We start from the raw sequence: 56,509 nt of genomic DNA, 5'->3' as shown, positions 1-56,509 counted from the left end.
GCAGACAGCCAAGTGCTGCCGGACCCGATGAGCGGTGGCGTCGTCCAGCAACCCCTCCGCCAGCTCTGCGAGGATCTCCAGGTCGTAGTGCGTATCACCCGTCACGAAGTTCTGCTCCCTTCGCGGATGAGACGCGACTGAGGTCCGTTCGGTTCCGTAGATGGGAAAGAATCGGCGCGAGTTTCGCCCGGCCACGTGCGCATCGGCTCTTCACGGTCCCGGCGGGGACCCCCAGAACCCCTGCCGCGTCCTCCACGGAATATCCCATCATGTCCACCAGTACGAGGGCCGCCCGCTGGTCGGCGGGCAGGAGTTTGAGCGCGGCGGTGACCTCCATGGACACTTCGCGTTCGGCGGTCTGGTCGGGCATTGGCGTGTCCCGCTCGGCGGCCTCGATCAGTTCGTCGTCGGCCACCGGCCGGACGGACTTGCGCCGCATGCGATCCAGGCAGGCGTTGACCACGATTCGATGCAACCATGTGGTGACTGCCGCGTCACCCCGGAAACTGTCGGCTTTCCGGTAGGCGGACATGAACGCGTCCTGGACGGCGTCGGCCGCCTCGTCGGGGTCCCCCAGGGTGCGCAGCGCGACCGCCCACATCCGGTCCCGGTGGCGTTTGACGATCTCGCTGAAGGCCAGTGGGTCGCCGCCGATATGGCGGGTGAGCAGGTCGGCGTCCGTCAACGCCGTCCGGGCACCCACGGCTGTGGGGTGCTCGGGCGTTGCCGGCTGTTCTGGTGGAGGGGTCACGTCGCCGATCCCAGGGTGCTCAGGTCCAAGATGGTGCCACCATACTTCCCTCCAGCGGCATCAAGGCGCGTAAACCAGATCAAATAGGCCTGAGACCTGCTATTCCTCGGTCGCGGTGATCTCCAGATCCAGCACCGTGCCGCGGAACCTGGGCCCGAACGGCGGCAGTTCGGTGAACCACACCATCAGGTAGCGGCTCGGCTCGCTGCCGGTCAGGTCGAAGGTCACCTTGCCCATCGCCTGCTTGGTGGACGCGGCCGTGGTGAGCGCCTCCGGCGTGGGCTGGCCGCCCAGTTTGAGTTCGGCGGAGCCGCCGGGCACGTCCCCGAAGTCGACGGTCACCTTGGTCAGCTGGGCGTCCCTGCCGAGGTCGACGAGTAAGCCGACGCCCTTCTTGAGACCGCCGAACTTGGCGCTGTCGTAGGTCTCGGTGTGCCAGTCGGTGCCGTACGAGCCGTCGATGGCGCGAGCGGCCAGTTCGTTGCGCTCCTCGCCGTCGCCGAGCGGGTCGAACCCGATGGCTTCCGCGGGGGTGAGGGCCACGGTCTTGGCCCCCGGTTCCGCGCCGGGCGCCGAGGGGGAGCTGCTGGACGGGGAGGCTTCGGTGCCGAGGCTCTTGCCCAGGCTCCAGGCGCCGATGCCGACGACGGCCATCACCAGCAGGACCACGATGGTGATCAGGAACCGGCTGAACAGGCCGGCCGGGCGGCGGTTGGGCTGCGGGCGCGGCGGCGGGGCCGGCCGGGCGGCCCTGGCGGTGGTGAGCGTGTCGGGAGCCTCGGCGCGCAGCTCCACCGACGGCGGCACCGTGGAGGCGGGGGCGGGCGCGGGGCGGGGGACCTGGGACAGCGCCTCGGCCACTTCGGCGGGCGTGGTCAGCGGCGTGAGGCCGCGTTTGACTCCCAGGATCCGGCTGACGATCGTGTCCAGGTAGCCGGGGACGCCGGCGGTCACCTGGCGGGGCGTGCAGAGCTTGCCGTCGTCCAGCGGCGCGGGCGGCAGGCCGCAGTCGTCCTCGCCGGGCCAGTGGCCGGTGAGCGCCGCGTACAGCAGGCGGCCGAGACCTTCCGCGTCGGCGCGCTCGGCCTCCTCGGGGGATTCGGCCTCCAGGCCGAGGACGGCCGCGTCCACGCCGACGCCGAGCAGCTTGACGGTGCCGCCTTCGCTCCACATCAGCCGCCCGGGGGTCAGGGCGAGGTGGCACATGCCGGCCCGGTGGGCGTGCGCGAGGGCTTCTGCGGCTTCGGCGACCAGGACGGCGCCGCGCTCGGGCTCCATCGGCCCGGCTTCGAGCAGGTCCAGCAGGGACTCGCCGGTCACCCACTCGCTGACCACGTAGGCGGTGCCGTCCTCGTCGGCGGCGTCGAAGACCTGGGTCAGCCGGGGGTCGGTCAACCGGCTGGCGGCACGCGCGGCCAGCACGACCTCGCTCTCGCGCGGAAACTCGGGGCTGAAGGTGTGGACGGCGACGGGCCTGGCCAGGATCTCGTCGATGGCCTTCCAGAGGGTCGCTCCGCGGGATTCGTGCACGCGGTCTTCGAGCCGGAAACGATCGGCGAGACGGGTGCCGGGTTCGACGGCGGACATGCTCACCGGGCCGCTCCCGCGTCAGGCCGGCGACGCGACGTGCATCCGCCCACGCTTTTGCCTCCGCTCACCGGTTTTACCTCTGCCACACCATGCTAGTGCCGTGCCGGGGTCACGCCACGCCCGCCAGGATCACACAATCAGGGTGGAGAAACCCTTTAGCGTCCTACCCGTCTCGTCACCATTCCAATGATGGAACCCACTTCCGCGATCCTGAGCCGGTGCGCGACCAGCAGGTAGACCAGCCCGCCGAGCCCGCCGCCGACGGCCAGCACCACGGCCGAACTGATCGCGTTGATGTCGGCGACCCGCACACTCCCCCACAGCACCAGCAGCGCGACCAGCGCCGCCGGGATCGCGGCCAGATACATCCGGATCAGCCCGGAGGCCACCAGCCGCCCGCCGAGCCCGCCGATCCTGCGGCTGGCCAGCAGCCAGGTCAGCGCGCTCCCCACCACGTAGGTCACGGTGAACGCCCCGGCCAGCCCCATCACCACCACCTGCGGCGGCAGCGTCAGGTACAGCGTGATCCCGATCGCCGCGTTGATCAGCACGTTCACCCCGGCGATCAGAGCGGGGGTACGGGTGTCCCCGAAGCTGTAGAACACCCGCAGCAGCAACTGGAAGATCGAGAACGGCACCAGCGCCAGCCCGAACACCTGCAGCACATGCCCGATGTAGATCGCCTGCTCGGTCGAGACCGCCCCCCGCCCGAAGATCAGCACAGTCACCGACGGCCCGAGCACCATCAACAGCAACCCGGCCGGCACGATCACCGAACACACCATCCGCACCGCCGACGCGAACTCCCCCCGCGCCGAATCGAACTCCCCGTCCCGCACGAACACGCTCAACCGCGGCAACATCGCCGTGATCACCGAAACCGCGATGATCCCGTACGGCAACTGAAACAACTGGAACGCGTACGAGTACGGCGTCAGCCCCCGCCCGTCGATCCCGTCCGCGGCCGCCGCGCTCCCGGCCCCCGTGGCCAGCCGCGTCGTCACCACGAACCCGACCTGGTTGATCGCCACGAAGGTCAGCGTCCACACCGCCAGCCGGCTCAGCTCGCCCAGCCCGGCCTTCCAGATGTCGAACCTGGGCCGGAACCGGAACCCGACCCGGTGCAGCGCGATGACCAGGATGATCGACTGCCCCACGATGCCGGCCGTGGTGCCGATGCCCAGCAGCAGCAACTCGCCCCTGGTCACCTGGGCCACCTCGTGCGTCCCGTGCCGGAGCAGGTACGCCACCCCGACCCCGATCACCACGAGGTTGTTCAGCACCGGCGCCCACATCGGCGCCCCGAACCGGTCCCGGGTGTTGAGGATGGCCCCCGCCACCGCGCCCACCCCGAAGAAGGCGATCTGCGGCAGGATCAGCCGGGCCAGCGTGACCGCCGCGTCGATCCCCTCCGGCGTCAGGTCGTCGGCGTACAGCTGGACCAGCGGCCGGGCCAGCAGCACGGCCACGACGGCGACCAGGGTGAGCCCGAGCGTGGCGGCGGTCAGCAGTCGCTGCTCGTAGGCCCGCCCGCCGTCCGCGTCGTCCTTGTGGTGGCGCAGGATGGCCGGCACGATCACGCTGCTCAGCACCCCGCCGATGAGCAGGTCGAACAGCACGAACGGGATCGTGTACGCCACGTTGTACGCGTCACCGAGGATGGTCACGCCGATGGCCGAGGCCAGGATGGCGGTCCGCAGGAAACCGGTCAGCCGCGAGACCAGCGTCCCGGCCGCCATGATCGCGCTGGCGCGCATCAACCGGCTCATGTCACTCCTCGGTAGAACGAGATCACGAGGCTACTGGGGATCGGCGGGCTACGCCTCCTGGGGTTCCCCGTGTTCGCGCACCGGCGCGGGCAGCAGCGGCCTCTTGGTGGAACGGCGGCGCACGATCCGCATCACCACGGCCGCCAGCATGATCACGACCGCCGCGCCGACGATCACGAGCGCGATCCCGCCGTAGCCGGTGGCGGACACGGTCAGTTTGGCGGGCTTGCCGAACACCCGTCCTTCGCGGTTGAGCAGCTGCACGTTGAGGGTGGCCTGGCCGCCGTCGCCGCGTACGGTCACCGGCACGTCGAAGGACCAGGTCTTGCCCTTGGTCACGGTCACCGAGGTGGTCTCCAGGACGCCGGCCGGGCCCTCCACCGCGAGCAGGTCGGGCTGGGTGGACTTGACCCGGATGGCGATCTCGACGTCCTCGTCCATCTCGTTGGTGACGGTGACCGGGATTCGCCCGTTCTCGCCCGCGATCGAGCGCGGGTCGTCCGGCCGGGCGACCGACACCTGCGCCATCCGCGCGTCCACGGCCGCCTCGACCTTGGCGACGTACGCCGCCGCCTCCCGTTCGGCCTTCTGGCCGCGCCAGGAGGCCGAGGCCAGCCGGAGCACGGCGGTCTCGAAGATACGCACCCCGCTGGCGGGCACCTGGGTGGCGGTGTCCACCTTCCTGGCCAGTTTGCGGACGCTGGTCAGATACGCCTTGGACAGCTCGCCCTGGCGGGCCTGGGCCGGATAGGCCAGTTCGGCGCGGACGGTCCGGTCCGGTTTCACCGAGTCGAGGGTGATCGGCCGGGTCCACGGCAGCGGCTTGAGCAGTTCGGCGATGAAGGCCGGATCGGGGTTCCAGGTCCGGGTGGCGGGGGCGACGATCACGCTGCCGGCCCGGTTCGGCGGCTGGGACAGGCTGATCATGGCGGTCTCGGCCAGGAACCGCTGCCGGATGGCCAGCGCCGCCCCGGGCGCCTTGGTGTCCGAGCTCAGCAGCTGACCCAGCACGGGATCGGCCAGTTGGGCGGTGACCTGGCCCTTCACCGTGTCCAGCGGCGCGGCGGGGGCAGCGGTGGCGGCTTCGGCGGGGTTGATCGGCGGGAGCGCGGAACCGGTGAGCAGGACCGAGCGGGTGCCGTTGACGGCCAGTTCGTCCAGGCCGTCCCGGTCGATGAGGCCGCCGGCGGGCCACACCGTGGTGGCCGGGATCTGCCGCTTCAGTAGCTGGCTGGCCACCGTCGAGCCCTGGGCCACGGCCTGGCCGGTGGCGTCGTCGAGGCCGTTGTGCACGAGCCCGGCCACGTCCGGATCCCCGTATGGCGTGGCCAGCACCGGGTTGTCGGCCAGTGCGGCGCGGACCGCGGCCAGCCAGGCTCCGGCCTTGGGATCGGCCTTTCTGTCCGTGCTGGTCTTGCCCTTGTGCGTCTGGGCGAGCCGCTGGGCGTCGTCCAGCAGGGCCGGGTCCACGAACCAGGTGACGTTCTTGTCGACCGTCTCGGCCAGCTTGAGGACGTTGGCCAAGCGGCCGTCGCCGAGCAGATTCTCGTCCAGGAACACGCCGTCGTCGGCCTGGTGCTGACGGCCGATCAGCGGCAGCGCGACCGCGACCCGGGTCTTGGGGAGCTTGGTACCGGGCGGGAGGTAGGTCAGGAACGTGTGCACGGCGGCCAGCGGCTGCTCGGTGAACCCGTCCAGGACCTCGATCGTCAGCGGATACACGCCCGCCCGGGTGAGGCCGAGCTGGCCGGGGGTGAAGTCGACGGTGAACGGGAGCTTGCCGTTGGGGTCCAGCGCGGCGTTCTGGATCCGGGTGTCGTAGCCGGAGGTGTAGTCGGCCTGGCCGGTGGCGTGCGCGTCCATGTCGGCGCGGGAGCGGAGCGGGTTGTTGCTGCCGTACCTGAACCGGACCTTGACGATGGACTGCGGGGTGCCGGTGACCTCGCCCGCGATGGTGATCGGGGCGCGCGGGTCCTGCGGGGATTCCGGGCTGATTTCGGTCAGGACCAGCCCGTTCGCCGCTGTGGCGGCACGCGTCGCGTTCGCCGGGTGCGCCAGACCTGGCGCGACGAGCCAGGCGGCGGTTAGAAAGGAAACCAGGCGACGCACGCCCTGAATGCTATAGGCCTCCGATATGTGGCCGTTGTCAGCCGGTGCGTCCGTTACCCGTGAGATCCACGGGCTTGGCGTCCACCAGAGCAAACAGATGGATCGCACGCAATCGCAATACCGTGCTGCGTTCCCCGGTCGCCGTGTAGACGAGGTCGTCCGGGTCGGTGTCGTCGATCAGGCGCTGGTCGATCAGCACGGTCAGCCGATCCGGCAGCAGCAGCGGCCCGACCAGACCGGAGGCGTAGTCGGTGGCGGAGTTGACCAGGAAGGCCGAGGCGAGCCGGACCCGCTGCGCCCCCAGCAGCGCGGTCACCGTGGCGGCCTTGGGCGGTTTGGCGACCGACCCGATCACGGCCACCGGCTCGCGCACCGAACGGATCGTGACCTCGAAGACGGTGACTCCCACGCAATCGCGGGCAGAGACCCCCAATACCTTCGGCAGGTCGTCGAAGCAAGTCAGGACACGGGGAAGCCGTACGATCTCATGGTGGATCTGCTGGGCGAGGAGGCGGCGGTGGATCGCGAGGGCGTCCTGCATGTTCTGCGCTCCTTCGTCGTGCCCCCGACAGATCTGCGACTGACCGTAACCTGGTGATCGCCATAGGTGTACTAGCCCAGAGGCACCTGTTCCGTAATCGAAGGACTACCCAGCTTGTCCCCTTCAAATCGTGTAGAGACCGCTGTGAGCGACTTGTTCCATCGGGTGGAGCCGGTCGCCGACGAGCTCGGCGAGGTGTTCGCCAAGCGCGGCCACGAGCTCGCCCTGGTCGGCGGGCCGGTCCGTGACGTGCTGCTCGGCCGGGCCGGACACGACCTCGACCTGACCACCGACGCCCGCCCCGAGCAGGTGCTGGAGATCGTCCGCGACTGGGCCGACGCGTTCTGGACGATCGGCATCGAGTTCGGCACCGTCGGCGCGCGCAAGGGCGACTGGCAGCTGGAGATCACCACCTACCGCAGCGAGGCGTACGACCCGAAATCCCGCAAACCCGAGGTCCGGTACGGCGACACGCTCGACGCCGACCTGGCCCGCCGCGACTTCGCGGTGAACGCGATGGCGGTCCGGCTGCCCAGCCACGAGTTCGTCGACCCGCACGGCGGCCTGCGCGACCTGGCCGACCGCGTGCTGCGCACCCCCGGCACCCCCGAGCAGTCCTTCGGCGACGACCCGCTCCGGATGCTGCGCGCCGCCAGGTTCGCCTCCCAGCTGGGCTTCACCGTCGACGCCGCCGCCATCGCCGCGATGCGCGACATGGCCGAGCGGATCGAGATCGTCTCGGCCGAGCGCATCCAGGCCGAACTGGACAAGCTGATCTGCGGCGCCGACCCCCGGGCCGGGCTCAGTCTGCTGGTCGAGACCGGCCTGGCCAACCACGTCCTGCCGGAGCTGCCCAAACTCCGCCTGGAGATCGACGAGCACCACCGGCACAAGGACGTCTACGAGCACACCCTGATCGTGCTGGAGCAGGCCATCGCCCAGGAGGCCGCCGGGCCGGACCGGGTGCTGCGCTGGGCCGCCCTGCTGCACGACGTCGGCAAGCCGAAGACCCGCAAGAACGAGGAGGGCGGCCGGGTCTCCTTCCACCACCACGAGGTGGTCGGCGCGCAGCTGGCCAAGCGGCGGCTGAGCGAGCTCAAGTTCCCGAAGGAGGTCGTCGGCGACGTGGCCCGCCTGGTCGAACTGCACCTGCGCTTCCACGGCTACGGCGAGGGCGAGTGGACCGACAGCGCGGTCCGGCGCTACGTGCGGGACGCCGACCACCTGCTGGACCGGCTGCACAAGCTCACTCGGGCCGACTGCACCACCCGCAACAAGCGCAAGGCCGCGGCGCTGTCCCGGACCTACGACCAGCTGGAGGAGCGGATCGCCCGGCTGGCCGAGGAGGAGGAGATCGCCAAGATCCGGCCGGAGCTGGACGGCAACGAGATCCAGGAGATCCTCGGCATCCCGCCGGGGCCGCTGGTTGGGCGGGCGTACAAGTTCATGATGGACATCCGGATGGACGAGGGCATGATCGGCAAGGACGCCGCCAGGGACCGGCTGGTGGCGTGGGCGGCCGCGAATGGATGACCTGCTGCGGCTGGACCGGGAGCACGTGTGGCATCCATACACGGCGTTTCCGCCCGCCGTGCCGGTGCACGCGGTCGCCAAGGCCGAGGGGGTACGGCTGACGCTCACCGACGGCCGGGTCCTGGTGGACGGGATGTCGTCCTGGTGGGCGGCGATCCACGGCTACCGGCAGCCCCGGCTGGACCAGGCGATCAAGGATCAGCTGGACGACATGGCGCACGTCATGTTCGGCGGGCTCACCCACGAGCCGGCGGTGCGGCTGGCGGTGCGGCTGGTCGAGCTGACCGGGCTGGACCGGGTGTTCCTGGCCGACTCCGGGTCGGTGGCGGTCGAGGTCGCGATCAAGATGGCGATCCAGGCGACCGGGCGGACCCGGCTGTTTACCGTGCGCGGCGGGTACCACGGCGACACGTTCGAGTGCATGTCGGTGTGCGATCCGGTGAACGGCATGCATCACCTGTTCACGGGGGCGCTGGCGCAGCACGTGTTCGCGCCGCCGCCGCCGTTGGGGTACGGGGTGGCGCCGGATGAGGGCTACCTCGCCGAGGTGGCCGATCTCCTGAAGCGGCACGCGCACGAGCTGGCGGCGATCATCCTGGAGCCGGTGGTTCAGGGGGCGGGCGGGATGCGGTTCTACCACCCCGCCTATCTCCGGAAATTTCGGGAGTTGGCCGATGAGTTCGGGCTGCTGCTGATCGCGGATGAGATCGCGACCGGGTTCGGGCGGACCGGGGAGCTGTTCGGGTGCGATCACGCGGGGATCCGGCCGGACATCATGTGCGTGGGGAAGGCGCTGACCGGGGGGTACATGACCCTGGCGGCGACGTTGTGCACGGCGGAGGTGGCGGAGCGGATCGGGCTGCTCATGCACGGGCCGACCTACATGGGGAATCCGCTGGCGACGGCGGTCGCGAACGCGTCGCTGGAGTTGCTGGGCGAGCGGCCGTGGCGGCAGGAGGTCAAGGGGATCGAGGCGGTGCTGGCCGAGGGGCTGGCGGCGGCCGCGCCGTACGCGAAGGATGTGCGGGTGCTGGGGGCGATCGGAGTGATCGAGGCCCACGAGCCCGTGGATGTCCAGAAAATTCAGGACATCGTGATGGAGCGGGGGGTGTGGCTGCGGCCGTTCGGGCGGCTGATCTACACGATGCCGCCGTACGCGTGTGAGCCGGCCGATCTCGCCATGATCACTGAGGCCATGGTGGCGGCGGCCCGGTCGCTCAGGTAGCCGTGACCGGCTGGCGGGGGCGGGCGACCAGGCGGTAGCCGACGGCGGAGACGCCGTACAGGACGCAGATCAGGGCGAGCACGCCGACCGAGCGGCCGTTCGGCGGCAGCAGCAGGGCCGCGAACGAGACGCCGATCACGAACATGCCGTTGAACAGGAAGTCGTAGATGGAGAAGATCCGGCCCAGGTAGGCGTCCTCGATCTCGCGCTGGACCACGGTGTCGGTGCAGATCTTGATGCTCTGGCCGGTGATCCCCAGCACGAAACCGGCCGCCAGGAAGCCCGGCTCGCGGAATGGCACGCAGAGCACGAACTCCAGCACGCCGGCGGCCACCAGCATCATCGGGATCCAGGTCTCGATCCGGAACCGCTGCGTCGCCCACGGAGTGATCAGCGCCGCCGCGAAATACCCGACCCCGGAGGTGGCGACCACGCCGGTGATCTGTTCCAGGCCGGCTTCCGGGGTGGTCGTGAAGTAGAACCGGTAGAGCAGCAGGACCAGGCCCATCGACATGCCGTAGAGCAGCCGGTGGGCGGCCATGCTGGCCAGCGCGGAGGCCGGGCCGCGCCGGTGCAGGACGTGCCTGGCGCCGTCGCGGAGGCCGGTGAGCACGTTTCTGAGCGCTTCCTTGGTCTGCGGCCGGGCCGGATCGTAGGCGGGACCGAGCAGATCCCTGGCCATGGTCGAGGCGATCAGCGCGCTGGATCCGAAGATCACCCCGGACATCACCAGGATCCCGGCGGTGCCGCCGTTCCCGGCCCCGAACGCGAACCGGAGCAGGAAGCCCGCGCCCGCCCCGACGAAGGTGGCCACCGTGCCCGAGGTCGGGGTGACCGCGTTGGCCATCATCAGCCGGTCGGCCGGGACTACGTGCGGCAGCGAGGCGCCCAGCGCCGTCAGGAAGAACCGGTTGACCGCGAGCACCCCGAACGCGGCCGCGTAGAACACCCAGTCGGGCGCGTGCACGGCCACCGCCGCCGCGGCCCCGAACAGGAACACGCCGCGCACCAGCGGCCCGACGACCAGGATCTGCCGCCGCGACCAGCGGTCGATGAACACGCCCGCGAACGGCCCGATGATCGAGTACGGCAGCAGCAGCACGGCGAACGCCGCCGCCACATCCGCCACCGAGGTCTGCTTCTCCGGACTGAAGAACGCGTAACCCGCCACCGCGAACTGGAAGATCCCATCGGAGAACTGCGAGACCAGGCGAGTGCCGAACAGCCGGCGGAAATCCCTGCCTCGCAGGACGACGCGCAGATCTGAGACGTATGGCACCCGGACAGCCTAGTCTCCGCGGCAATTCGCTTCGCCAAAATAGGACATCAGGGTGATCTCGGATACAGGAGTTCCCAAGCGTCATGATCTCGTACTCTCGATCCCGTGACCTCAGACGAACATGTCGTGCTGGTCGACGGCGAGGGAAACCCGATCGGCACCGCCCCCAAGTCCACGGTTCACGGCGCTCACACCCCGCTCCACCTGGCGTTCTCCAGCTACGTCTTCGATGGTGAGGGCAACGTGCTGCTCACCAGGAGGGCCGCGCACAAGATCACCTGGCCTGGGGTGCTGACCAACAGCTGCTGCGGCCATCCCCTGCCAGGGGAACCGCTGCCGGCCGCCGTCGTCCGCCGCCTCTCCTTTGAACTGGGGCTCACCGTCGAATCGGTGGACCTCATACTCCCGTCCTTCTCCTACCGGGCGATCATGGACAACGGCACGGTCGAACACGAGCTCTGCCCGGTGTACCGGGCGCTCGCGGCCGGCCGCGCCGAGCCGAACCCGGAAGAGGTGGGTTCGGTGGAGTGGGTGCCGTGGAAGGAGTTCGCCGACCGGGTGCTGACCGGCGAACTCGCCATCTCGCCGTGGGCGACCGAGCAGATCCCGCTGCTGGCCGCCCTGGGCCCCGACCCGCTCCGCTGGCCGACCGCCCACCCCGACCGCCTGCCCCCCGCCGCCCGCCCATGAGAGAACGCCCCGGGCCAGGCCCGGGGCGTTCATATTTCTCACGCGACCACGGGGGCCGCGCTTGAGGGGAGTGGCTGTTTAGCGGTCGACCTCGCCGCGGATGAACTTCTCCACGTAGTCCCTGGCCTCGTCGTCGGAGTACTGCTCCGGCGGCGACTTCATGAAGTAGGACGACGCCGACAGGATCGGCCCGCCGATGCCCCGGTCCAGCGCGATCTTGGCGGCCCGGAGCGCGTCGATGATCACGCCCGCCGAGTTGGGCGAGTCCCAGACCTCAAGCTTGTACTCCAGGTTCAGCGGGGTGTCGCCGAACGAACGACCCTCCAGCCGCACATACGCCCACTTGCGGTCATCCAGCCACGGCACGTGGTCGGACGGGCCGATGTGCACGTCGGCGCGGCGCATCTCGTGCGGGATCTGGGAGGTGACCGACTGGGTCTTGGAGATCTTCTTGGACTGGAGCCGCTTGCGCTCCAGCATGTTCATGAAGTCCATGTTCCCGCCGAAGTTGAGCTGGTACGTGCGCAGCAGCTCCACCCCGCGATCCTCGAACAGCTTGGCCATCACCCGGTGCGTGATGGTCGCGCCGACCTGCGACTTGATGTCGTCGCCGACGATCGGCACGCCCGCCTCGGTGAACTTCTCCGCCCAGACCGGGTCAGAGGCGATGAAGACCGGCAGCGCGTTGACGAACGCCACCTTCGCGTCGATCGCGCACTGCGCGTAGAACCGGTCGGCCTCCTCCGACCCCACCGGCAGGTAGGAGATCAGCACGTCCACCTGGGCGTCCCTGAGCACCTGGACCACGTCCACCGGCGCGTCGTCGGACTCCTCGATGATCTCGCGGTAGAACTCGCCGAGCCCGTCGAAGGTATGACCGCGCTGCACGGTCACCCCCAGCGGGGGCACGTCGCAAATGTTGATGGTGTTGTTCTCCGAGGCCACGATCGCCTCGGACAGATCCCGCCCGACCTTCTTGGCGTCCACGTCGAAGGCCGCCACGAACTCCACGTCACCGACGTGGTAGTCACCGAACCGCACATGCATCAGGCCCGGCACCCGAGCCGCCGGATCGGCGTCCCGGTAGTAGTGAACACCCTGCACCAGCGACGCGGCGCAGTTCCCCACACCAACGATGGCCACTCGCACCGAACCCATCGCTCTCGCTCCTTCGCTACTGAGAATCGGGATCTTCATCCCGATCTACTTGGTTTTGTACGGCTTGCGCACGTTCTGTGTTGATTAGCTCGTTCAACCAGCGGACCTCGCGCTCGACGGATTCCAGGCCGTGCTTCTGGAGCTCCAGCGTGTAACTGTCGAGCCGCTCACGGGTCCGGGCGAGGGCGGTGCGGACCGCTTCGAGGCGCTCTTCCAGGCGGCTTCGACGGCCTTCGAGGATGCGCAGGCGCACTTCGGCTTCCGTATGCCGGAAAAAGGCGAAGTGGATGCCGAAGCTCTCGTCCTCCCATGCGGAGGGGCCGGCCTGGGTCAGTAGTTCCTGTAGGCGTTCCTTGCCCTCGGCGGTGAGCTTGTAAACGATCTTCGATCGGCGGCCGAGCACCACGTCTTCCGGCGGCTCCTCCTCAACGATCAAACCCTCGTTGAGCAGGCCTTTCAGACAGGGGTAGAGCGAGCCGTACGAGAACGCGCGGAACATGCCGAGTAGCGTGTTGAGCCGTTTGCGGAGCTCGTAACCGTGCAGGGGAGTCTCGTGGAGCGAGCCCAGGACGGCGAGCTCCAGGACGTTGCCACGGGCGCCGGTCACTGGAACCACCTCCCTGTATGTCTGACCGATGTATCGAACTGATACATCAACAAGATACGTCGCCCCGTTATATCGCGCAACACTGCCCTGTTCAGGGGACCAAGAACCTCATCGGTTCGGCATCTTTTGGTAAGAAGTCGTAATCTGGCCCGTATGTGGTCACAGCGGGCGGTCGTGGACTACGGCCTCGCGAAGCGGGCGGCGATTCAGTCGATCCGCTCTGGCCACGTGGAATCGCGGGACGTCTGCGACGCTCACCCCTATCTGCTGCGGGCCGCTCGGACACTGGGGGAACCCACCGACTACGGCTGCCCGATATGCGAGCGTCGGAACGTCACGCACGTCACTTATGTGTATGGGGACGAACTAGGGCGTTCCGCAGGCCGCGTAAAGGCTTCGTCAGACCTGGCTGAGATGGCCCACGAATACGAGGAATTCAGGGTCTACGTGGTCGAGGTCTGTCAAGGTTGTGGCTGGAACCACCTGGCGGTCTCGTTCCTTCTCGGAACAGGCGGCTCCCTTGCGCGGGGCGGGCTTCCAGGTTGAGTACGCACGTGAGTACGCCGCTGAGGAAGCTGTGGAAGCGACTGCGAGAGCCGCCGCACCCCCGCCCGCCTGCCGAGTAGACGTTGACGAGCAACCCCAACGACCGATCGAGGACGCGTGAGTAACAGCAGCAGCTTTGGCCCGGAGTCGGCCGGCGGCCCCCGCGAGGGCTCCGGCGGGGCCCCTCGCCCTGGGCGGCGCCGTCGTTCTCCCGGCGAACCCCCCGCATCGTGGGGCGAGCCGACAGCGCCTCCTGGCCCCGCCCAACCGGGCGGCCATGGCCCACCCCCGCCGGGCGGCGGGCCACGTCGTGGCGAAGCCGCCTTCGAAGACACCGCCGCGATGGGGGCCGTCCCCCCCAACCGGCATCTGTCCGCCGTGCCGCCGCCACAGTCGCCGCCGCCGTCGCGGGGCTACGAGCGGGAGCGTGGCGGCAACGTGCCGTTCCCGACCGGACCGGCCGACCGCACCCAGGCGGTGCGCCCCCCGAACTTCCCGCCCGGCGGCCCCTCCGGCGGTCCTCCCGGTGGTCAGCCCGGCGGTCCTCCCGGTGGTCAGCCCGGTGGCCCTCCCGGTGGTCAGCCCGGCCCGGCCGACCGCACGCAGGCCATCGGCGCGCCGCCCGGCGCACGTCCAGGCGGCCCGCCCGGTGACCGTGCCCCCATGCACACCGGCGGGTATTCGGTCCGCGGTGACAATCCGGCCGGCGGTCCCCGTACCCAGTCGATCGGCGGGCCGCCCACCGCGATGCGCTCGGAAGGCGCCGAGACCCAGATCGGTGGCCCGCCCGGCCGCCGGCGCCGCGCCGCGGGACCCCAGCCGGGTGGCCCGGGCGGACCCGGCGGACCCGGCGGACCCGGCGGGCCGACCGACCTTGACGACGAGAAGCCGCGTCGCCGGGGCTGGAAGCGGTTCCTGCCGAACTGGAAGGTCGTGGTCATCGGCATCACGGTGCTGATCGCGGGCCTGTTCGGCATGATCGCCGTCGCGTACGCCAACACCCCGGTGCCCACCGTCGAGCAGGCCGAGGCGCTCTCCCAGGGCAGCGTGCTCTACTACAACGACGGCAAGACGAAGATTGTCCAGCTGGGCACCAAGCGCACGATCATCGACATCAAGAAGGTCCCCGAGTTCGTCCAGGACGCGGCCATCGCGATCGAGAACAGGAGCTTCCGCGAGGACGCCGGCATCTCGATCTCGGCGATGGCCCGCTCGGTCTGGATGACCGCCACCGGCCAGCAGCTCCAGGGCGCCTCCACCATCACCCAGCAGATGGCCCGCGGCTACTACGACGGCCTGAGCCAAGAGGTCTCGATCAAGCGCAAGATCAAGGAGATCTTCGTCGCGATCAAGATCAACAAGGAGATGGACAAGGACCAGATCCTCAGCAACTACCTGAACACCATCAACTTCGGTCGCGCGTACGGCATCGAGGCGGCCTCCCAGGCATACTTCGGCAAGTCGGTCACCAAGCTCAATGTCATCGAGGGCGCTTACCTGGCCGCCCGCATCCAGACGCCCAGCTGGGAGGCGGACGCGCCGGCCCTGAAGGCCCGCTTCACCGACGTCGTCAACGCGATGGCCACCTACAAGCCCGACAAGTACGGCACGCTGCCCACCACCGCCAAGTTCCCCGAGGCCCGGCCGGACAACAATGTCAACGAGCTCGGTGGGCTCAAGGGCTACATGCGGACACAGGTCCTAGAGGAGCTCAAGACCCGCGGTATGACGCCCGACATGGTCCGCAGCGGCGGCTACAAGATCGTGACCACCTTCGACCGGAGGCTCATGCTGGCCGCCAAGAAGGCCGTTAAAAACGTCACCTCCGGCATGTCGAAGGAATTCCACACCGGCCTCGCCGCGGTCAACCCCAAGAACGGCCGAATCGTCGCCTTCTACGGCGGCGACGACTTCGTGACCGACCCATGGAACGAGCCCTGGGACTCCAAGAAGCAGGCGGCGTCCGCCTTCAAGCCGTACGTGCTGGCCGCCTGGCTGGAAGCCGGCTACAGCCTCAACAGCTTCGTGCCCGGCAACAAGACCATGCCGACCGACCCGCTCGAACACACCACGCGGATCACCAACAGCCACAAGGAGAAGGACTCGATCGACGTCATCCGCGCCACCGCGGCGTCGATCAACACGGCGTACGCGTCCATGGCGTACGCGGTGCCGGGTCAGCTGGACACGGTCAAGGCGATCGCGGTCGACGCCGGCCTGGACGAGAAGCGGATGAGCGACGACGTCGCCGAGCACAATTACCTGTTCTCCATCGGCACCGCCCCCGTGACCGCCGTCGAGCAGGCCGCGGGCTACTCGATCTTCGCGAACGCCGGCAAGCACGTGGACGCGCACACGGTGGTCGAGGTGTCCCAGCTCAAGGACGGCAAGCGCACGGTCGTGCTCGGCGAGCGCAAGCCGGTCAAGCAGGTCATCTCGCCTGAGGCGGCGGCGGACTCGGTGGTCGCGCTCAAGGCGGTCATCACCGGCGGTACCGCCTCCGGTAACGGCAACATCGGCCGTCCCGCAGGTGGCAAGACCGGCACGAACACCGGCGAGGAGGACGCCTGGTTCGTGGGCTTCACGCCGCAGCTGTCCACGGCTGTAGGCATGTACCGGGAACAGTGCAAGACGAAGCGCGGCAAGATCGTCCAGCCGAAGCATTCGAACTGCCCTAAAGGGACGTCAGCGGTGGAAGTCGGCCTGGGCTTCCAGGGTGCCGATGCCCCCACCAGGATCTGGCGCGACTTCATGATCGAGGCGCACCGCAGCTGGGAGGTCCAGGACTTCCCGCCCCGGGCCAGCACCGGCGCCCCCGAGAACATCGCCCCCAGCCCGTCCCCCACCCCGACCCCCGACGTCGAGGGCGAGTTCCCACCGGACTTCCCGGAGGGCGGCGACGAGTGCTTCCCGGGTGGCGAGGGTTGCGATGTCGACGTCCCGTTGGACGACGGGAGCGGCAACGTGGACCCGTTCACGTCGCCGGCGGGACCGGCGCAGGCGCCACTGCCGCCGCGGCCCACACCGGCGTCGCGGGAACCGTAAAATCCGCCGCGACGCCCGGTCTGCACCGGCGTCGCGGGAACCGCAAAATTTGCCGCAACGCCCGGCGTTCCTCGTGGAGCGCCGGGCGTTTGTTGTTTTCCCCCGATCTGGACACGTGAGGTTTCTCGGGGCGGAGGTCGCCAACGGGGGTGGGGGGGTGGTCAAATACCGGCATGACTCGGACCTCTGGTGCCCCGGGACCGTTGACGTCGGTTGCGTTTCGGGCCGTGCCGTACATTCCGCTGGGTGTGTTCGCGGTGTTGGGCGCGTTCCTCGCGTACTTCTGGAAGTCGGCGTGCCGGTTCGGGGGGGCGTGGAACACGGGGGTCGAGCAGTACAGCAACTTCTGCTACACCGACATCTATCCGCTGTGGTTCGCGCGGCAGCTGAGTGACGGGAAGATCCCGTACATCGACAATCCGGATGTCGAATATCCCGTCGGGATCGGCGCGATCATGGAGTTCGCGCGGCGGCTGTCGTTCAACGATGGGGTGACGTTCTACGACATCACCGTCATTCTGATGGGCGCCAGTCTGGTGATCGGGGTGCTGCTGATGGCGGCGCTGGCCGGTCCCACCCGGCCTTGGGACGCGCTCTGGTATGCGATCGGGCCTGGGGTCATTCTCTGCGCTTACATCAACTGGGATCTTGCGGCGGGGGCGCTCGCGCTGGGCGGGCTGCTGGCCTGGGCGCGGGAGCGTCAGTATTTGGCGGGTGTGCTGCTGGCGCTGGCGGTGGCTACCAAGTTCTACCCGCTGATGTTCATCGGGGCGCTGTTCCTGCTGGCCGCTCGGACCGGCAAGTGGGTGGAGTTCGGAAAGACGCTCGGCGCCGCGGTGCTGACCTGGTTGCTGGTCAATGTGCCGGTCATGCTGATCAGTTTTCCTGGGTGGGCGAAGTTCTATGTGTTCAGCAGTGAGCGTGGGGTCGACTGGGGTGGGCTCTGGTTCTACTTCCAGAAGTACAACTGGGGGTTCCTGGCGAACGGCGACGCGCTCAACGAGATGGCGATGGGCACGCTGGCGATTCTGCTGCTCGGGATCGCCGTACTGACCGTGGCGGCGCCGCGGCGGCCGAGGCTGGCGCAGATCTGTTTTCTGGCGTTGGCCGCGTTCATGGTGACCAACAAGGTGTGGTCGCCGCAGTATGTGCTCTGGCTGGTGCCGCTCGCCGTACTGGCCCGGCCGAAGTGGCCGGCGTTGGCGGTGTGGCAGTTCACCGAGGTCTGGTACTTCTTCGCGATCTGGCTGTATTTCGTGGGGATGGATCCGGCGCACACGGCCGAGGGGATCAGCGACGGGCCCTACTTCCTGGCGGTCTGGGCTCGCGCTCTGGCCGTGATGGGCCTGATGGCGCTGGTCGTCTGGGACATCCTCCGCCCCGAACGCGACCTCGTCCGCAAGGACGACATCGACGACCAATCGGGCGGCGTCTTCGACCATGCCCCAGACCGTTTCGTCTTGTTCCGCCGCCCGGCGACACTGGCCTCGGCTTCGGCGGCTGCGGGGACTTCGGGGGCTCCGGCCTCGGATACTTCAGCCTCGCGGGCTTTCGCCTCAGGGGCTTTCGCTTCGGGAACCTCGGTCGCGGGGACGCCGAGCGCGGGGGCCTCAACTTCGGCGGATCTGGGGACTTCGGCGGCTTCGGGGACTTCGGCTTCGGTGGGTCCGGCGGCGCCAGGGTCTTCGGCTTCGGCGGTGCCAGGAGTTCCGGGGGCTCCGGCGGCTCCGGGGGAGTGAATCTTTCACCGATCTTTCGACCGTCGGCGCTTTGATCGCGTCGGGGTCTGATGTCACCGATGATCGCCCGCTAGCCTGCATCTGATGGATTGTGCGAGGACGTCGGCTTTTTCGGGGAAGGTCAGGTAATCGTGCGATACGCACTACCGGTCTGGGCGCTCACCCGAGCCGTCATGTTCCTGATCGCCACCCAGGTCATCCCGGTCGGCCACGAGGGCTCCTTCGACAACGACGTCCGTTTGTACGGCGATTGGTCGACCATCTTGCTGAGCGGGCAGTTCCCGGCAGGGGACGAGAAATGGCAGTACCCGCCCTTCGCGGCCGTGCCCATGCTCGCCCCCCACCTGCTCCCGTGGAGCTACCAGATCTCGTTCTACGTGATCGCGATCCTCTGCGATCTCGCCATCCTGCTGCTCGTCCACCGGTTCGCGACCCGCAACAACGCCGGCCCCGCCGCGATCTGGGCTTGGACGATCGGCGGAGCCGTACTCGGCCCGATCCTGATCTCCCGATACGACCTGATGGTCACCCTGGTCGCGGTAGCCGCCCTCACCGTCTCCAGGGACGCCCTGGTCCGCGGCATCCTCATCGGTGTCGGTCTGTCCATCAAAGTGTGGCCGATCGCCCTCCTGGTCGGCCTCCGCCGCTGGCGTGAGCTGCTCACCGGCACCGGCGCGGCGCTCACCGCCACCGTCGTGGCCTGCGGTGCGGCGGCCCTGGTGATGCCGCACGCGCTTGATTTCCTCACCAATCAGCAGGAACGCGGCCTTCAGGTGGAATCCCTGGCCGGCACGCCGTTCGTCCTCGGCCGGGTCCTCGGCTGGTGGGGCGGCTTCACCAGCTACCAGCACGGCGCGATGGAACTCGTCGGCGACGGCATCGAGACCGCCACTCAGCTCAGCGTGATGGCCACTCCCGTGGCCGCGCTGCTGCTGATTCTCTGGTGGCTGCGCGCCACCCCCACCGAGACCACGTACTACGACGCGGCCTTCACCACCGTGCTCTTCCTGGTGCTCACCAGCCGCGTGCTCTCCCCGCAGTACCTGATCTGGCTGATCGGCATCGCCGCCGTCACGTTCGCGGTCCGCGAGTCCAGCCAGCGCGCCGCCGCCTGGCTGCTGCTGACCGCCATGCTGCTGACCGGGATCATGTACCCGTGGGTGGAGGAGGACTACAGCTGGGCCGGCCGTCTCCCCGGCACCCTGCTCCTGGTCGTCCGCAACCTGGTCCTGCTCGCGGCCGCGATCGTCTCGTTCGTGAGCCTCTGGCGGAGTACGCAAGCCCAACCGGCTAAGTCTGAACCTGTACCCGCTATTTAAGCTCGCCAATCCAGAGAGTTTATCCACAGGCTGTGGAAACTCCCAGTGCTCCCTGTGGACACGCAAGGGAGACCGAAAGGATTTTGTGACGCTGGCTATACGGCCCTGTTCAACCCGCTAATCAGCATTTCGGCTGACCTTGGTGATGAACCACAACGGGAGAAGCGGCGGTTGATCGCCGCATTTCCCGTCTCAGTCGTCGGACCAGCCACCACCAAGAGTGTGATTACTCGCCGCCGCACTGTGCTGCTATCAAGCGCTACTCAAAGCTTGCGCGTAGACAATTTGACAGATTTGTCAGGATCTCGCGTCCCTCTCGACAGGTGTCTGCCGCAAACGAATGATGATCTAGTCCAGCAAGATCACATGAACGGGATAAGCCAGATGCGTAAACGCATGGCCGCCGCTTTGATCGCAGCTGCCGCAGTCACGACCATTGTTCTGCCCGCCACGGCGCAGGCAAACGCCATGGCATGGGTAACCCACAGTGGCCCTTACCCGTCCCTGAGCACATGCCAAACCGCAGCTACCCTGTACGGCTACAACTCGCAGAACTCTTACTGTAATCAGGTAGGCGCAGTAGGACGTTGGTTATCTAATCGTTTGGAGTTAGGGATACACGTGGCGAGGCCCTCGGAGCCGGAAAGCGCTCAGAGGGCCTCGTGCTCTTTTCGTGGAGGACGTCTGCACACCGATCGGACTAGGTCATAAACCAACGGTGTGCGTCGACTTTTACGACCAAGCACAGCGCTAAGGACTAACCCGAAAATCGGTCGGTCCTTGGGCAGGGCTGTGTATCCAAGAGCTTGCAGCTGGCGGATGCGACGGCGTCACGGCTGTCGTAGAAGCCGGTGTCGGTCCGCCCGGCAGACACTGCGGCCTCTCCCAGAACGCGGGCAAGGTAGGAGCTGCTGCGTCCGATGGCGCCTCTGTTTTCTTGCCGAAGAATTTTCACTCTCGGAGCGAAGCGGGCCCAGAAGGCCAGCTGCTTGGCGGTTGGGAACTGGGTCATGTCCAGGCCGATCGTGGCGATGACCACATGGGCATCGGCGCCGCTTCCGGAGATCATCCGGCGCGGTTTTCCGGCGGGGTTGGTAGGGTTTGCGGTCGCGGAGCATGGCGTAGATGACGTCTGAGCGGCGGCGGGCCAGGCAGATGAGGGCGGCGTTGCGTTTCTTGCCCTCGGCGCGTTTCTTGTCGTAGTACGCCCTGCTCTCCGGGTCGGACAGGGACGCGAACGCGGCCAGGAACATCGCTCGTTTCAATGCCTTGTTGCCGCCTTTGGGCGGGTGTTCGCCCTTGATGGAGGAGCCGGAGCGGCGGTCACCGGAGCGAGTCCGGCGTAGGCGGCCAGGTGTCCGGGCGTGGCGAAGGCGGAGATGTCGCCGATCTCCAGCAGCAGCCGTGCGGAGGTCCTGATCCCGAGCCCGGGCATGCTGATCAGGACCTTGGCGAGAGGGTGTTGTTCGAGCAGCTCCTCGACTTCGGTGGCGACTTGTTTGCGCTGGTCGAGCACGCTTCGTAACGAGCTGGCCAGGCGTGGCAGCACCGTCGCGGCCGCCGCGGTGCCCGGGACGATGACGGTCTGGGCATCGAGCGCCGCCAGGACATCGGCCACCAGGCGAGCGGCCATGCGTGGGCGAGCGGCTGCGCGACGGCCAGGAGTTGGTCATGTCCGGCCGCGCGCAGGCCGTCCGGGCCACCGAACCGCGCAAGCAACTCCAACGCGGCGGGATGGTGCAGTCGCGGACCGAACGCCCGCTCCAGAGCGGGGTGGATGGTGACGAGCAGTCCGCGGATCCGGTTGGTCACCCGGGTCGCCTCGCCTGCGAGGTCATCATCGAATCCGACCAGGACCTCCAGTTCGGAGAGGGCTTCGTCGCCGGTGCCCACGCGGCGCAGGGTATGGGGCAGGGTCCGGGCGGCGTCGGCGATGATGAAGGCGTCGCGGGCGTCGGTCTTGGCGTTGCCGGGGCGCAGGTCGGCCAGGCGTCGCATGGTCAGGCCCGGCAGGTAGGCGACCTGGCAGCCTTCGGCGCGGGCGACCGCGACGGGCAGGGCGCCGATGGAGGCGGGCTGATCGACCACGACGAGCACCGGCCCGTGGCCTTTGAGTTGCCGAACAGGGCGCGCAGGCGCTGCTCGTCGTTGGGCAGGGGCTTGTCGTAAAGTTTCTTGCCGCGTGGGTCCAGGGCGCAGGCGTGATGCTCGCCCTTGCCCACGTCCAAGCCGACGAACACTGCGTAGTCGACGCTCATCCTTCATGCTCCGGTTCGAGGGGTACTTTGGCCTGGTCACAGATCAGGCGACGGTGGCCGGCATCCACGTTACGGTGAGACGATCTCTTCGTCGCAAGACAGCGCCTTGTCCCTATTAGCGGTCCACCGACGCCACCCGAGCCCGGTGGCAACACCCCCCGGTAACGGGGTGTGGATGGCCCGAGTCACGGTGTGGTGGGCCCGCCCAGGCTACGGGCGTGATCAGGGCGATCCGGGTTATAGGCGTGGTGTTGGTGGTTCGGGTTACGCTTGACGAGCCCCTACCCAGGTCGAAGGCCGAGGATCGGAAGGCTGGTCCGGGGGCCTCCCCTCCGGTTCACGCGGATCGGCGGATTCCTCCTCAGGCTCCCCGGCCGGTTCGCCAGGATCCTCCGGCTGAACTCGCGAGCGGCTACGAATCACTGCGGAAATTCCTTCCTGCGTTCTCCGGGTTCCACCCCCAAAGACGACGAACGGCTCGCATCGGTCTCCCATCCGCGGGAGGCATCCATACGAGCCCGCCGACCCCTCCTCACGGCGCCGGATCGGCCAGGGTTCTGGCCTCCATCACCCATGTCCGATCTGCGATCCGGAGATGTCAAAGCACATCTCACAGCTTCCGACCTACGTTTGCAACCCGTTCGGCGCTATCGAGAACGTCTGGTCAAGTGTGACCGTCCGACTCCACAAGGGGGGCCGCTCTCGACCCGTGTACCCACGCGCTCCCAACTCTGGGGCTGATGACCTGCAAGAACATAATCAATATCGGCAATGTCGCCCAAGTGATGGCTGGCAGGCGCGGCCTCTACCATAGCCCTCAGACTCCCAAAATGACATTCCCTCACAAAGAATCCTTGATTATGATCACTTCTTGTGCGGGACTATTCGATAACCGAAGTCGGCGCAGTTGCATTGACCGCTCGACGGGGCGGCTGGGTGGATTGAGGCGCAGCAGCGGGTGCTGCCCTCCGCCATCCAGTCCCTCCGGCAAAGCACATGATGCTCCCATGTATGGCCGCGTCTCCCACGCCACGGCCCGTACGAAGGCCGCCTCAGCGTCGGGCGCCGTCGGCGATGGCGGCCAGCACCCCCCGCTCGTTCAGCGATAGGCCGTCCCGCGTTGCCGGATGCTCCCGGCTGAGCGTCGAACGCCTCACCCAGGAACCGCAGTTCGCCCAGTCGGGCGGCAACGGCGGCCAAGCCCTTGGGGTGGGCGCGCGGAAGGCCGCGCATGCACGGGTGGCAGCCCGAGCGCCGCGGGGTCGCGCGACCCCGCCCACCGCGGAGGAGAGTCGGGAACCTCATGATCTGAACCCCGAACGGGCCCTGGCAGCCCTCCCAGAGGTCTGCCCTCGTAGTGCAATCCTCGCCTCAGGGAGGCGCTCCTTCGGGGAGCGGAGCCCTGGAGTGGGCAATCCCTTGGGGCGAGGCGGTAGTCCGGAAAGCAATCAAGGGTGGGTAGGTGGAGAACCACGCAGATCAAGCGGCCGCTTCGCTCGGTCGATTACGGCGCTGGCGGGGCGGGTGTAGCCCGAGGCAGAAGCAAGGCTGGGTGGGAGACCCACCGCCCGGCAAGCTTGACCGCAGGACAAGGCCCCGCGGGCACCAATGGAGATGCGGGCGGGGGCCGTACCGGCCTTGGAGCTTAGAGGTGTTTGCGGAGGTAGGCGATGTCGTCGGCCTGGCCCTCGGAGGGGGTTTCGACGACGACGGGGGCGTTGGCTGTGCGGCAGATGGTGAGGATCAGGTCGGGGTCGATCTGGCCGGTGCCGAGGTTGGTGTGGCGATCGGCGCCCGAGTCGAAAGCGTCGCGGGAGTCGTTGCAGTGGATCAGGTCGATCCGCCCGGTGATGGCCAGGACCCGGTCGACGATCCCGATGAGGTCCTCCCCACCGGCGTGGGCATGACAGGTATCCAGACAGAAGCCGATCTTGGACGGATCCTGAGCCCCCGACGTCGCCGCGTCCCACAGCCGGGCGATGCTGTCCAGCCGCCGGGTCATCGCGTTCCCGCCACCCGCAGTGTTCTCGATCAACACCGGAATCGGGCAGTCCATCCGCTCGAACACCTTGCGCCAGTTGTCATACCCAACCTGCGGATCATCGTCCTTGTTGAGGTGCCCCCCATGCACGATGAGCCCCTTGGCCCCCAACGACGCAGCCGCCTTCAACTGCCCTTCCAGCAGCTTCCGGCTCGGAATCCTGATCCGGTTGTTGGCCGTAGCCACATTGATCAGATAAGGCGCGTGGACATACACATCCACCTCGGACTCCCGGATCGCATCCGCGCCCGCCGGCATCACCGGCCCCTTCCACCCCTGCGGATCACCGAGGAAGAACTGCACCACATCGGCATCCCGCGCGGCGGCGTGGGCCAGCGGATCATCCTGATCGACGTGAGCTCCGATACGCACCATAAAACTGAGCGTATCCGAGCCCCCCGACAGTCTCACTCCCTTCCGAATCCCCGACTCCCCAACCGAAAGCGCGCGACTATATGCCTCCTTCAAGAACGTTTCAAGGTTTCTTGGCCGGGCAGTCGCGGGTGCGGCTGACACGCCCTGCAACCCGCGTGTCACGACAGAAGGAGATGACATGCGCTACCGGATCGGGAGCTTCGTCCTACTGGTCTACATACTCATCGGCATCTACGTCGCCTGGGATCGTGGCTACCTCAGCCCGGGCATCCTGCGAAGCATCGCGGAAGCCCTGCTCGCCATCTTCCTGTGGTTCCTCGTCCTCCTGGGCGTGGACCTCCACCTAGGGAAATGACGCACACCCACCGATGGGCGGGCACACGACCGCCCATCGGTGCGTAGCAGGCGGAGAAAGTTACGAGAAGCCGCCGTGCGCGATCCCCAGCAGCGCCCCCACGAAGGACGCCACGATGCCCATGATGATCAGGCTGCGCTGTGGTGTCGTGACCGAGACGTACTGTGCGAAAAAGCCGCCGGCGAAGCCGATGATGCCGAACGCGGTGGCGACGATGTGCGCGCCGACGATGAAGCCCAGGATCAGTGCCACGATCCCGAGGAGAAAGGATCCGACGGCCAGGACGTTCTCCCGGGTATGGGGTCTGCCGTCGGTGTTGAGGGTGAATCGGAAGGGTTCGCTCTCTATCGGACCAAGCATGTGTGGCATGCCTGCCACCCCCTCTCCCCGCTAAGGATTCCCGTCAGGGCCGGTGCACAATCCCGGCCCTGGTAGCCTTATTCGGCTGCGTCTGGTAAGTGCGTGTGATCACCCGCACGAACCGCAGCGTCCTCCTGTCACGGCAAATCGTCGTGACCGCAAGAGTCCAGAGGAGGTTGGATTCCGCATGCGTCGTTACGAGATGATGGTCATCCTCGACCCGTCCCTCGATGAGCGCACCGTGACGCCCTCGCTCGACCAGTTCCTTACGGTCGTGCGCAATGATGGCGGCACCGTGGAGAAGGTAGACGTCTGGGGCCGCCGCCGGCTGTCCTACGACATCGACAAGAAGTCCGAGGGCATCTACGCCGTCGTCGACATCACCGCCGAGCCTGCCACGATCAAGGAGCTGGACCGTCAGCTCAACCTGAACGAGGGCATCCTTCGCACCAAGGTTCTCCGCCCCGAGCTCCACTGACGAACATTGGTCCCTGACGGCCGGCCGAAGGGCGCACAGGAGTCCACGGGAAGCCCACGAAATTGTCGTACCGGGCCCGTACTCTGAGCGACTGACGGCTTGGCTGGCGGGATAGGAAGGCGAAAGCGACCGATGGCAGCAGGCGACACAACAATCACGATCGTCGGCAATCTTGTCGACGACCCGGAGCTGCGCTTCACCCCGACGGGGCAAGCCGTGGCCCGGTTCCGCATCGCGTCCACTCCGCGGTTCCTCGACAAGACGACCAACGAGTGGAAAGACGGCGAAGGTCTGTTCCTGACCTGCAACGTGTGGCGGCAGGCGGCGGAGAACGTCGCCGAGAGCCTGCAGCGTGGCATGCGGGTCATCGTGCAGGGACGGCTGCGCCAACGGTCGTATGAGACCAAAGAAGGCGAGAAGCGCACGGTCTACGAGGTCGAGGTCGACGAAGTCGGTCCCTCGCTGCGCAACGCCACCGCGAAGGTCAACAAGACCGCGCGGCAAGGCGGCGGCGGTGGCGGTGGGGGCGGCGGCTTCGGCGGCGGCCCGGCCAACGACCCCTGGGCCTCCGCGTCTCCGTCCCCGCCCAGCGGCGGCGGTTTCGGCGGCGGCGGCCAGGGCGGTGGCGGCGGCGGTGGCTACCAAGGCGGCGGTGGTGGCGGCTTCGGCGGCCAGCAGGGCGGCAGCGGTGGCTTCGGCGGCGGCGACTTCAGCGACGAACCGCCCTTCTAAGCCTTCACCCACACATCCATAACCGAGCGACCATTCCCGCGTTGTGCGGGGCTCTGAAAGGAGCACCACGATGGCCAAGCCGGCACTGCGCAAGCCCAAGAAAAAGGTTTGCCTGTTCTGCCACGACAAGATCTCCTACGTCGACTACAAGGACACGGCGCTGCTGCGGAAGTTCATCTCCGACCGCGGCAAGATCCGTGCTCGCCGGGTGACGGGCAACTGCACCCAGCACCAGCGCGACGTGGCGACCGCTATCAAGAACGCCCGTGAGATGGCCCTGCTGCCATACACGAGCACCGCGCGCTAAGGAAAGGGGACTCAGCCATGAAGCTCATTCTCACCACTGAGGTCTCCGGTCTCGGCGCTCCGGGTGACGTCGTCGAGGTCAAGGACGGCTACGGCCGTAACTACCTGATCCCGCGCAGCTTCGCGATCCGCTGGACGCGTGGCGCCGAGTCGCAGATCGCCTCCATCAAGAAGGCCCGCGACGCCCGCGAGATCCGTGACCTCGGCACCGCCAAGGAGGTCGCCGGCCAGCTCGGCGCGCTCAAGGTGAAGCTGAAGACCAAGGCGGGCGACTCCGGCCGCCTGTTCGGTTCGGTCACCACCGGCGACATCGCCGACGCGGTGAAGGCCGCCGGCGGCCCGCTGCTGGACCGCCGCCGCATCGAGATCGGCAACCCGATCAAGAGCACCGGCTCGCACAAGGTCAGCGTCAAGCTGCACCCCGAGGTCTCCGCGACCCTCGACGTCGAGGTTCTCGCCAACTGATCTCCCAAACGAACGGCCCCTCGCTATCAAGGCGGGGGGCCGTTCGTCATACCTGGGTGGTGTGTTTGGGTGGCGGGCGGCGGTGGCGGCCGATGGTGGGGGCCAGGGCGCTGTGCCTTCGGCCGTACAACTGGTAGACGAGCACGCCGACGGCCATCCAGAGCATGAAGTACAGCCAGGTGATGACCTGCAGGTTCAGCATCAGCCACAGGGTGGCCACGATGGACAGGGCGGGGATCAGCGGGGACATCGGGACTTTGAAGCCGCGCGGCAGGTCGGGCATCCGCCGCCGCATGGTGATCACACCGGCTGACACGATCATGAACGCGAAGAGCGTGCCGATCACGACCAGCTGTTCCAGGGTAAGGACCGGGACGAACTCGGCCAGCAGGATCGCGACCGCGCCGATGAACAGGGTCGCGGTGGCGGGGGTGCGGTGCGAGCCGCTGAGCTTGGCCAGCCGGGTGGGCAGCAGCCCGTCGCGGGCCATCGCGAAGACCACCCGGGTCTGCCCGACCAGCAGCACGAACACGACGGTGGTGAGCCCCAGCACCGCGGTGATGTTGATCACATGCACCATGAAGGTCTCGCCGACCAGCCGGAACGCGTCCGCGAGCGGCGCGCCCAGCGAGATCTTCGAGTACGTCACCATGCCGATCATGACGATGGCCACCGAGATGTAGATCAGGGTCGCCGTGGCCAGCGCCCGGATCATGCCCTGCGGAACGGTCCGAGTCGCGTCCTTGGTCTCCTCGGCCGCCGTGGTGACGATGTCGAAGCCGAGATAGGCGAAGGCGATGGCGGGAGTGGCCGCCAGGATCCCGAACCAGCCGAACGCGTGGGTCTCGCCGATGAGCAGGCCGAAGACGGTCGAGTGCAGCGTGTCCGCGTCGGCCACCAGCGGCGCAGGGTCGACCGGGATCTGGGCGATGTTGCTGGCGGTGAAGTGCAGCGACCCGATGATGATGACCGCCGAGATGCCCACCAGCTTGGCGGAGACCATGACCCACAGGGCGCGCAGGCCGACCTTCGCGTTGAATGCCACGATTCCGGTGAGCGTGGTCAGGATGAGCAGGGTGAACAGGTCGAAACCCTCTGGCCGGCTCAGCAGTTCGGGTACGGCGATGCCGAACTCTTTGAGCATCTCGGTGAAGTAGAGCGACCACACCCGGGCCACCACGGCGGCGGCCAGCTCCATCTCCAGGATCAGCGACCAGCCGATGACCCAGGCCCATACTTCGCCGAAAATGACGTACGTGTAGGTGTACGCGCTGCCGGACACCGGCATCGTGGAACACAGTTCGGCGTAGCAGATCGCGGCCAGCAGGCTGGTGATCCCGGCGATCATGAACGAGAGGATGACGCCGGGACCGGCCATGCTGGCGGCCTGTCTACCGGCGATGCTGAATATGCCCGCACCGATCATGACACCCAGACCGAGCACGATCAGGTCATTGCGGGTGTAAATCTCCCGCAGACCCGCGGTACGCAGCACGGTGGCCTCCGTCGCGGGCATGCGACGGAGCACGGAGGTCGACGTGGGCTGGCGTACAGAAGACACGACAGGCCAATCAATCGGCAGAGGCAAGACCGTAGGCAACAGTGCCTCATCTAACTACTGCCGACAAGGGCCCAAATCACTACCCTCGCGTCATTTATTCGACATGTTATGAAGTTGAACTGTTTGTGCTGGTACGGAGGCTGGACTGGCCATACTCACCAGCTATGGTTACGGTCGCCGGGTGCCTTAAACGGTCTTGATTGGCCGAACTAGATTCCGTTATTCACATCTACGGTCGCATGTTTGTGCGATTTCGGCCCAAAGCTGCGTGGGTTCCGTCAGGCGCCGCTCACCATCCAGGCGTCGCCCCGCGCGCGCAGCCCCAGCGTCACCAGGCGGGCCAGCATCCACACCCCGAAAGCCAGCCAGAGCCCCACCAGACTGCCCGCCATCAGGGCAAACGGCAGATACGTGACCGTGGTGATCGCACCGGCCCAGGCCAGGTAGCGCTGGTCGCCGGCGCCGATGAGCACACCATCCAGGACGAAGACGACACCCGAGACCGGCTGGAACGCCGCGACCACCCACAACATCGCGCCCAGATGAGCCGCCACCGCCGGCTCGGCGTGGAAGATGCCGGGAACGAGCGGACGGCAGCCGATCACGATCAGCCCCAGCAGCACGCCGCCGCCGACACCCCACAGCACCATGCGCCCGGTCACCTGCCGCGCCCCCACCACATCCCCCGCGCCGAGCAGCTTCCCGGTGAGGGCCTGACCCGCGATGGCGATCGCGTCCAGAGCGAACGCCAGCAATGTCCACAGCTGCGTGGTGATCCCGTGCGCGGCGACCTCGGCGACGCCCATCCTGGCCGCGATCACGGTGGCCGCCACCAGCACGATCCGCAGGCACACGGTACGGATCAGCAGCGCGATCCCCGCCGTCCCCGACGCCTTGATGCCCACCGGGTCCGGCCGCAGCGAGGCCCCCATCCGCCGCGCGCCACGCACGACCACGATCAGGTACGCCCCCGCCGCCAGCGTCTGCGCGAGCACCGTCCCCCAGGCCGACCCCGCCAGCCCCCAGCCGAGCCCCAGCACGAACCAGGCGTTCAACCCGGCATTCAGCGCGAACCCGCCCACCGAGACCACCAGCGGCGTGACCGTGTCCTGTAATCCGCGCAGCACGCCGGTCCCCGCCAGCACGATCAGCATCATCGGCGTCCCGACCAGGCTGATCCGCAGGTACGTGATGGCGTCCGCGGTGACTTCGGGCGGCGCGTCGATCAGCCGTACCAGCCCCGGTGCGAGCGGCCAGCAGACCGCCACCACGGCCACCCCGATCGCCGCCGCCAGCCACAGCCCGTCCATCCCGCGCTGTACGGCCTGCCGATGGTTGCCCGCCCCGACCTGCCTGGCCACGGCGGCCGTCGTCCCGTACGCGAGGAAGACGCACACGTTCACGATCGTGGCCATGATCGTCCCCGCCACGCTGAGCGCGCCCACCGCACCTGTCCCCAGCCGTCCGACGATGGCGTAGTCGGTGAGGAGGAACAGGGGTTCGGCGACCAGGGCCGCGAACGCGGGCACCGCGAGCCGGAGGATCTCCCGGTCGGTGGCCCGCCTTTCGCTGTGGGTAAGCGGCATGGGCCTATTGTGCTACTTACTGCAAGATCATCCATAAGGTCGCTAAAGGGGACATATCGGACGGGTTCCTCTCGGTGTCCCGACTTTCTTTCTTCCACAGCCGGTGGATATTGTTTCCGCAGGTCACAGCCATTATCCACAGCCTGTGGACAGGTTATCCCCAGGCTCGTCCCCAGGGTTCCCACACCCTGGCGGCAGAAGTGCACACCTTATCCACAGGTCTGTCGGCAGGCTTCGTTGCCGGTTGCCTCACAACCCGGGAAACTGTCAGACCGGTCCTCTACAACTGGGGGTGGTGCGGCCGAAGTGGAGGGGGACGCATGACCGATCGGATAGGCAGCCGCTACGACAACGCGCCACCAGATCACATGTTGCGTCCTGTCTCGATAGATCCTGTTAGGCCGTTCTTGGTGGGGCCGTCTGCTGGGCGGCCCGCGCGGCTTGGTGTTTTGCGGCTTTTGGGTGTCGGGTTGCCATGAGTGTTGTCGACTTTTCTGGAGGGCCCTCCGAGCCTTCGTTCGAGCGAACCCCGCCGAACAACATCGAGGCCGAGCAGTCGGTCCTCGGTGGCATGCTCATCTCCAAGGACGCGATCGCCGACGTGGTCGAGGTCCTTCGCTCCGACGATTTCTACCGGCCGGCCCACCAGATCGTCTACGAGGTCGTCACCGACCTGTATGGGCGGGGGGACCCCGCCGACGCCGTCACCGTGTTCGACGAACTCCAGCGCCGCGGCGACGTGGCGAAGGTCGGCGGCGGCGCCTACCTGCACACCCTCACCGTGGTCGTCCCCACCGCGGCCAACGCCGGCTACTACGCCAAGATCGTCCGCGAACAGGCCGTGCTCCGCCGCCTGATCGAAGCGGGCACCCGAATCGTCTCCTACGGCTACGGCGGCCAGAACGAAGAGGTGGACGACCTCGTCGACCGCGCCCAAGCCGAGATCTACAAGGTCACCGAACGCCGCACCACCGAGGACTACCTCCCCCTCTCCGAGATCATGCCCGCCGCCCTGGACGAGATCGAGGCCATCGGCAGCCGCGGCGGCCAGATGGTCGGCGTCCCCACGGGATTCCAGGACCTCGACGCCCTGACGAACGGCCTCCACCCCGGCCAGATGATCGTCGTCGCCGCCCGCCCCGCCATCGGAAAGGCGCTGGCCCTGGATACGCCACTCCCGACTCCGACGGGGTGGACGACCATGGGCGAGGTCCAGGTCGGCGATCAGCTGATCGGCGCGGACGGCAAGCCGACCAGGGTGACGGCCGCGACCGAGGTCATGAACGACCGTCCCTGCTACGAGGTGGAGTTCAGCGACGGCACGGTGATCGTCGCGGATGGCGGGCACCAGTGGCGGACGAGCACCCGAGCCAAGCGTGGCCAGGCTTCGGAGAACAGCTGGAGTGAGGGCTCCATTCAGCGGGTCAGAGACGCGCTGCGGGAGCCTGACCGGCTGCTCACGCACCGGGACGCGATGGCCGTCGTGGGCACGGAGTTCAGGAACGTCCTGCATACCGTTCAGCGGGAGATCGGCACGGTCGCGAAGGTGCCGGTGGCCCTGGGTGGGCCGAGTTACGAGTGGAAGGTGCCTGCGTATCCGGCGGATCAGCTCTTCTCGGCGCTGTTGAAGCGGGTTGTACGGCCCAAGGATGCGGTGATCACCGCGTCCGTTGTCACCACCGAGGAGATCGCGGCCACGCTGCGGTGCGACCAGCGGCCCAATCACGCGGTCGAGGTAGCCGCGGCCTTCGATCTGCCAGAACGTGATCTTCCGCTCTCGCCGTACGCGCTGGGGGTCTGGCTCGGGGACGGAGCGAGTGCCAGTGCGCGTATCACCACCGTTGACCCGGAGATCGTGGCCACGCTGGAGGCCGAGGGGCTGCGGGTCGTTCCGGTCGGATCGTCGGTGTCCTACCAGCTGCTTCTGCCGTCGAGTGGTTCGGTGCAGGGGATCTTGTGTGGTCTGGGGGTTTTGGGTAACAAGCACATTCCTTCGGTTTTCATGCGGGCATCCGTACGACAGCGGCGGGCGCTGTTGGCCGGTCTCCTGGACTCGGATGGGTACGTGAGCCGGAGAGGCAGGATCCAGTTCGCGGTGACCAGCGAGCGGCTGGCGCGGGACGTGCATGAACTCATCCTCAGCCTGGGCTTCAAGGCGACCATGCGCACGAAGCAGGTGAGGGGGGAAACGGCTGAGTCGACGGTCTGCTACCTGATCAACTTCACCACGTCGGAAGTGGTCTTCCGGCTGCCTCGCAAGGCCGTCAGGCAGGTGGGCGGGACACAGCCGGCGACTCGTCTTCGGTACATCGTGGATGTCCGGCGTGTTCCGTCCCGCCCGGTGCGTTGTGTCGAGGTGGACAACGCCGATCACATGTATCTGGCGAGCAGGTCGTGTGTTCCCACCCACAACAGCACTCTGGGTCTGGATTTCGCGCGTTCTGCGGCGATCAAGCATGGGCTGACCACGGTGATCTTCTCGCTGGAAATGTCGCGTAATGAGATCACGATGCGGCTGCTTTCGGCGGAGGCGCGGGTGGCGTTGCACACGATGCGGTCCGGGTTGATGAACGACGACGACTGGACTCGGATGGCTCGGCGGATGGGGGAGGTCGCGGAGGCGCCCCTGTTCATCGACGACTCCCCCAACATGTCCATGATGGAGATCCGGGCCAAGTGCCGGCGTCTCAAGCAGCGGCACGACCTGAAGTTCGTCATCGTCGACTACCTCCAGCTGATGAGCTCGCCCAAGAAGACCGAGAGCCGCCAGCAGGAAGTCTCCGAGCTGTCCCGCGCGCTCAAGCTCCTCGCCAAGGAGCTGGAGGTCCCCGTGATCGCCATCTCCCAGCTCAACCGTGGTCCCGAACAGCGAACCGACAAGCGCCCCGCCGTCTCCGACCTCCGCGAATCCGGCTGCCTCACCGCCGGCACCCGAATCCTCCGCGCCGACACCGGCGCCGAATCGACCCTCGGCGAACTGCTCGACTCCGGGACCCGCGACATCCCCGTCTGGTCCCTCGACGACCGCCTCAAACTCGTCCCCCGCACGATGACCCACGTCTTCCCCAGCGGCATCAAGCCCGTCTACCGAATACACCTCCGCTCGGGCCGCGAACTCGAAGCCACCCCCAACCATCCCTTCCTCACGTACGACGGCTGGCACCCGGTCGGCGACCTCCCTCCAGGCACCCGAGTGGCCGTTCCCCGCCACGTGCCACCCCCACTGGAAAACACGGAATTCGTGCCGCCGCAGCGGCTCTCCCTAGCCGATGACCAAGGCTTGCCTCAGGGCGTCTTCGGCCTACGCAAGACGCAGCTCGCCGCGTTCATCCGGCAGCTATGGGCCGGGGGCGGCGAAATCCGATGGGACGTGCAGACGGCATTTGCCGACAGCGGGCAGTCGTGTGCGGGCCTAACGGCCGATGAGCAGGCGTTTTCGGACGACGTGAGTCGTGGCGAGGCGCGGATTTGCTTCGCGTCCGGGAATCGGCGGCAGGTAGATGATCTCGCGAGGGTCTTGCTGAGGTTCAACGTGATGACCCGGATCACGATGACCGCCCACGCCTGTGAACTGACGGTCTTGGGTTTGGAGAATCAGCTCCGATTTCTTGAGGACGTCGGGATGTCGGGTGCGGCGGCCGACAGGTGCGTGAGAGAGCTCAGGCGCAGGGTCAAGACGACCGATCCTGCGAGGTTGGCCCAGGGAGTCTGGGATGAGGTGCGCGACATGCTGGTCCAGCCGGATGGGAGCCCATCAGCCCCGACGCAGGGGAGCAGTGCGCTGGGTCGGATGGTCGCCATTCTCGACCGCGAGGATCTGGAAATCACGGCGACCAACGACATCTTCTGGGACGAGATCGAGTCCGTCGTGGCGCTCGGCGAGCAAACCGTCTACGACGCCACGGTTCTCGGCACACACAACTTCGTCGCCAACGGCGTCTCCGTACACAACAGCATCGAGCAGGACGCGGACATGGTCATCCTGCTCCACCGCGAAGACGCCTACGAGCGCGAATCCCCCCGCGCCGGCGAAGCCGACCTAATCGTCGCCAAACACCGAAACGGCCCCACCGCCACCGTCACCGTCGCCTTCCAGGGCCACTACAGCCGCTTCGTCGACATGGCCCAACACTGACGGCGTCGTTGTAGGGTTTCAGTTTCCATGGCCAATTCTCATTGACCATGGCCAGCATCTGGCCATTTTGGCCGTTCACACCCATGAGAACTAGCCAACGCGCCCGTACTTCCCTCTGGCCGCTGGTGGCCGCAGGGGACCTCGTCGCCGCTGCTGTCGGAGACCGTGGCGAACCACGAGATGACCCAGACCATGATGCGGTCCGGCTCATAGATCGTCTCGAAGGGGTGGTCGTCCCAATGGCCATACGACGTGACCATGACCGCCTCGCCGGGCCGCAGCCAGTAGTCTTGGGCGGACGGTTCCAGGCACAACTCCAGCAGCTTGTCGCCATTGTTCTGCACGAGCATCGGAATGGGGTTCCCCAGCTTCCGGATGGCCTCGTAGCTGAAGTCCCCCGCGTTCGGCATGTTCTTCCTCAGCGGTGCCGTGATCCGCTCGGCCGGGGTGAGGTCGCTCTCGTCCTGCTTCTTTCTCCTCCACATGGCGATGATTCTGGTCCCGGGCCCCGACGCGTCCTCAGGTTGGTCTGACGGCTGGGGCGATGTGGTTCGGTGCTGGGCGTTAGGGGAGGGCTCGGTAGTGGGTGGTGAGGTGGTTGTTGTCGTAGATGTGGAGGGCGAAGGCTGGGGGGAGGTCGTAGCTCACTGGGGGGCGGGATGTGCTTTCGCAGGGTGGGAGGCCGGTGCTGACGACGCCGGGGGCGATCAGGTGGGGGCGGTTGGCGAAGGCGGTTGCGGCGGCGGTGTGGGCGTGGCCGACGAGGGTGGCTGTGACGTGAGGGTGGCGTTCCAGGACGGCGGCGAGGTTGTTGGGCTCGCGTAGGCCGATGGTGTCGACGTATGGGATGCCCAGGGGCGTCGCCGGGTGGTGCATGCCGACGAAGACGGGGCCGGGTTCGGTGGTGGTGAGGGTCTCGTCGAGCCAGGTGAGGGTTGAGTCAGCGAGGAGGCCTTCGGGGCGGCCGGGGATGCTGGAGTCGCACAGGATGATCGTGACTCCGGGGATCCGAAGGACCTGGTTGATGGGCTCGTCCGGATCAGCCTGTTCGGCGGTGGCGTCGAGGAGGACCTTGCGGAAGGGGGCGCGGCTGTCGTGGTTGCCGGGGCAGATGATCGTGGGGTGGCGGGTTTTGAGGGCGGCGCGGGCGATGGCGTATTCGTCCTCGGCGCCGTTGTCGGCGATGTCGCCGGTGACGAGGACCGCGGTCACGTCCAGTCCGTCGACGTACGACATGATCCGGGTGGTCCGCTCGGTGTTGCGCTCGCTTCCGTCGATGTGGACGTCACTGACATGGGCCAGAACAATCATGAGCACTCCTCACAGGTCTGGCGTCCAGCCTCTCACGAGGGCCAGGGCTGATCGCCTCGCGTGGCCGCTTCGGGCCACGCGCGGACGGGTGTCGGGGTGTCACTCGTGAGAGCCGGGGTCGCCTCGCGTGGGCAGAACAGGCCACGTTGGAGCGGTCGTCAGTGCGACGCCTGGTGCATTCGTCAGTGTGGCGCCCGGGCTTTCGTTTGTGTGCCGCCCGGGTATTCGTCAGTGACGTCCGAGTGGTCGTCAGTGTGATGACGATGCCGGGGATAGGCGTTCTGCCAGGATTTGGGCTCGGGCCAGTTGGACTTTGCGGGCCTCGCCTGCGGCGTAGCGGAGTAGGAACCAGGGGGCTTTGAGGTCGAGGCGGTCCTCGACGCGGGTGCGTTCGCCGTCGGCGATTAGGTCGAAGCGGTAGCGCATCTGGATGTTGCCGGGGCTTCGGACCTCGCCGTACAAGGAGAGGTCTTCGGTGAAGAGTTCTACCTTGATGGGGTTGTCGTGGGTGATGAAGCCCAGGAAGCGGAAGCGTTCGACGGCCGTGTAGCGGATTACGCCGGGTGTTGAGTGGTCCACGTCGTGGACGGCGATCACGATGGGGGACAGGCCCACGTAGTTTTCGGGGGTGGTCAGATGGTCGAATACCGCCTGGGGGGTGGCGTCGACGTGGAATATGTTCTTCAGTACCGTCTCCGGCACGCCTGCCTCCAGTCACCGAACAATGATCTACTCCGCGAATTGTGACATCTCCTGACGTGTCTGATCATCAGCGGGAAAGAACGATTCGATCGCCAATTCGGCGACGGTTACGTCGAGTGGTGTGCCGAAGGTGGCGATTGTGCTGATGAAGGAGAGTTCGCGGTCGCCGGATCGGATCCGCAGGGGTGTCAGGATGTCGCCGGGGCCGGGCAGTTCGATCTCCGGTTCCGGCTGGTCGCAGGGATAGGCCCGCAACTCGGCGTACAGGTCGGCGAGTTCGGGGTCCGCGGTTACGGCGATCTGGCGGCGCAGGCGGCTCAGTAGGTGGGCGCGCCACTCGCCCAGGTTGATGATTCGCGGAGCCAGGCCTTCGGGGTGCAGCGACGCCCGCAGCACATTTCCCAGCAAATCCGGATCGATGCCCGAGGCCAGCCGGTTGATGCCCTCGTTCGCGTCGACCAGGTTCCACCGCCGATCGACCACCACTGCCGGATAAGGGTCATGCCCGCTCAGAATCATCCGGATCGCCGCGTACACCGCCGCCATCCGCGGCGAACCCAGGAGCGACTCCGGATAAACCGGCGCGAACCCGGCCGCCAGCAACAACCGATTCCGCTCCCGAAGCGGCAGATCCAGATGATCGGCCAGCCGCAGCACCATGTCCCGGCTCGGATTGGCCCGGCCGGTCTCCAGAAAGCTGATATGCCGGGTCGAGACCTCCGCCTGAATCGACAACTCGACCTGGCTGAGCCGCCGATGCTCCCGCCACTGCCGGAGCAACTCGCCCACAGAACGCTGCATGGTCACCGTCACACCCTGAAGCTACCGACCCCGACAGAATGCTGACGATTACCTCGCACGTAAACAGCCCCGCCAGTGCGGGCGGGGGGTTCGTACCGGACACCTCGCAAAACAGCCTCGGGCGGGGGTCGTTCCGGACACCTCGAACGTAGCGGCCCCGCCAGCGTGGGTGGGGCCGTACCAGATACCTCGAACCAAACAGCCTGGCCAGCGTTGGCGGGCGTACCAGTCACCTCGAACGCAAACAGCCCCCGCCGGATCTGGCGGGGGCTGTAGCGGATGGTTACTCCCAGCGAAACCAGCGGGTCGCGGCTGCGATGCCGAGGGTGGCCCAGGCGGCCATCACCACCAGGTGCAGCAGGCTCGGCGATCGGTTGGCCAGCACGTCGGTGAGTGCCTGGCCGAACGCGCCGGCGGGGCTGTAGTCGCTGACCGTACGCAGCCAGTCCGGCATCAACGGCCGGGGCAGCCAGACTCCGCCCAGGAAGAGCAGCGGGAACATGACGCCGGCGCCGACGCCCTGCACGACCCGCGAGTTCGGCGCGACCGCGGCGAGCGCCAGGCCGATCCCGAACATGGTCACCGCACCCAGCAGGAACACCCCGATGAAGGCGAGCGGCATCGGCGGGTACGGGACGTCCAGGATCAGATGCCCGAAGACCAGCATGAGCACGGTGGCCAGAGCGGCGACGGCCGCGTTGAGCACCAGTTGCACGGTCAGCATCGAGATGGGTCGCATCGGCGTGGTGGACATCCGGCGAAGTACGCCGCGCTCCCGGTAGAGCACCAGCACCGCTGGCAGCACGCTGAACGCCACGGTCAGCACCGAGAGCAGGATCATCATCCCGGGCAGGTGGGCGTCGACAGGCCGGGCGCCGCCGAGGTCGGCGGCGGGCTTGCGGAAGTCCGGGATGGCCGCGCCGAGGATCAGCAGCAAAGCGAGCGGCAGGACGATGCCGAAGAAGGCGGCGAGCGGTTCGCGCAGGTACAGCTTGAATTCGGTGACGGCTAGCCGGGCGGGGAAGAGGGCGGTGCTGGCCATGGAAGGCTCCTTCGGGAGGTCAGGTCAGACGGCCGAGCGGGCCGTTCGGGAGAGGAGATCAGGCGGCCGGGTGGCTGGTCGGGAAGAGGAGGTCAGGTCAGGTGGCTGAGTGGCCGGTCAGGGAGAGGAAGGCGTCGTCCAGGGTGGTGCGTTCGCTGCGCAGTTCGGACACCTGGCCGGCCGGGAGGGTCAGGACGACGGCGTGCAGGACGTTCGCGTCGCCGGTGACCGTGACGAGGTCGCCCTCGACGACGACCGAGGTCACCTCGGGGAGCGTGGACAACTTCGCCACCGAGCCGCTGGTCCGGAAGATCACCCGGTCCGAGCTGCCGGCGCGGGCGATCAGGCCGGCGGGGGTGTCGACCGCGAGCACGGCGCCGTCGGAGATGATCGCGACCCGGTCGCAGAGCCGTTCGACCTCTTCCATGAAGTGCGTGACCAGCAGGACGGTGACGCCGCGCTCCTTGATCCGCTCGATCAGGCCCCAGGTCTCGCGCCGGGCCTGCGGGTCGAGGCCGGTGGTCAGCTCGTCCAGGATGGCGATCGTCGGGTTGCCGACCAGAGCCAGCGCGATGGACAGCCGCTGCCGCTGCCCGCCGGAGAGCTTGGCGAACGCCTGGCGCGGGTCCAGGCCGACCTCCTCCAGCAGGGCGGCGGGGGAGACGGGGTTGGCGTAGAAGGAGGCGTACAGGTCGAGCGCTTCGCCGACCCGGAGCTTGTCGGGCAGCGAGCAGTCCTGGAGCTGCACGCCGACCTGCTGTTTGAGGTCGGCGGCCACCTTGATCTTGCCGCTGGTCGGGGTACGGAGTCCGGCCACACATTCGACCGTGGTGGTCTTGCCGGCGCCGTTGCGTCCGACAATCCCGAATATCTCCCCCTGCTCCACCGAGAAGGAGACGTCGGCGACCGCTACCTTGTCGCCATAGCGCTTGTGCAGGTTCTCGACCGTGATGATTGGCATGCACCAAAAGCTAGATTCCACGGCTCAGCCCCGGAATGCGGTTGAAAACCGAGCCCGGGTGTACTTATCCCCACCCCCGCTGTACGCCTCCGTGCACTGCCCCCACGAGCCCGGTTCGCCCAAACTTGAGGCCATGAAGCACATCAAGGCGCTTGGATACGGCGTGGCCCTGTCCGCGGTGGTGCTCGTTCAGATCCCGGCGGCGCTGGTCGCGATCGCCGGCGTGCTGCTGTCGTTCATCCTCGGCATGGTGTTCCTGTTCCCCCCGTCGATCCGCCTGATCCGCGCGGTCGCCCGCCTGGACCGCCAACTGATCCACCGCTGGATCGGCATCAAGATCGGCGAACCGTACAACCCCAAGCCCCCGCCGCCGGTACGGCAACGCGACGGCTGGTACCGGGACGGCCGCACCCTCTACCGCAAACCCACCATCCCCGCCTTCAACGCCCGCCTGAACTGGTTCCTGCGCGACCCCGCGACCTACCGCGAACTGGTCTGGCTCCTGATCGACCCGTGGACCCGCGCGGTCCTGGTCGCCGGCCCCACCCTCCTGATCGGGTACGGCTTCTACCAGGTCTGGCTGGGCAACCTCTGGGCCCTGGCGTTCCCGGTGGCCGCGGTCGTGGTCGCGCCGCTGGCGCTGCGGATCTACGGCTTCTACGCCACCGGCATGCTCGGCCCGACCGCCAACACCCAGCTGATCGGCCAGGTCCGTCACCTCAACCAGGTCCGGGTCGAGGCGGTCGACTCGCAGGCCGCCGAGCTGCGCCGGATCGAGCGCGACCTGCACGACGGCGCGCAGGCCCGGATGGTGGCCGTCGGCATGACGATCGGCGCGGCCGAGCAGCTCATCACGAGCGACCCGGCGGCGGCCAAGGCGCTGCTGGCCAAGGCCAGGGAGGCGTCGGCGACGGCGCTGGCCGAGCTGCGGCAGCTGGTCCGCGGCATCCACCCGCCGGTGCTGGCCGAACGCGGCCTGGGCGACGCGATCCGGGCGCTCGCCCTGGACAGCCCGCTGAAGGTCGAGGTCGAGGTCGACCTGGACGAGCGCCCGGAGTCCCCGGTGGAGTCCGCGGTGTACTTCTCGGTGGCCGAGCTGCTCGCCAACGCCTCCCGGCACGCGTCCAATGTCGCCATCGACATCAGCCGGCGCGACCGGGCGCTCCGGGTCACCGTCGTCGACGACGGCCCTGGCGGCGCGCGGTCGAATCCCGGCGGCGGCCTGGCGGGGATCGAGCGCCGGTTGGCCACGTTCGACGGGGTGCTGGCGCTGACCAGCCCGCCGGGCGGCCCCACCGTGGCGACCCTGGAACTCCCGTTCGCGCTGTCGACCGAGACGCCCGAGCCGAAGCACACTGGCTGGCGCGGGATGCTCATGGCGCTCTGCTGGAGTGTGTGCTGGATTCCGCTCATCCCGCAGGGCATCGTGGCCGGGTTCTTCCTGATCTTCGGCGCTCCGACGAAGTCCTGGTTCCTCGCCCTCTACATGCCGGAGCCGCTGCAGTGGCCGACGGTCTTCGGGATGATCGCGCTGGGCGCCACCATGCTGGCAGGAGGAATCGTGCTGTCCGGGTCGGTAAACCCGGATAAGGCCGTAAGCTGCTGATCATGAGGGTGGTTCTGGCCGAAGACCTGCACCTTCTCCGCGAGGGCCTGGTCCTGCTCCTGCGAGCGCATGGCTTCGAAGTGGTCGCGGCCGTCGAGTCAGGCCCCGACCTGCTCGCCGCCCTGATCGAGCACCGGCCCGACGTGGCCGTCGTGGACGTACGGCTGCCGCCCACCTTCACCGACGAGGGCCTGCAGGCCGCGCTGACCGCCCGCCGCCAGATCCCCGGCCTGCCCGTGCTCGTGCTGTCCCAGCATGTCGAGCAGCTGTACGCGCGAGAGCTGCTCGCGGACGGCACCGGCGGCATCGGCTACCTGCTCAAGGATCGCGTCTTCAACGCCGAGCAGTTCATCGACGCCGTCCGCCGGGTGGCCGGGGGCGGCACCGCGATGGACCCCGAGGTGATCGCCAAGCTGCTGGCCAGCAACTCCAGGAACGAGCCGGTGGTCCGGCTGACTCCGCGCGAGCGTGAGGTCCTGGAGCTGATGGCCGAGGGCAGGTCGAACGCCGCCATCGGGCAGCGCCTGTTCCTGAGCGAGAGCGCGGTGGGCAAGCACACGGCCAACATCTTCGCCAAGCTCGACCTGGTCCCCAGCGACGACGACAACCGCCGGGTGCTGGCCGTGCTGGCCTACCTGAACGACAAATAGGGCCTCAACGACAAATAGGGCCTCAACGACAAATAGGGGCGCCCAGGGCTGATGACAGACTGGGAGGGAACGGATTCTGTCGGTGGCGGTGGGTAGCTTGGCAGCGGAACGTGGGCTCACGGGAGGTTGCGGTGAAGGTTCAGGTCAACCGGGATGTGCTGGCCGAGGCGGTGGCCTGGGCGGCCCGGGTGCTGCCGGGGCGGCCGGCGTTGCCGGTGCTGTCGGGGTTGTTGCTCGAAGCCGGCGGTGACCTGCGGGTTTCCGCGTTCGACTACGACGTGTCGGCGCGGGCCGAGCTGGAGGCAGACGTCGCCGAGCCGGGGCGGGTGCTGATTCCGGGGCGGGTGCTCGCCGAGATCACCCGGAGCCTGCCGGGGCAGCCGGTGGAGATCGTGACCTCGGGGTCTGAGGCGGTGCTGACGTGCGGGAGCGCGGAGTTCGGGCTGCTGACCTTGCCGGTGGAGGATTTCCCGACGTTGCCGGCGCTGCCGCCGAAGATCGGCGCGGTCGGCGGGGGCGTGTTCGCGGCGGCGGTGGCGCAGGTGGCGGTGGCCGCCAGCAGGGATGACACCCTGCCGATGCTGACCGGCGTGCGAATGGATTTCGACGGCGAGAACGTGTCGATGGCGGCCACGGACCGATATCGGATCGCTGCCCGGGATTTCGCCTGGACCCCGGAATCGCAGGACGCGGCGCATGCCGTGGTCGTGCCGGCAAGGGTGCTCGTGGACGTGGCGAAGGCGCTGCGCGGCGGTGAAGTCTCCGTCGGGCTGGGCAACAATGTCGCGGGGTTCGAGAGCCTGGGCAAGGCGACCACCGTGCGGCTGCTCGACGAGCAGTTCATCGACTACCGGGCCCGGCTGACCAGCGAATGGCCGATCCGGGCCACCATCAGGGTCGCCGCGTTCATCGAGGCGATCAAGCGGGTCACGCTGGTCACCGAGCGCAACACGGCCTCGGTGCGGCTGACCTTCTCCGGCGGTGAGGTGCTGATCCAGTCGGGTGGCGGTGACATCGGCCGTGGGGCCGAGGTGGTCGAGGCCGAGCTGGCCGGTGAGGACATCGTGATCGCCTTCCAGCCGCAGTTCCTGCTGGACGGGCTGGCGGGGGTGGACACGGAGAATGTCCAGCTCAACATGGACTCCCCCACCCGCCCGGCGCTCATCACCGAGGACGGCGCGGAACCGGCGTTCCGCTACCTGGTCATGTCGCTGCGTTTACCGTGACGGTCAGCCGAGTTCGGTGCTGTCGGTGAGGGCGATCAGGATGTGCTCCATGCAGGCGTGGCCCGCGTGCTCGGCGGCGGCCGCGTCGCCGGCGGCGATGGCGCGGACGATGCCGTCGTGGGGGATGTAGTTCTGCTCCAGGGAGCCGCCCGCCGCCGCGATGCTGGCCCGCAGCGCGGCCGAGAAGTCGGCGTAGAGCTCGATGAGGACCCGGTTGTGGGTGGCGTGCACAACGGCCACGTGAAAGGCCAGATCGGCTTCCACGAAGATGTCGGGGTCGCCCGCGGCCCAGGCCTGCTCGCGGCGGGCCAGCGCGCCTTCCATCGCCACGATGTCGGCGTCGGTCCGGCGAGTGGCTGCCAGTCTGGCCGCCTCGACCTCAAGCGCGCGCCGCACCTCAAGGATCTCCAGCTGCTCCGCGGTGCGCAGCCGACGGGCCATCGCGCCTGACAGTTCGCTGGTGGCGCGGACGTAGGTGCCGTCGCCCTGGCGGCAGTCGAGCAGGCCCGCGTGGGTGAGCGCGCGAACCGCCTCCCGCACGGTGTTGCGTCCCACGCCCAGCTGCTCGGCGAGCACGGTCTCGGTAGGGATCTTGCCATGCAGCTGCCATGAACCAGAAGTGATCTGCTCCTTGAGCTGGTCGATCACCTGGTCCACGAGAGACGCCCGCTGCGCCGTACGCAGACTCACAGTCCGCCTCCTCCGGGGAAACCAGTCATCCCATGAGTCAATGACTGGTCGACCCTAATTATTCCAGGGCATCCAGCACAAATCCGGATGCCCTGGGAGGAGCTATCGGGTCAGCACCGCAGGCACAGCCGTACCGGGGACGTTCGCGTGGATGCCCACGGCTTCGAGCGCCCTACGATACGCCCTGGCCTGATTCTCCCGCGCACCGGCCTTGCCCCAGAGGTCGCCGAGCTCACGCCAGGCCCTGGCGGTCTCGCGGTCCGGTTGCGGGCCGGCCACGCTGAGCAACTCCTGCGCCCGGCGCAGCTCGTTGCCCGCGTCCTGGGACCGTGCCAAGGACACTTCCGCCAGCACCAGATAGGCCGCCGCGGGAGTCGTCCCCCGGACGCCGACGAGGCCGTCCAGAGCGCGGTTGGCGAGCTCGGAGGCGTCCCCCGGGCTGCCGGCGCGGAGCCGTACGTGGGACAGGACGATCAGGCTGCGCGCGTGGTCCAGCAGCTCCGCGGGGAAGGTCGCGAAGACAGAACCGGCGGCGGTGGCCAGCTCATTGGCGCGGTCCAGGTCCTGATCCGCGGGGGCGGTCACGGCGATCCGCGCCCAGCGCATCGCGACCCGGGCCATCCGGATGGCCATCCGCGCGGGCCGTCCGGCGGCGATGGCGTCCTCGGCCAGCTGTACGGCCAGCGCGGAGTCCTCGCCTTCTGCGGCGGTCACGCTGGCCTGCCAGAGCGCCAGGATCTCGTTGCTGCGGTCGGCGACCGTGGTCACCCCGTTGGCGGCGATCACCCGGTCCACGAAGGGCAGCCCGGTCTCGGTCTCCACCAGCGCGGCGGCCAGTTCGACCGCCAGCTCACCCTGGTCCACGCTCAGCTGCTCGACCTGGGTGAGCGCCTGCGCGCCCAGGTCACGAGCCCGCTGCAGGTCGCCGGCGCGCTGGTAGCAGCGGCACAGCGCGACCGTCAGCGGCAGCCCGGCGAGCCGCTCGGGATGCGCGGCGGCCTCCCGGCGCAGCCGCTCGAACGCCTCGACCGCACGGCCGATCCGGCCCTGCGACTCCAGCGCCCGGGCCCGGCCGAAGCGGGCGTGCGCCGCGAGCATGGCGTTCTCCTCGCCCGCGGCCTTGACGATGTCACTGAAACGGTCGGCCGCCATCGCGGGGTCGCCGTGGAAGAGTTCGAGTTCCGCGTGCCGGAGGCTCAGTTCGGTGTCGATCCGCTGGCGCGGCTCGATCCCGTGCAGCAGGAACTCCGTCGTGCAGCCGAGCCTCTCCGCGAGCAGCCGCGCGACGACCGGGGTCGGCGTGCGCTTGCCCGACTCGATCAGTGAGACGTAGCTGTCGGATAGATCCGGCCCGGCGAGCTGGGCTTGGGACATGCGCCTGCTCAACCGCAGGCCTCGGACGCGGTCACCTATGGTTCCCTGACTCGGCATCTGGTCTCTCAGGGCATGGGAATGGTCAATGGTCCCGCCATGATGGCACGAAGCTACTCAATCGGGTAACCCTCCCGTCAAGAATCCCGAGGGCGAACCTTTGTCCACACCTCGGGATTCGACCTGAGAAAGCCGCAATTACGGACGTCAGTCGTCCGAGTCGTCCTTGCTCGGGAAAATCATTTGGCAAACTTCGAGGTACAACGTCTCGGGATATGGGATGTATGGGACCGACCGCAAGGCCTGATCTTGGCCGGCCGATTCCATCACGAACTCGCCGTACCCGAGCATGCGTCCGAGCAGGTCACGCTGGAAGCTCATGTCGGTCACCTTGCCGAGCGGCATCATCGCGACCTTGCGCGTGATCAGCCCGGTGGTGAGGAGCATGCGGGCCGAGGTGACCACGAAATAGTCCACCGACCATTCCGCGACCTTCCACACGAACCGGATCAACAGCAGCAGCCAAGCCCACCAGATCACCACGAGGGCGTTGCCGCCGTTGTTCTCCCCCAGCCACTTGCTCAGCAGGCCGGCCAGGATGAGGCCGCCGAAGATCTCGGCCACCGGGCGGAGCAGCACGGCCGGGTGTCGCCGGACCATGATGACCTGGTGCTCATGGGGGAGGAGGTAGCGGTTGACCGACGACGGGGCCGAATCCCCGTGGGTGACGAGTCTCATGTCAGCTCAGCCGCGCGAAGAATTGGGCCACGGAGTCCGCGGCGTTCATGACGCCGGTCACGGCGCCCGTCACGGTGTCGGCTGCGTCATGCGGCCTCGACAACAGGTAGAACGCCACCAGGGCCACAGCTCCCCACTTAAGGATCTTCTTGACCTGCACTGCCGTCACCACTCCCATGAGGTATAGATTACCCAGGCACCATGTTCGGTAAAGCGGAAAAAGCCGGAACATCCTGCGTCGTTATGACCCCTGCACGGTGGCGAGGACTTGCAGGTGTTTCCGCGCTATCCGCTCCACCAGCCCGGGATAGGCATGACCCGTCACTTCCACAGCGCCATAGTGGGCGGCCTGAATACAGCGCGTGACGGTCGTGGCGGGGTGCACCCCCGCGAACTCATCCCGGAGCGCGGCCTCGACCTGCTCGTAACGATCACTGTTGTCCGGAAGCTGACTCATGGCTCTCCCTGGCATCGCGTCCGTCGAGTGACGCAAAAGAGACGTCGTCATTACTCTACGTACCCGTGTCGACACGCGCTGTAACTATGACGAGGGAAAGTCCAAGATCGGGGTGATCAGACGACGCCGTACAGGCGGTCCCCCGCGTCGCCGAGGCCGGGCAGGATGTAGCCGACGTCGTTGAGACGCTCGTCCAGGCCGGCCGTGACCACCCGGATCGGGTGACCGGAGTCCTTGAAGGTCTCGTCCAGGTACGCCAGGCCCTCAGGGGCCGCCAGCAGGCAGAGCGCGGTCACGTCCACGGCGCCGCGGTCGAACAGGAACTGGATGGCGGCGGCCAGCGTGCCGCCGGTGGCCAGCATCGGGTCCAGCACGTAACACTGGCGGCCGGAGAGGTCCTCGGGCAGCCGGGTCGCGTACGTGGACGCCTCCAGCGTCTCCTCGTTGCGGATCATGCCCAGGAAGCCGACCTCGGCGGTCGGCAGCAGGCGCATCATCCCGTCCAGCATGCCCAGGCCGGCCCGCAGGATCGGCACGACCAGGGGAGCCGGGCGCGACAGCCGTACCCCCTCGGCGGGCATCAGCGGCGTGTCCACCGTCACCGGGGAGACCCGGACGTCGCGGGTGGCCTCGTACGCGAGCAGGGTGACCAGTTCGTCGGCCAGTCGCCGGAAGGTCGGCGAGTCCGTCCGTACGTCGCGCAGCGTGGTGAGCTTGTGGGCGACAAGCGGATGATCAACGACAAAGGTCTCCATGACAGCAAAATTTACCGCGAACCTCTAGGGACGCCGGAAGCAGCCCGGCTGTTTTGATCACAATTTGGCGCGAGCACCAGACGGCATCGTCGCACTTCTGGGACCATGGCCAACGTGAAGACAGCGCCGGTGGAGAACCGATGACAGACGAAGACGCGCTTGACTTCGCCATAGTGGTGTACCGCGAGGACGACCACTGGGAAGCCGAGATGCTGCCGGTCGCGCTGACCTCCGACCTCCGTGGCCTCATCCAGGCCCTGCGCCAGCAGCCCAGCGACGGCGGCACGATTGGCTTGGTCGCGGTGGGGGATGACTTCTTCGTGGCGTTACGGGTCTTCGGTGAACGCGTCAGTGTCTTCCTCTCCGACATCACCGCCGCCTGGGAGTGGCCGCTGGCCACCCAGGTGCTCGACTACCTCGACGTGCCCGTGCCCGAGGAGGAGGAACTCGACAGCGTCCTACCCTGTGGCGACCTGTCGGTCTTCGCCGACCTCGGCCTAGACGAGATGGAACTCGGCGCGCTCTCCGGCGACGACGACCTCTACCCCGACGAGGTGCTCTTCAGCATCGCCGCGCGCCTCGGATTCCGCGACCCCTTCGAACGTGCCGTCGACGCCGCCACCGGCTGACGTCGGGAGCTGGACATGCCTTCGAGACCGAATCTCTTCGCCGCCGCCTTCCTGCGCAACGGCACCGGCTGGACCGGGGCCGAGGTCGACCTCACCGAGGCGGAGATCGCCGACGACGTCGGCGACGCCGTCCAGGAGGCCCTCGGGCTGACCGGCGACGAACTGGCCGTGCTGTGCGTCGAAGTAGAGGACGAATGGTTCGCCATCGTCCGGTACGACGGGGAGGCCGACCCCCGGGTCTTCCTGTCCGACGCGCAGGCCGGGCTGACCGACTCCCTCGGGGAGCTCTTCGCGGAGCTGGCCGGGGTCGCGGTGGACAAGGAGACGCCCGATCTGGGGATCCGGCCCGCCGGGGACTTCGAGTTGCTGGCCGACTTCGGGCTGAGCGCGGAGGAGCTGCTGGAGCTCAGCATGGAGGAGGGCATGCTGCCCGCCGACACGCTCTCCGTGGTCGCCGAGCGGTTGTCCTTCGGGGACGAGCTAGATCGGTTGCGGTGACGTACGAGGTCGCCATGCGGGTGGCGCTGGCGCAAGCCGCCCTGGCCGGCGAGCGGGGCGAGGTTCCCGTCGGCGCCGTCGTGCTCGGGCCTTCCGGGGAGGTCCTGTCCGAGGCTGGGAACGCTCGGGAGGCGACTCACGATCCGACCGCTCACGCGGAGATTCTCGCCATGCGGGCCGCCGCTCGGGGGGACTGGCGGCTCACCGGCTGCACCCTGGTCGTCACCCTGGAACCCTGCACGATGTGCGCCGGCGCCGCCGTACAGGCTCGCATCGCCCGTGTCGTCTACGCCGCTCCCGACGAGAAGGCCGGCGCCGCCGGTTCCCTCTGGGACGTCCTGCGCGACCGCCGTCTCAACCACCGCCCCGAAGTCCTGATGGGCGTCCTCGCCGACGAATCCACCACCCTGCTCCGCACCTTCTTCGCAGCCCGCCGCCCCTGAATGCAGGCGCGCCCACCCACCTTTGTCCGGTAAGCTGCTCCGCGGTGGTGTCTCCTAGTGGCCGATGGAGCGCGCCTCGAAAGCGCGTGTAGGGCAACCTACCGTGGGTTCAAATCCCACCACCACCGCCACACCAACCGCTGACCTCCCGAGGTCGGCGGTTCTTTTTGCGCTCATTCGGATGCGTTGTGTAGTGATCGATGCCATATTCGTGACATCCAAATAGCGCGGCGGGGTGACTGTCGAAACTCGTTGGGTGGTGAGCGAAGATGACAGCACACAATCGAGGAGGTGCGCGACGTGGACGATATGAGAACCAGAACCGGATTGCTCAATCAGAGCGACGCCGCACGATTCCTCGGCATCCCGCAGCAGACCTTCAATCACTGGGCCAGAGGCTACGGCCAGGAGCAGCCGCTCCTGCACGTCCTGCCGAAACCGGAGCAGCGCGCGGCTACCGTTCCGTTCGCGGCGCTCGCGGAGGCGCACGTGCTGAAAGCGTTGCGCGAAGCCGGCGTGCGGCCCCACAAGATCAAGCCTGCGCTGCGGCGCCTTCAGGAGGCATTCGGCACCGAGTACGTGTTGCTCGCTCCCGAACTGGCCACCGACGGGATCGACGTCCTGTGGGATTTCTCGCGGACGAAGGCAGGCGCGGGACTGATAGAGGCGCGGTCGTGGCAGACGGTCATCCGCGAGATCGTCGCGGACTATCTGCAGTACGTGGTCCGCGACCAGAATGGCTTTCCGGCGATGTTGAGGCTGGATCGGTGCCTGCCGTCCGATGTGATCGTCGATCCGCAGAAGCATTTCGGCCAGCCGTACTTCGCGGGAACGGGGACGAGAGTGGCCGAGGCGGCGGCGATGTTGAAAGCCGGGGAGGAGCCCGAGGTGATCGCCGATGAACTCGGAATCACCGCCGCCGACGTCAGGATCGCCGCCCGCGTCCTCCTGGGCCACGCCGCCTGAGTTCTACCTCGACGAGAACAGCGTCACCCGGCGCGTCCGCCGATTCCTGCTCGACCTCGGCTATCCGGTGCACACCCCCGCCGAGTGGTACGGCAGCCGCGAGCAGTCTCTCGGTGTCAATGACGAGGACTGGTCGCCGCTCGTCGGTGCGAGAGGCTGGGTCGTGCTGGCCAGCGATATCCACATCTTCGAGCGCGAGCATGAGTATCGGGCCTACCTCAAGGCCGGGGTTCCGGTTTTCCTGCTCCCGGGCCAATCGAGAGTGGCCGAGCGGGTGGAGCTGGTGGCACGGAATCTCGCGGCCATGTGCGCGTACGCGAGCCAACGCGGGCCGGGAGTGTGGCGGTTGACGGTGCGCGGACCGGAGGAGTACCGGCCTCCTGCAGCCAAGAAGCGAGGCAAGGCGCGGGGTTGGCGAAACCGCGCCGGCCCGAGCTGAGCCGCTCAGGCACATCAGATTAGGAATCGGCCAGGGAACATCCTCTCGTTTGTTCTGGCTGGCCGACGGGGGGTTAGTTTTCTAGTTCCAGGACTCGGGCGTGGAGGACGGAGCGTTGGTGGAGGGCGGCGCGGAGGGCTCGGTGGAGGCCGTCCTCCAGGTAGAGCTCGCCCTGCCACTGGACGACATGGGGGAACAGGTCGCCGTAGAAGGTGGAGTCTTTGGCCAGGAGGGAGTGGAGGTCGAGGACCGCTTTCGTGGTTACTAGGGTGTCGAGTCTGACTTGCCTGGGGGGTATTTGGGCCCACTCGCGATGGCCGAGGCCATGCTCGGGGTAGGGGCGTCCATCGCCGACCAACTTAAAGATCACGCTACGTAGTTTAGGAGAAAAGGGGCTGCTTTGCCTGCTGGTCAGAGAGTGCCGGAGAAGGTGTCGCAGCGGGCGGGGTCGCCGGACTCGTAGCCGGAGGTGAACCACTTGACGCGCTGCTCCGAGGTGCCGTGGGTGAAGGCGTCGGGGGTGACGCGGCCCTGGGTGCGCTCCTGGATGCTGTCGTCGCCGACGGCGGAGGCGGCGTCGAGGGCTTCCTTGATGTCGGTCTGGGTGAACGCTTCGGCGTAGAAGCCGGTGCTCACCGCGTTCTTGGCCCAGACGCCGGCGAAGCAGTCGGCCTGGAGCTCCAGTCGGACGGAGTCGCTCTCCGGGCCCTGGTCCTGGCTGATCTTGTCCATGGTGCCGGTCAGGTTCTGGATGTGGTGACCGTACTCGTGGGCTATGACGTATGCCTGGGCGAAAGGTCCGCCGGAGGCGCCGAACTGTGACTGGAGCTGGTCGAAGAAGGTCAGGTCCAGGTAGACGTTGCGGTCGCTGGGGCAGTAGAACGGGCCGACCGAGGAGTCGGCGTTGCCGCAGCCGGTCTGGACGCCGCCGGTGAACAGGCTGGTCTTGGCGGGTTCGTAGCCGCTGACCTCGCCTTCCCAGTATTCCTGGATGCTGTTGACCACGCCGACGACCCGGCACTGCTCGTCCTGGTCGGCGTCGGCGCCGGTCTTGCACTTCTCGCTGAGGTCGGAGGTGGGCTGCACGCCGGCGGGCTGGTCGCCGCCGCCCATGATGTCGCCGGGGTTGATCCCGAAGACCAGGGCCACGATGAGGGCGATGATCCCGGCGGCGCCGCCGCCGATCGCGAGCCCGCCGCCGCGGCCGCCGCCCCGGTTCTCCACCTGGGATGTGTCCAGTTGCGCTTGATCGTCGAAATCCATCGGGGACGCTCCCGTGTCGGTTGATACCGACCTGCGCACTGCCCTCAGATCGCTCCGGTGAACGTGTCGCAGCGGCCGGGATCGCCGTACTGGTAGCCGATGGTGAACCACTTCTCGCGCTGTGCCGAGGTGCCGTGGGTGAAGCCGTCGGGGGTGACGTAGCCCTGGGTGCGGCGCTGGATGCTGTCGTCGCCGACGGCCGCGGCGGCGCTGAGCGCCTGGTCGATGTCGCGCCGGCTGAAAGGTTCGGTGTAGAAGCCGGTACGGACCGCGTTGTTCGCCCATACTCCGGCGTAGCAGTCGGCCTGGAGTTCTAGCCGGACCGCGCCGCTGTTGGCGCCCTGGCGATCGTTGCCGACCCGGCGCATCGTGCCGAGCAAGTGCTGGACGTGGTGACCGTACTCGTGGGCGACGACGTAAGCCTGGGCGAAAGGTCCGCCTTGTGCGCCGAAGCGGGTTTCGAGGTCGTTGAAGAAGCTGAGGTCGAGATAGACCTTCTGGTCGGCGGGGCAGTAGAAGGGGCCGACGGAGGAGTCGGCTTTTCCACAGGCTGTGGATACTGTCGTGCGTGCGCCGCCGAAGAGTTGGGTCTTGGCCGGTGTGTACGTGCGATTGCGGCCGGCGAATGCTTGTTTCCAGTAGCTCTGGATGCTGTTGACGATGCCGACGATCCGGCAGTCCTCGGATTGGTCGGCGTCGGAGCCCCGTTTGCAGCGATCGGCGAGGTTTCCGGAGGGTTCGGGGGCCGGGCGGTACTGGCCCGGCTGGTTGTCCGTGGTCAGGCCGCTCATCAAGGGCTGGCCGAACAGGAGCAGGGCGCCCAGGCCGAGCATGGCGAGCAGGCAGCCGCCTTTACCGCCGATCGGCAGGGCGCCGCAGCCGGGCATGGATCCGCCTCCGCGGCGCTGAGGGCCCGCGGCGCGGGTGTCCTCCACCTGGGACGGATCCAACTCGGCGTCGTCTCTGAAATCCATCCGCGCCGCTCCCCCGAACGCCCGGTGCATAACTCTACGTAATCATCCCCATACTCGGACGATTTACTCTGGGCGGCGGAGGAGGCGTACCAGCCGGTCCAGGGTGTGCCGGGCGTCACGGCGGCGGGCCGCGTAGCGGGACCAGACGGCAGGGAGGACCACGCCGAAGATGAGGACGAGGAGTAGGCCGGTGGCACAGTAGACGACCGCCGGGGCGGTTCCGAGGAGGGCCTCGGGAATGGTCGTCGCCCAGTTGTTCAGGCCGAGTTGCGGATTCTCGCGTAAGCTGACGCGCACGTATGACTCCTAATAGTCGTACGGGATGAATGGCAGCCCCTCCGCTTGCACCGGGGGGGCTGTTTCTTTTCTGTCGTGCTCGGAGCTCCGTGCATGCCAGAGTAGCGCGTCGAAAGTGGTTGAAGGAGCCTTGTCGGAATTTAGTCGTCGATTGACTCCCACTGGGGTCTGGTGAAACGTCCTGTCCAGCCCGAAGAGGCCGTAGGCATGGGCGGTGGTTTAGTTCTCCAACAAGGCATATGGCCAGGTCATCCTTAGTGGGGACGCATATAGTGTTCGTAGACCACTAGTCGCGATGGTCGGATAATCAGAATCATGTTCCGGTGACCGTCAGGTATTGGGAGTGGCGGCTCATATATAGGAAAGGTGTACTACTCCTATATAGAGTGCGGGAGTTGCTGTGTGTATTCTCTTTGGGTGGCTTGAATTGGGCGGGCGGCTCGGAGTGGTCACGAGGTTCTGGGCCCGGACGCACGAAAGGGCCCGGCTGGATCGGTCCGGGCCCTTCGTGTTTCTGCTGCTCAACCAAGCGCGGAGGATAGGAGATTCGAACTCCTGAGGGGTTGCCCCCAACACGCTTTCCAAGTCTGCGGCTCTAGATACACGGCAGTCCGGTGGGTCGCTGAGCTGGGCATGAGCGCCGTCGACAGCTCCCGCTGAACGGTCCCGGACGGGGGCGAACTGAGACCCCCACAAAACGGGTGGGCCGCTTTGGGCTCAGGGTGGATCAGCTCACTGGGAAGCTGCGGCGAGGTCGTCCCAGAAACCGAGATCTCGACGCAGTGCTTTGAGGCTGAGACGTTCTTGTGGAATGCGGTGGCGGGCATGGAGCAGTTCGAGTGCGCGTGGTCGATCGAAACCATAGGAGTTGATCACTCGCTGTGTCGGGTCACCGATCTGCTTAGATCCGCTTGGCTGCGCCAGTTACTTGCCTGGCTCTGGGCCGTACCACTGAAGGGCTTGGCCAGTGACCTGGGCGATGCACTCGAAGTCCCGGTCGCGGTGGAGGAGCGTCAGTCCCTGGAGCTCAGCTGTAGCGGCGAGGACGAGGTCGACGGGGCCTGCGCTTCGGTGCTGTCCTCGTTTGGTCAGGGCTTCTTGGACTCTCCATGCCCGATCGTAGGCGCGGTCATCGATGGGGGTCCAGCCGAACAACAGGCGCAGGTCTTCGATGCCCTGCTCTCGGTCTGCAATGGATCGGGCGCTGTAGAAGAACTCGAGTTCGGTGATGGGGCAGACGGCGATGAGTCCGGCCGTCGCCGCCTGGTCCCAGCCGTACTGGTCGGCGTCGAGGTGCATGAAGCGGGCGAGGGCGCTGGTATCGATCAGGAACTGGGCGGCGTTCATCGACGGTAGTTGCTTTTGTCCTCGAAGAGTTCGAGGTCGAAGGTGCCTTCGGAGGCGCTGGAACGGAGCCGGACGAGCGCGAGTGCTCGGCGTCGGTGCTCCAGCACCTCGCGGAGGGCCGTGTTGACGGTCTCCTTCTTGGTGCTGGTTCCGAGTGCTTTGGCGACGTCGGCGACCAGTTCGTCGTCCAGATCGATCACGGTACGGCTCATCGATATACCTCCCTTGATATCAAGTGCTCGTCTCATGATATCTCACAGCGGGTCGGGAGTGCTGTCACAGGTAGAGCCGGAGTATGACAACAAGCCAGTATCCAGATGGATACTGGCTGTTATCTTGCCCGGTCGGGCGCAGACGGAGGATACGAGATTCGAACTCGTGAGGGGCTGCCCCCAACACTGCGGGGCGACAGGGAGGCGGGCAGCCGACCGCCACCTTGACGATGTTCTGCAGTTGTTGAGGGTGCCGATGTCCCCGGCACCCTGGTCCGTCGACCGGGTCACATCGCCGTCAAACTCCGACTGAGCCCCAAACGCACGAAAGGGCCCGGCTGGATCGGTCCGGGCCCTTCGTGTTTCTGCTGCTCAACCAAGCGCGGAGGATAGGAGATTCGAACTCCTGAGGGGTTGCCCCCAACACGCTTTCCAAGCGTGCGCCCTAGGCCAACTAGGCGAATCCTCCGTCGAGAAGCTTACATGACTCAGCGGATGCCGCGCCCATTCCGAGGTGGCCCCATGCACTGCCCGGCACGGCTAGACTGTGTCAGGACCCCTCGCGCGGCGTCATCCTGTGAACCTCCCCAGGGCCGGAAGGCAGCAAGGATAAGCGGGCTCTGGCGGGTGTGCGGGGGGTCTTCTGGTTTTGGGATCCTCGCTGGTCCCAGGCCAACCATCGGCGACGCTCTCCCCGAGGAGACCGTATGAGTCTCGCGCTCTACCGCAAGTACCGGCCAGGGACGTTCGCAGAGGTCAAGGGGCAGGAACACGTCACCGAGCCGCTGCGCCAGGCGTTGCGGAGTGGGCGGATCAATCATGCGTATCTGTTCAGCGGGCCGCGCGGCTGCGGGAAGACGTCCAGCGCCCGGATTCTCGCGCGGAGTCTGAACTGCGAGCAGGGGCCGACGCCGGATCCGTGTGGAATCTGTGAGTCGTGTGTGGCGCTGGCGCCGACCGGGCCCGGCCACCTTGATGTGATCGAGATCGACGCGGCTTCGCACGGTGGTGTCGATGACGCCCGTGACCTGCGGGAGCGCGCGTTCTTCGCGCCGGTTTCCGCGCGGTTCAAGATTTACATCATCGACGAGGCGCACATGGTGACCCGGGAGGGGTTCAACGCGCTGCTCAAGCTCGTCGAGGAGCCGCCGCCGCATCTCAAGTTCGTCTTCGCGACCACGGAGCCGGAGAAGGTCATCGGGACGATCAAGTCCCGGACGCATCACTATCCGTTCCGGTTGATGCCGCCTGGGACGCTTCGGCAGCTCATGGAGGAGATCCTGGCGTCGGAGTCGGTGCCGTACGAGCCGACCGCGCTGCCCTTGGTGGTGCGCGCCGGGGCTGGTTCCGCGCGTGACTCCCTCTCGATTCTGGATCAGCTGCTGGCGGGAGCGGACGACGCCGGCATCACCTACCAGCGGGCCGTCTCCCTGCTCGGTTACACCGATGGCGACCTTCTCGACGAGATCGTCGACGCGTTCGCCCGCTGCGACGGCGCGCATGTCTTCCACGCTGTGAACCGTGTCGCCGAGGGCGGTCACGATCCGCGGCGGTTCGCGATGGATCTGCTGGAACGTTTCCGGGATCTGGTCATCCTGGCGAATGTGCCGGAAGCCGCCGGAAACGGGCTGCTCGATCGTCCCGCCGACGAGTTGGAGCGCCTGCAGGTGCAGGCCGCCTCGATGGGCCCCGCCGAACTGACCCGCGCCGCTGAGGTCTTCAACACCGGCCTGACCGAAATGCGCGGCGCGGCCTCCCCTCGGCTCCTGCTCGAACTCATGTGCGCCCGCCTCCTCCTCCCCGCCGCGGCCCAGGGCGAAGCCGCCCTCATGGCCCGCCTGGAACGCCTCGAACGCGAAGGCCCACGCGGTGACTCCGCTGGTACGGCTCCCGCCCGCGCGAACCCTCCCGCCTACGGATCCGGCGCGGCTTCCTCCCGCGCGACTTCTCCCATCCACGGATCTGGCGCGGCCGCCGCCCACGGACCTGGAGCGATTGCCGCCCACGGACCTGGAGTTTCCGGCCACGCGGCTCCTTCCGCCCCCGAATCCGGTACGACTACCGCTCGCGCGACGACCCACGGCTCCGCTGCGGCTCCCGGCTCCGCAGCCCCCTCCGCCGACCCCGTCACGTCGACGGGCGCGGTTCCCGAACCACGCAACGGTGGCCGAGCCCCCGCCGACGACGACTGGCCCACGGCAGCGCGGCCGGGCATGCCCAGCACCCCGCCGCCCCCCGCCGTGTCCGCATCCTCGGCACCCCCGGCCTCCTCCGCACCATCGGAACCGTCCGGTGTGGGCGCCGTCATGCAGGCCTGGCCGCACGTCCTGGAAGCCGTCAAAACCCGTCAGCGGGTCGCCTGGATGATCCTCAACGCCCAAGGCCGCCTGCTGGGCGCCGAAGGCAACATCGTCACAGTCGGTTTCGAAAAGCCCGGCGACGTCCAAGGCTTCCTCAAGGGCAAACGAGACGAGGTAGTGGCAGCCGCCCTCGGCGACGTCCTCGGCGGCACCTGGCGCGTAGAGATAGTCGTCGGCTCAGGCCCCACCGGCGGCACCCCGCGCCCCCACACACCCTC

53 protein-coding genes, 2 tRNA genes, 1 other RNA gene and 1 pseudogene are annotated in these 56,509 nt (G+C 67.5%); 24 read left to right on the top strand and 33 right to left on the bottom strand.

The window, feature by feature from the left end; all coding sequences use genetic code 11:
* Positions 1–94 precede the first annotated feature (94 nt).
* The 5 genes from sigM to Acor_RS28840 form a co-directional block, all read right to left on the bottom strand.
* On the bottom strand, positions 95–703 hold the full coding sequence (sigM, locus tag Acor_RS28860) for an RNA polymerase sigma factor SigM (RefSeq protein WP_155339908.1): 609 nt from the start codon (positions 701–703) through the stop codon (positions 95–97).
* Between the two features lie 147 nt (positions 704–850).
* On the bottom strand, positions 851–2,338 hold the full coding sequence (locus Acor_RS28855; RefSeq protein ID WP_246239249.1) for a protein kinase family protein: 1,488 nt from the start codon (positions 2,336–2,338) through the stop codon (positions 851–853).
* Positions 2,339–2,496: 158 nt separating this feature from the next.
* On the bottom strand, positions 2,497–4,110 hold the full coding sequence (gene murJ / locus Acor_RS28850) for a murein biosynthesis integral membrane protein MurJ (RefSeq protein ID WP_155339906.1): 1,614 nt from the start codon (positions 4,108–4,110) through the stop codon (positions 2,497–2,499).
* Between the two features lie 48 nt (positions 4,111–4,158).
* A complete protein-coding gene (locus Acor_RS28845) occupies positions 4,159–6,219 on the bottom strand; it encodes a DUF6049 family protein (RefSeq protein WP_155339905.1) in 2,061 nt (686 codons plus the stop codon).
* 37 nt (positions 6,220–6,256) lie between these two features.
* Entirely contained in the window at positions 6,257–6,760 is a 504-nt protein-coding gene (locus tag Acor_RS28840; RefSeq protein WP_155339904.1) for an aminoacyl-tRNA deacylase, read from the bottom strand.
* Between the two features lie 144 nt (positions 6,761–6,904).
* On the opposite strand from Acor_RS28840, the gene Acor_RS28835 reads away from it, so the two are divergent.
* Together Acor_RS28835 and Acor_RS28830 are read left to right on the top strand one after the other, a co-directional pair.
* On the top strand, positions 6,905–8,293 hold the full coding sequence (locus Acor_RS28835) for a CCA tRNA nucleotidyltransferase (RefSeq protein ID WP_422664842.1): 1,389 nt from the start codon (positions 6,905–6,907) through the stop codon (positions 8,291–8,293).
* Entirely contained in the window at positions 8,286–9,518 is a 1,233-nt protein-coding gene (locus Acor_RS28830; protein ID WP_155339902.1) for an adenosylmethionine--8-amino-7-oxononanoate transaminase, read from the top strand. The genes Acor_RS28835 and Acor_RS28830 overlap by 8 nt, the downstream gene beginning before the upstream one ends.
* On the opposite strand, the gene Acor_RS28825 is transcribed toward Acor_RS28830, so the two are convergent.
* Positions 9,511–10,797 (bottom strand): MFS transporter, encoded by a 1,287-nt coding sequence (locus tag Acor_RS28825; RefSeq protein ID WP_155339901.1) that lies wholly within the window; start codon positions 10,795–10,797, stop codon positions 9,511–9,513. The two genes, Acor_RS28830 and Acor_RS28825, sit on opposite strands and share 8 nt — an antisense overlap.
* Positions 10,798–10,902: 105 nt before the next feature.
* On the opposite strand from Acor_RS28825, the gene idi reads away from it, so the two are divergent.
* Positions 10,903–11,487 (top strand): isopentenyl-diphosphate Delta-isomerase, encoded by a 585-nt coding sequence (idi, locus tag Acor_RS28820; protein WP_155339900.1) that lies wholly within the window; start codon positions 10,903–10,905, stop codon positions 11,485–11,487.
* 78 nt (positions 11,488–11,565) lie between these two features.
* Here the strand turns inward: idi and Acor_RS28815 are convergent, their stop codons facing one another.
* Together Acor_RS28815 and Acor_RS28810 are read right to left on the bottom strand one after the other, a co-directional pair.
* On the bottom strand, positions 11,566–12,645 hold the full coding sequence (locus tag Acor_RS28815) for an inositol-3-phosphate synthase (RefSeq protein ID WP_155339899.1): 1,080 nt from the start codon (positions 12,643–12,645) through the stop codon (positions 11,566–11,568).
* A gap of 16 nt (positions 12,646–12,661) precedes the next feature.
* Positions 12,662–13,252, bottom strand: coding sequence for a PadR family transcriptional regulator (locus Acor_RS28810; RefSeq protein WP_155339898.1), 591 nt, complete (start codon positions 13,250–13,252; stop codon positions 12,662–12,664).
* Between the two features lie 153 nt (positions 13,253–13,405).
* On the opposite strand from Acor_RS28810, the gene Acor_RS42390 reads away from it, so the two are divergent.
* From Acor_RS42390 to Acor_RS28795, 4 genes are all read left to right on the top strand, one after another.
* Positions 13,406–13,798: a DUF5318 family protein gene (locus Acor_RS42390; RefSeq protein WP_170317122.1), complete on the top strand. Its 393-nt coding sequence runs from the start codon at positions 13,406–13,408 to the stop codon at positions 13,796–13,798.
* 342 nt (positions 13,799–14,140) lie between these two features.
* The gene (locus tag Acor_RS28805) at positions 14,141–16,843 is read left to right on the top strand and encodes a transglycosylase domain-containing protein (RefSeq protein WP_155339897.1); all 2,703 of its coding nucleotides are present in this window, start codon (positions 14,141–14,143) and stop codon (positions 16,841–16,843) included.
* Between the two features lie 227 nt (positions 16,844–17,070).
* Entirely contained in the window at positions 17,071–18,582 is a 1,512-nt protein-coding gene (locus Acor_RS28800; protein WP_246239227.1) for a glycosyltransferase family 87 protein, read from the top strand.
* 131 nt (positions 18,583–18,713) lie between these two features.
* Positions 18,714–19,901 (top strand): glycosyltransferase family 87 protein, encoded by a 1,188-nt coding sequence (locus Acor_RS28795; protein WP_155339896.1) that lies wholly within the window; start codon positions 18,714–18,716, stop codon positions 19,899–19,901.
* Positions 19,902–20,658: 757 nt separating this feature from the next.
* On the opposite strand, the gene Acor_RS28790 is transcribed toward Acor_RS28795, so the two are convergent.
* From Acor_RS28790 to Acor_RS28775, 3 genes and pseudogenes are all read right to left on the bottom strand, one after another.
* On the bottom strand, positions 20,659–20,970 hold the full coding sequence (locus Acor_RS28790; protein ID WP_155339895.1) for a transposase: 312 nt from the start codon (positions 20,968–20,970) through the stop codon (positions 20,659–20,661).
* A gap of 16 nt (positions 20,971–20,986) precedes the next feature.
* A pseudogene (locus tag Acor_RS28785) lies at positions 20,987–22,159 on the bottom strand (IS110 family RNA-guided transposase); the annotation flags it as partial.
* A gap of 1,645 nt (positions 22,160–23,804) precedes the next feature.
* A complete protein-coding gene (locus Acor_RS28775; protein ID WP_479688461.1) occupies positions 23,805–24,737 on the bottom strand; it encodes a deoxyribonuclease IV in 933 nt (310 codons plus the stop codon).
* 16 nt (positions 24,738–24,753) lie between these two features.
* Between Acor_RS28775 and Acor_RS42385 the strand changes: the two genes are divergently transcribed.
* Positions 24,754–24,930: a hypothetical protein gene (locus tag Acor_RS42385; RefSeq protein WP_170317119.1), complete on the top strand. Its 177-nt coding sequence runs from the start codon at positions 24,754–24,756 to the stop codon at positions 24,928–24,930.
* 60 nt (positions 24,931–24,990) lie between these two features.
* Here the strand turns inward: Acor_RS42385 and Acor_RS28770 are convergent, their stop codons facing one another.
* Positions 24,991–25,182 (bottom strand): hypothetical protein, encoded by a 192-nt coding sequence (locus tag Acor_RS28770; protein WP_246239220.1) that lies wholly within the window; start codon positions 25,180–25,182, stop codon positions 24,991–24,993.
* Between the two features lie 295 nt (positions 25,183–25,477).
* Here Acor_RS28770 and rpsF point away from each other — a divergent pair, with 295 nt between their 5' ends.
* The 4 genes from rpsF to rplI all read left to right on the top strand — a co-directional run bounded on the left by rpsF (position 25,478) and on the right by rplI (position 27,271).
* Complete coding sequence (rpsF, locus tag Acor_RS28765; RefSeq protein WP_155339894.1) at positions 25,478–25,768, top strand: 30S ribosomal protein S6; 291 nt, start codon at positions 25,478–25,480, stop codon at positions 25,766–25,768.
* Between the two features lie 132 nt (positions 25,769–25,900).
* Positions 25,901–26,500 (top strand): single-stranded DNA-binding protein, encoded by a 600-nt coding sequence (locus Acor_RS28760; protein WP_155339893.1) that lies wholly within the window; start codon positions 25,901–25,903, stop codon positions 26,498–26,500.
* 70 nt (positions 26,501–26,570) lie between these two features.
* A complete protein-coding gene (rpsR, locus tag Acor_RS28755) occupies positions 26,571–26,807 on the top strand; it encodes a 30S ribosomal protein S18 (protein ID WP_061256131.1) in 237 nt (78 codons plus the stop codon).
* A 17-nt stretch (positions 26,808–26,824) separates the two neighbouring features.
* Positions 26,825–27,271, top strand: coding sequence for a 50S ribosomal protein L9 (rplI, locus tag Acor_RS28750; protein ID WP_155339892.1), 447 nt, complete (start codon positions 26,825–26,827; stop codon positions 27,269–27,271).
* Positions 27,272–27,317: 46 nt separating this feature from the next.
* Here the strand turns inward: rplI and Acor_RS28745 are convergent, their stop codons facing one another.
* Positions 27,318–28,787, bottom strand: coding sequence for an amino acid permease (locus tag Acor_RS28745; RefSeq protein ID WP_155339891.1), 1,470 nt, complete (start codon positions 28,785–28,787; stop codon positions 27,318–27,320).
* A gap of 323 nt (positions 28,788–29,110) precedes the next feature.
* Entirely contained in the window at positions 29,111–30,418 is a 1,308-nt protein-coding gene (locus Acor_RS28740) for an MATE family efflux transporter (RefSeq protein ID WP_155339890.1), read from the bottom strand.
* 475 nt (positions 30,419–30,893) lie between these two features.
* Between Acor_RS28740 and dnaB the strand changes: the two genes are divergently transcribed.
* Positions 30,894–34,553, top strand: coding sequence for a replicative DNA helicase (gene dnaB, locus Acor_RS28735; RefSeq protein ID WP_155339889.1), 3,660 nt, complete (start codon positions 30,894–30,896; stop codon positions 34,551–34,553).
* 38 nt (positions 34,554–34,591) lie between these two features.
* Here dnaB and Acor_RS28730 read toward each other — a convergent pair whose 3' ends face one another.
* The 6 genes from Acor_RS28730 to Acor_RS28705 all read right to left on the bottom strand — a co-directional run bounded on the left by Acor_RS28730 (position 34,592) and on the right by Acor_RS28705 (position 39,370).
* Positions 34,592–35,038: a hypothetical protein gene (locus Acor_RS28730; protein ID WP_155339888.1), complete on the bottom strand. Its 447-nt coding sequence runs from the start codon at positions 35,036–35,038 to the stop codon at positions 34,592–34,594.
* A 79-nt stretch (positions 35,039–35,117) separates the two neighbouring features.
* Entirely contained in the window at positions 35,118–35,864 is a 747-nt protein-coding gene (locus Acor_RS28725) for a metallophosphoesterase (protein WP_155339887.1), read from the bottom strand.
* A gap of 249 nt (positions 35,865–36,113) precedes the next feature.
* Positions 36,114–36,566 (bottom strand): SRPBCC family protein, encoded by a 453-nt coding sequence (locus Acor_RS28720; RefSeq protein WP_155339886.1) that lies wholly within the window; start codon positions 36,564–36,566, stop codon positions 36,114–36,116.
* Between the two features lie 27 nt (positions 36,567–36,593).
* Positions 36,594–37,367, bottom strand: coding sequence for a helix-turn-helix transcriptional regulator (locus Acor_RS28715; protein ID WP_155339885.1), 774 nt, complete (start codon positions 37,365–37,367; stop codon positions 36,594–36,596).
* Between the two features lie 283 nt (positions 37,368–37,650).
* Entirely contained in the window at positions 37,651–38,409 is a 759-nt protein-coding gene (locus Acor_RS28710) for an ABC transporter permease (protein WP_155339884.1), read from the bottom strand.
* A gap of 97 nt (positions 38,410–38,506) precedes the next feature.
* Positions 38,507–39,370: an ABC transporter ATP-binding protein gene (locus tag Acor_RS28705; RefSeq protein ID WP_155339883.1), complete on the bottom strand. Its 864-nt coding sequence runs from the start codon at positions 39,368–39,370 to the stop codon at positions 38,507–38,509.
* Positions 39,371–39,503: 133 nt separating this feature from the next.
* Between Acor_RS28705 and Acor_RS28700 the strand changes: the two genes are divergently transcribed.
* The 3 genes from Acor_RS28700 (at position 39,504) to dnaN (ending at position 42,852) form a co-directional block, all read left to right on the top strand.
* Positions 39,504–40,976: a sensor histidine kinase gene (locus tag Acor_RS28700; protein ID WP_170317118.1), complete on the top strand. Its 1,473-nt coding sequence runs from the start codon at positions 39,504–39,506 to the stop codon at positions 40,974–40,976.
* Positions 40,977–40,978: 2 nt separating this feature from the next.
* Positions 40,979–41,626: a response regulator gene (locus tag Acor_RS28695; RefSeq protein WP_155339881.1), complete on the top strand. Its 648-nt coding sequence runs from the start codon at positions 40,979–40,981 to the stop codon at positions 41,624–41,626.
* A 131-nt stretch (positions 41,627–41,757) separates the two neighbouring features.
* A complete protein-coding gene (gene dnaN, locus Acor_RS28690; RefSeq protein ID WP_155339880.1) occupies positions 41,758–42,852 on the top strand; it encodes a DNA polymerase III subunit beta in 1,095 nt (364 codons plus the stop codon).
* Between the two features lie 3 nt (positions 42,853–42,855).
* Here dnaN and Acor_RS28685 read toward each other — a convergent pair whose 3' ends face one another.
* The 6 genes from Acor_RS28685 to upp form a co-directional block, all read right to left on the bottom strand.
* Positions 42,856–43,542 (bottom strand): FadR/GntR family transcriptional regulator, encoded by a 687-nt coding sequence (locus Acor_RS28685; RefSeq protein WP_155339879.1) that lies wholly within the window; start codon positions 43,540–43,542, stop codon positions 42,856–42,858.
* A gap of 102 nt (positions 43,543–43,644) precedes the next feature.
* Positions 43,645–44,973 carry a helix-turn-helix domain-containing protein gene (locus Acor_RS28680; RefSeq protein ID WP_155339878.1) on the bottom strand — a complete coding sequence of 443 codons (1,329 nt, stop codon included), beginning with the start codon at positions 44,971–44,973 and terminating at the stop codon, positions 43,645–43,647.
* Between the two features lie 147 nt (positions 44,974–45,120).
* Positions 45,121–45,651, bottom strand: coding sequence for a PH domain-containing protein (locus Acor_RS28675; protein WP_155339877.1), 531 nt, complete (start codon positions 45,649–45,651; stop codon positions 45,121–45,123).
* A 1-nt stretch (position 45,652) separates the two neighbouring features.
* A complete protein-coding gene (locus Acor_RS28670) occupies positions 45,653–45,829 on the bottom strand; it encodes a hypothetical protein (RefSeq protein ID WP_155339876.1) in 177 nt (58 codons plus the stop codon).
* A gap of 63 nt (positions 45,830–45,892) precedes the next feature.
* Positions 45,893–46,108, bottom strand: a complete 216-nt coding sequence (locus Acor_RS28665) for a three-helix bundle dimerization domain-containing protein (protein WP_155339875.1) — start codon at positions 46,106–46,108, stop codon at positions 45,893–45,895.
* A gap of 116 nt (positions 46,109–46,224) precedes the next feature.
* Positions 46,225–46,863, bottom strand: a complete 639-nt coding sequence (gene upp / locus Acor_RS28660) for a uracil phosphoribosyltransferase (RefSeq protein ID WP_155339874.1) — start codon at positions 46,861–46,863, stop codon at positions 46,225–46,227.
* Positions 46,864–47,003: 140 nt separating this feature from the next.
* On the opposite strand from upp, the gene Acor_RS28655 reads away from it, so the two are divergent.
* From Acor_RS28655 to Acor_RS28630, 6 genes are all read left to right on the top strand, one after another.
* On the top strand, positions 47,004–47,492 hold the full coding sequence (locus tag Acor_RS28655; RefSeq protein ID WP_155339873.1) for a tRNA adenosine deaminase-associated protein: 489 nt from the start codon (positions 47,004–47,006) through the stop codon (positions 47,490–47,492).
* A 15-nt stretch (positions 47,493–47,507) separates the two neighbouring features.
* Positions 47,508–47,990, top strand: a complete 483-nt coding sequence (locus Acor_RS44745) for a tRNA adenosine deaminase-associated protein (protein WP_155339872.1) — start codon at positions 47,508–47,510, stop codon at positions 47,988–47,990.
* A 14-nt stretch (positions 47,991–48,004) separates the two neighbouring features.
* Positions 48,005–48,433, top strand: coding sequence for a tRNA adenosine(34) deaminase TadA (gene tadA, locus Acor_RS44740; protein ID WP_155339934.1), 429 nt, complete (start codon positions 48,005–48,007; stop codon positions 48,431–48,433).
* Between the two features lie 43 nt (positions 48,434–48,476).
* A tRNA-Ser gene (locus Acor_RS28640) sits at positions 48,477–48,564 on the top strand.
* A 160-nt stretch (positions 48,565–48,724) separates the two neighbouring features.
* A complete protein-coding gene (locus tag Acor_RS28635; RefSeq protein ID WP_246239217.1) occupies positions 48,725–49,399 on the top strand; it encodes a DUF433 domain-containing protein in 675 nt (224 codons plus the stop codon).
* Complete coding sequence (locus tag Acor_RS28630; RefSeq protein WP_155339871.1) at positions 49,332–49,838, top strand: PIN-like domain-containing protein; 507 nt, start codon at positions 49,332–49,334, stop codon at positions 49,836–49,838. The genes Acor_RS28635 and Acor_RS28630 overlap by 68 nt, the downstream gene beginning before the upstream one ends.
* Before the next feature lie 73 nt (positions 49,839–49,911).
* On the opposite strand, the gene Acor_RS28625 is transcribed toward Acor_RS28630, so the two are convergent.
* From Acor_RS28625 to Acor_RS28595, 7 genes are all read right to left on the bottom strand, one after another.
* Positions 49,912–50,208, bottom strand: a complete 297-nt coding sequence (locus Acor_RS28625; RefSeq protein WP_155339870.1) for a type II toxin-antitoxin system VapB family antitoxin — start codon at positions 50,206–50,208, stop codon at positions 49,912–49,914.
* A 41-nt stretch (positions 50,209–50,249) separates the two neighbouring features.
* The gene (ypfJ, locus tag Acor_RS28620; protein ID WP_155339869.1) at positions 50,250–51,101 is read right to left on the bottom strand and encodes a KPN_02809 family neutral zinc metallopeptidase; all 852 of its coding nucleotides are present in this window, start codon (positions 51,099–51,101) and stop codon (positions 50,250–50,252) included.
* A gap of 44 nt (positions 51,102–51,145) precedes the next feature.
* The gene (ypfJ, locus tag Acor_RS28615) at positions 51,146–52,075 is read right to left on the bottom strand and encodes a KPN_02809 family neutral zinc metallopeptidase (RefSeq protein WP_155339868.1); all 930 of its coding nucleotides are present in this window, start codon (positions 52,073–52,075) and stop codon (positions 51,146–51,148) included.
* Positions 52,076–52,138: 63 nt separating this feature from the next.
* The gene (locus Acor_RS28610) at positions 52,139–52,372 is read right to left on the bottom strand and encodes a hypothetical protein (RefSeq protein ID WP_155339867.1); all 234 of its coding nucleotides are present in this window, start codon (positions 52,370–52,372) and stop codon (positions 52,139–52,141) included.
* Positions 52,373–53,296: 924 nt separating this feature from the next.
* On the bottom strand, positions 53,297–53,719 hold the full coding sequence (locus Acor_RS28605; protein ID WP_155339866.1) for a PIN domain nuclease: 423 nt from the start codon (positions 53,717–53,719) through the stop codon (positions 53,297–53,299).
* Positions 53,716–53,931 (bottom strand): type II toxin-antitoxin system VapB family antitoxin, encoded by a 216-nt coding sequence (locus Acor_RS28600; RefSeq protein ID WP_155339865.1) that lies wholly within the window; start codon positions 53,929–53,931, stop codon positions 53,716–53,718. The genes Acor_RS28605 and Acor_RS28600 overlap by 4 nt, the downstream gene beginning before the upstream one ends.
* Positions 53,932–54,314: 383 nt before the next feature.
* Positions 54,315–54,400 (bottom strand) — tRNA-Ser (locus tag Acor_RS28595).
* A gap of 82 nt (positions 54,401–54,482) precedes the next feature.
* Between Acor_RS28595 and ffs the strand changes: the two genes are divergently transcribed.
* Both ffs and Acor_RS28585 read left to right on the top strand, forming a co-directional pair.
* An RNA gene (gene ffs, locus Acor_RS28590) (signal recognition particle sRNA small type) lies at positions 54,483–54,578 on the top strand.
* 60 nt (positions 54,579–54,638) lie between these two features.
* A partial coding sequence (locus tag Acor_RS28585) for a DNA polymerase III subunit gamma and tau (RefSeq protein WP_155339864.1) occupies positions 54,639–56,509 on the top strand: 1,871 nt, incomplete at its 3' end.

Origin of the sequence: Acrocarpospora corrugata (assembly GCF_009687845.1) — a bacterium.
In the GTDB taxonomy this organism is placed as follows: domain Bacteria; phylum Actinomycetota; class Actinomycetes; order Streptosporangiales; family Streptosporangiaceae; genus Acrocarpospora; species Acrocarpospora corrugata.
Note: the sequence above shows the minus strand (reverse complement) of the source record. Positions and strands in the feature narration are given on the sequence as shown.

What these genes read in the sequence shown, in the direction of transcription:
- Acor_RS28805 (WP_155339897.1), top strand. Translation starts at nt 14,141, where the DNA reads ATGGGGGCCGTCCCCCCCAACCGGCATCTGTCCGCCGTGCCGCCGCCA.
- Acor_RS42385 (WP_170317119.1), top strand. Translation starts at nt 24,754, where the DNA reads ATGCGCTACCGGATCGGGAGCTTCGTCCTACTGGTCTACATACTCATC.
- Acor_RS28665 (WP_155339875.1), bottom strand. Translation starts at nt 46,108, where the DNA reads ATGAGTCAGCTTCCGGACAACAGTGATCGTTACGAGCAGGTCGAGGCC.
- Acor_RS28790 (WP_155339895.1), bottom strand. Translation starts at nt 20,970, where the DNA reads ATGATCTCCGGAAGCGGCGCCGATGCCCATGTGGTCATCGCCACGATC.
- tadA (WP_155339934.1), top strand. Translation starts at nt 48,005, where the DNA reads ATGCGGGTGGCGCTGGCGCAAGCCGCCCTGGCCGGCGAGCGGGGCGAG.
- Acor_RS28605 (WP_155339866.1), bottom strand. Translation starts at nt 53,719, where the DNA reads ATGAACGCCGCCCAGTTCCTGATCGATACCAGCGCCCTCGCCCGCTTC.
- rpsF (WP_155339894.1), top strand. Translation starts at nt 25,478, where the DNA reads ATGCGTCGTTACGAGATGATGGTCATCCTCGACCCGTCCCTCGATGAG.
- Acor_RS44745 (WP_155339872.1), top strand. Translation starts at nt 47,508, where the DNA reads ATGCCTTCGAGACCGAATCTCTTCGCCGCCGCCTTCCTGCGCAACGGC.
- Acor_RS28675 (WP_155339877.1), bottom strand. Translation starts at nt 45,651, where the DNA reads ATGAGACTCGTCACCCACGGGGATTCGGCCCCGTCGTCGGTCAACCGC.
- Acor_RS28670 (WP_155339876.1), bottom strand. Translation starts at nt 45,829, where the DNA reads ATGGGAGTGGTGACGGCAGTGCAGGTCAAGAAGATCCTTAAGTGGGGA.
- murJ (WP_155339906.1), bottom strand. Translation starts at nt 4,110, where the DNA reads ATGAGCCGGTTGATGCGCGCCAGCGCGATCATGGCGGCCGGGACGCTG.
- Acor_RS28705 (WP_155339883.1), bottom strand. Translation starts at nt 39,370, where the DNA reads ATGCCAATCATCACGGTCGAGAACCTGCACAAGCGCTATGGCGACAAG.
- Acor_RS42390 (WP_170317122.1), top strand. Translation starts at nt 13,406, where the DNA reads ATGTGGTCACAGCGGGCGGTCGTGGACTACGGCCTCGCGAAGCGGGCG.
- Acor_RS28700 (WP_170317118.1), top strand. Translation starts at nt 39,504, where the DNA reads ATGAAGCACATCAAGGCGCTTGGATACGGCGTGGCCCTGTCCGCGGTG.
- upp (WP_155339874.1), bottom strand. Translation starts at nt 46,863, where the DNA reads ATGGAGACCTTTGTCGTTGATCATCCGCTTGTCGCCCACAAGCTCACC.
- Acor_RS28730 (WP_155339888.1), bottom strand. Translation starts at nt 35,038, where the DNA reads ATGTGGAGGAGAAAGAAGCAGGACGAGAGCGACCTCACCCCGGCCGAG.
- Acor_RS28760 (WP_155339893.1), top strand. Translation starts at nt 25,901, where the DNA reads ATGGCAGCAGGCGACACAACAATCACGATCGTCGGCAATCTTGTCGAC.
- Acor_RS28630 (WP_155339871.1), top strand. Translation starts at nt 49,332, where the DNA reads ATGAACTCGGAATCACCGCCGCCGACGTCAGGATCGCCGCCCGCGTCC.
- rpsR (WP_061256131.1), top strand. Translation starts at nt 26,571, where the DNA reads ATGGCCAAGCCGGCACTGCGCAAGCCCAAGAAAAAGGTTTGCCTGTTC.
- Acor_RS28695 (WP_155339881.1), top strand. Translation starts at nt 40,979, where the DNA reads ATGAGGGTGGTTCTGGCCGAAGACCTGCACCTTCTCCGCGAGGGCCTG.
- Acor_RS28855 (WP_246239249.1), bottom strand. Translation starts at nt 2,338, where the DNA reads ATGTCCGCCGTCGAACCCGGCACCCGTCTCGCCGATCGTTTCCGGCTC.
- Acor_RS28680 (WP_155339878.1), bottom strand. Translation starts at nt 44,973, where the DNA reads ATGCCGAGTCAGGGAACCATAGGTGACCGCGTCCGAGGCCTGCGGTTG.
- Acor_RS28715 (WP_155339885.1), bottom strand. Translation starts at nt 37,367, where the DNA reads ATGCAGCGTTCTGTGGGCGAGTTGCTCCGGCAGTGGCGGGAGCATCGG.
- Acor_RS28830 (WP_155339902.1), top strand. Translation starts at nt 8,286, where the DNA reads ATGGATGACCTGCTGCGGCTGGACCGGGAGCACGTGTGGCATCCATAC.
- Acor_RS28710 (WP_155339884.1), bottom strand. Translation starts at nt 38,409, where the DNA reads ATGGCCAGCACCGCCCTCTTCCCCGCCCGGCTAGCCGTCACCGAATTC.
- Acor_RS28745 (WP_155339891.1), bottom strand. Translation starts at nt 28,787, where the DNA reads ATGCCCGCGACGGAGGCCACCGTGCTGCGTACCGCGGGTCTGCGGGAG.
- rplI (WP_155339892.1), top strand. Translation starts at nt 26,825, where the DNA reads ATGAAGCTCATTCTCACCACTGAGGTCTCCGGTCTCGGCGCTCCGGGT.
- Acor_RS28740 (WP_155339890.1), bottom strand. Translation starts at nt 30,418, where the DNA reads ATGCCGCTTACCCACAGCGAAAGGCGGGCCACCGACCGGGAGATCCTC.
- ypfJ (WP_155339868.1), bottom strand. Translation starts at nt 52,075, where the DNA reads ATGGATTTCAGAGACGACGCCGAGTTGGATCCGTCCCAGGTGGAGGAC.
- Acor_RS28840 (WP_155339904.1), bottom strand. Translation starts at nt 6,760, where the DNA reads ATGCAGGACGCCCTCGCGATCCACCGCCGCCTCCTCGCCCAGCAGATC.
- dnaB (WP_155339889.1), top strand. Translation starts at nt 30,894, where the DNA reads ATGAGTGTTGTCGACTTTTCTGGAGGGCCCTCCGAGCCTTCGTTCGAG.
- Acor_RS28725 (WP_155339887.1), bottom strand. Translation starts at nt 35,864, where the DNA reads ATGATTGTTCTGGCCCATGTCAGTGACGTCCACATCGACGGAAGCGAG.
- ypfJ (WP_155339869.1), bottom strand. Translation starts at nt 51,101, where the DNA reads ATGGATTTCGACGATCAAGCGCAACTGGACACATCCCAGGTGGAGAAC.
- Acor_RS28815 (WP_155339899.1), bottom strand. Translation starts at nt 12,645, where the DNA reads ATGGGTTCGGTGCGAGTGGCCATCGTTGGTGTGGGGAACTGCGCCGCG.
- Acor_RS28655 (WP_155339873.1), top strand. Translation starts at nt 47,004, where the DNA reads ATGACAGACGAAGACGCGCTTGACTTCGCCATAGTGGTGTACCGCGAG.
- Acor_RS28600 (WP_155339865.1), bottom strand. Translation starts at nt 53,931, where the DNA reads ATGAGCCGTACCGTGATCGATCTGGACGACGAACTGGTCGCCGACGTC.